General features: G+C 61.3%; 55 protein-coding genes and 1 pseudogene (1 of these 56 running past the window's edge). 39 read left to right on the forward strand and 17 right to left on the reverse strand.

Features of this window, described 5'->3' with window-relative positions; translation table 11 throughout:
- A pseudogene (locus GR198_RS21285) lies at positions 1-152 on the forward strand (sugar ABC transporter ATP-binding protein); the annotation flags it as partial.
- 106 nt (positions 153-258) lie between these two features.
- Here GR198_RS21285 and GR198_RS21290 read toward each other — a convergent pair.
- The 3 genes from GR198_RS21290 to GR198_RS21300 all read right to left on the reverse strand — a co-directional run bounded on the left by GR198_RS21290 (position 259) and on the right by GR198_RS21300 (position 4720).
- Positions 259-2502: a glycoside hydrolase family 2 protein gene (locus tag GR198_RS21290; protein ID WP_164054265.1), complete on the reverse strand. Its 2244-nt coding sequence runs from the start codon at positions 2500-2502 to the stop codon at positions 259-261.
- 202 nt (positions 2503-2704) lie between these two features.
- Positions 2705-3703 carry a LacI family DNA-binding transcriptional regulator gene (locus tag GR198_RS21295; protein ID WP_164069545.1) on the reverse strand — a complete coding sequence of 333 codons (999 nt, stop codon included), beginning with the start codon at positions 3701-3703 and terminating at the stop codon, positions 2705-2707.
- Positions 3704-3712: 9 nt separating this feature from the next.
- Positions 3713-4720 (reverse strand): Gfo/Idh/MocA family protein, encoded by a 1008-nt coding sequence (locus GR198_RS21300; RefSeq protein ID WP_164069546.1) that lies wholly within the window; start codon positions 4718-4720, stop codon positions 3713-3715.
- 202 nt (positions 4721-4922) lie between these two features.
- On the opposite strand from GR198_RS21300, the gene GR198_RS21305 reads away from it, so the two are divergent.
- The 5 genes from GR198_RS21305 to GR198_RS21325 all read left to right on the forward strand — a co-directional run bounded on the left by GR198_RS21305 (position 4923) and on the right by GR198_RS21325 (position 9989).
- Positions 4923-6215 carry an ABC transporter substrate-binding protein gene (locus GR198_RS21305; protein WP_028742366.1) on the forward strand — a complete coding sequence of 431 codons (1293 nt, stop codon included), beginning with the start codon at positions 4923-4925 and terminating at the stop codon, positions 6213-6215.
- Positions 6216-6318: 103 nt separating this feature from the next.
- Positions 6319-7206 carry a carbohydrate ABC transporter permease gene (locus GR198_RS21310; protein WP_003543165.1) on the forward strand — a complete coding sequence of 296 codons (888 nt, stop codon included), beginning with the start codon at positions 6319-6321 and terminating at the stop codon, positions 7204-7206.
- A 1-nt stretch (position 7207) separates the two neighbouring features.
- Positions 7208-8119 (forward strand): carbohydrate ABC transporter permease, encoded by a 912-nt coding sequence (locus GR198_RS21315; RefSeq protein WP_164038767.1) that lies wholly within the window; start codon positions 7208-7210, stop codon positions 8117-8119.
- A 19-nt stretch (positions 8120-8138) separates the two neighbouring features.
- Positions 8139-9221: an ABC transporter ATP-binding protein gene (locus tag GR198_RS21320; RefSeq protein ID WP_164069547.1), complete on the forward strand. Its 1083-nt coding sequence runs from the start codon at positions 8139-8141 to the stop codon at positions 9219-9221.
- 18 nt (positions 9222-9239) lie between these two features.
- Positions 9240-9989, forward strand: a complete 750-nt coding sequence (locus tag GR198_RS21325) for a ThuA domain-containing protein (RefSeq protein ID WP_029871778.1) — start codon at positions 9240-9242, stop codon at positions 9987-9989.
- Between the two features lies 1 nt (position 9990).
- On the opposite strand, the gene GR198_RS21330 is transcribed toward GR198_RS21325, so the two are convergent.
- From GR198_RS21330 to GR198_RS21340, 3 genes are all read right to left on the reverse strand, one after another.
- Positions 9991-10902, reverse strand: a complete 912-nt coding sequence (locus GR198_RS21330) for an SMP-30/gluconolactonase/LRE family protein (protein ID WP_164069548.1) — start codon at positions 10900-10902, stop codon at positions 9991-9993.
- Between the two features lie 95 nt (positions 10903-10997).
- Positions 10998-11819, reverse strand: a complete 822-nt coding sequence (locus GR198_RS21335) for an SDR family oxidoreductase (protein WP_164069549.1) — start codon at positions 11817-11819, stop codon at positions 10998-11000.
- 84 nt (positions 11820-11903) lie between these two features.
- Entirely contained in the window at positions 11904-13091 is a 1188-nt protein-coding gene (locus tag GR198_RS21340; protein ID WP_164069550.1) for a phytanoyl-CoA dioxygenase family protein, read from the reverse strand.
- Positions 13092-13186: 95 nt separating this feature from the next.
- On the opposite strand from GR198_RS21340, the gene GR198_RS21345 reads away from it, so the two are divergent.
- Positions 13187-14212, forward strand: coding sequence for a LacI family DNA-binding transcriptional regulator (locus tag GR198_RS21345; protein ID WP_029871782.1), 1026 nt, complete (start codon positions 13187-13189; stop codon positions 14210-14212).
- Between the two features lie 65 nt (positions 14213-14277).
- Positions 14278-15495 carry an adenylate/guanylate cyclase domain-containing protein gene (locus tag GR198_RS21350; RefSeq protein WP_164069551.1) on the forward strand — a complete coding sequence of 406 codons (1218 nt, stop codon included), beginning with the start codon at positions 14278-14280 and terminating at the stop codon, positions 15493-15495.
- A gap of 17 nt (positions 15496-15512) precedes the next feature.
- Here the strand turns inward: GR198_RS21350 and GR198_RS21355 are convergent, their stop codons facing one another.
- The 4 genes from GR198_RS21355 to GR198_RS21370 all read right to left on the reverse strand — a co-directional run bounded on the left by GR198_RS21355 (position 15513) and on the right by GR198_RS21370 (position 18893).
- Positions 15513-16292: an SDR family oxidoreductase gene (locus GR198_RS21355; protein WP_029871784.1), complete on the reverse strand. Its 780-nt coding sequence runs from the start codon at positions 16290-16292 to the stop codon at positions 15513-15515.
- Positions 16293-16373: 81 nt separating this feature from the next.
- A complete protein-coding gene (locus GR198_RS21360; protein ID WP_011653630.1) occupies positions 16374-16769 on the reverse strand; it encodes a DoxX family protein in 396 nt (131 codons plus the stop codon).
- A gap of 153 nt (positions 16770-16922) precedes the next feature.
- Positions 16923-18071: a galactonate dehydratase gene (gene dgoD / locus GR198_RS21365; protein WP_011653629.1), complete on the reverse strand. Its 1149-nt coding sequence runs from the start codon at positions 18069-18071 to the stop codon at positions 16923-16925.
- A gap of 66 nt (positions 18072-18137) precedes the next feature.
- Entirely contained in the window at positions 18138-18893 is a 756-nt protein-coding gene (locus GR198_RS21370) for a FadR/GntR family transcriptional regulator (protein ID WP_017989502.1), read from the reverse strand.
- A 212-nt stretch (positions 18894-19105) separates the two neighbouring features.
- Here GR198_RS21370 and GR198_RS21375 point away from each other — a divergent pair, with 212 nt between their 5' ends.
- The 10 genes from GR198_RS21375 (at position 19106) to GR198_RS21420 (ending at position 32307) form a co-directional block, all read left to right on the forward strand.
- On the forward strand, positions 19106-20089 hold the full coding sequence (locus tag GR198_RS21375) for an arabinose ABC transporter substrate-binding protein (protein ID WP_029871785.1): 984 nt from the start codon (positions 19106-19108) through the stop codon (positions 20087-20089).
- Between the two features lie 70 nt (positions 20090-20159).
- Complete coding sequence (gene araG / locus GR198_RS21380; protein WP_164069552.1) at positions 20160-21665, forward strand: L-arabinose ABC transporter ATP-binding protein AraG; 1506 nt, start codon at positions 20160-20162, stop codon at positions 21663-21665.
- A 17-nt stretch (positions 21666-21682) separates the two neighbouring features.
- Entirely contained in the window at positions 21683-22633 is a 951-nt protein-coding gene (araH, locus tag GR198_RS21385; RefSeq protein WP_011653625.1) for an L-arabinose ABC transporter permease AraH, read from the forward strand.
- A complete protein-coding gene (locus GR198_RS21390) occupies positions 22630-23520 on the forward strand; it encodes an aldose 1-epimerase (RefSeq protein ID WP_029871787.1) in 891 nt (296 codons plus the stop codon). Before araH ends, GR198_RS21390 begins: the two co-directional genes overlap by 4 nt.
- Positions 23521-24300 carry an SDR family oxidoreductase gene (locus GR198_RS21395; protein ID WP_011653623.1) on the forward strand — a complete coding sequence of 260 codons (780 nt, stop codon included), beginning with the start codon at positions 23521-23523 and terminating at the stop codon, positions 24298-24300.
- Positions 24301-24507: 207 nt separating this feature from the next.
- Entirely contained in the window at positions 24508-24939 is a 432-nt protein-coding gene (locus GR198_RS21400) for an OsmC family protein (protein WP_003543147.1), read from the forward strand.
- A gap of 277 nt (positions 24940-25216) precedes the next feature.
- The gene (locus GR198_RS21405) at positions 25217-25825 is read left to right on the forward strand and encodes a TetR family transcriptional regulator (protein ID WP_029871788.1); all 609 of its coding nucleotides are present in this window, start codon (positions 25217-25219) and stop codon (positions 25823-25825) included.
- A 50-nt stretch (positions 25826-25875) separates the two neighbouring features.
- Positions 25876-27015, forward strand: coding sequence for an efflux RND transporter periplasmic adaptor subunit (locus tag GR198_RS21410; protein ID WP_029871789.1), 1140 nt, complete (start codon positions 25876-25878; stop codon positions 27013-27015).
- Positions 27016-27044: 29 nt separating this feature from the next.
- Entirely contained in the window at positions 27045-30188 is a 3144-nt protein-coding gene (locus GR198_RS21415; RefSeq protein WP_029871790.1) for an efflux RND transporter permease subunit, read from the forward strand.
- Positions 30189-30396: 208 nt separating this feature from the next.
- Positions 30397-32307, forward strand: coding sequence for a beta-N-acetylhexosaminidase (locus GR198_RS21420; protein WP_029871791.1), 1911 nt, complete (start codon positions 30397-30399; stop codon positions 32305-32307).
- Here the strand turns inward: GR198_RS21420 and GR198_RS21425 are convergent.
- The gene (locus tag GR198_RS21425; RefSeq protein WP_029871792.1) at positions 32304-33221 is read right to left on the reverse strand and encodes an ROK family protein; all 918 of its coding nucleotides are present in this window, start codon (positions 33219-33221) and stop codon (positions 32304-32306) included. The two genes, GR198_RS21420 and GR198_RS21425, sit on opposite strands and share 4 nt — an antisense overlap.
- A gap of 412 nt (positions 33222-33633) precedes the next feature.
- Between GR198_RS21425 and GR198_RS21430 the strand changes: the two genes are divergently transcribed.
- The 9 genes from GR198_RS21430 to GR198_RS21470 all read left to right on the forward strand — a co-directional run bounded on the left by GR198_RS21430 (position 33634) and on the right by GR198_RS21470 (position 43561).
- On the forward strand, positions 33634-34203 hold the full coding sequence (locus GR198_RS21430) for an exopolysaccharide biosynthesis protein (RefSeq protein ID WP_244735656.1): 570 nt from the start codon (positions 33634-33636) through the stop codon (positions 34201-34203).
- Positions 34204-34352: 149 nt separating this feature from the next.
- Entirely contained in the window at positions 34353-35306 is a 954-nt protein-coding gene (locus tag GR198_RS21435; RefSeq protein ID WP_029871794.1) for a sugar-binding transcriptional regulator, read from the forward strand.
- A 146-nt stretch (positions 35307-35452) separates the two neighbouring features.
- Positions 35453-36763 carry an ABC transporter substrate-binding protein gene (locus GR198_RS21440; protein WP_029871795.1) on the forward strand — a complete coding sequence of 437 codons (1311 nt, stop codon included), beginning with the start codon at positions 35453-35455 and terminating at the stop codon, positions 36761-36763.
- Between the two features lie 140 nt (positions 36764-36903).
- Positions 36904-37776 (forward strand): carbohydrate ABC transporter permease, encoded by an 873-nt coding sequence (locus tag GR198_RS21445; RefSeq protein WP_029871796.1) that lies wholly within the window; start codon positions 36904-36906, stop codon positions 37774-37776.
- A 1-nt stretch (position 37777) separates the two neighbouring features.
- Positions 37778-38608, forward strand: coding sequence for a carbohydrate ABC transporter permease (locus GR198_RS21450; RefSeq protein WP_029871797.1), 831 nt, complete (start codon positions 37778-37780; stop codon positions 38606-38608).
- 18 nt (positions 38609-38626) lie between these two features.
- A complete protein-coding gene (locus GR198_RS21455) occupies positions 38627-39625 on the forward strand; it encodes an ABC transporter ATP-binding protein (RefSeq protein ID WP_003543123.1) in 999 nt (332 codons plus the stop codon).
- A gap of 85 nt (positions 39626-39710) precedes the next feature.
- Entirely contained in the window at positions 39711-41192 is a 1482-nt protein-coding gene (locus GR198_RS21460) for a mannitol dehydrogenase family protein (protein ID WP_164069553.1), read from the forward strand.
- 96 nt (positions 41193-41288) lie between these two features.
- A complete protein-coding gene (locus GR198_RS21465) occupies positions 41289-41978 on the forward strand; it encodes an HAD family hydrolase (protein WP_017995242.1) in 690 nt (229 codons plus the stop codon).
- Positions 41978-43561 (forward strand): FGGY-family carbohydrate kinase, encoded by a 1584-nt coding sequence (locus GR198_RS21470; protein WP_029871799.1) that lies wholly within the window; start codon positions 41978-41980, stop codon positions 43559-43561. The genes GR198_RS21465 and GR198_RS21470 overlap by 1 nt, the downstream gene beginning before the upstream one ends.
- Before the next feature lie 51 nt (positions 43562-43612).
- On the opposite strand, the gene GR198_RS21475 is transcribed toward GR198_RS21470, so the two are convergent.
- Positions 43613-44467: a MurR/RpiR family transcriptional regulator gene (locus GR198_RS21475; protein WP_003543085.1), complete on the reverse strand. Its 855-nt coding sequence runs from the start codon at positions 44465-44467 to the stop codon at positions 43613-43615.
- A 234-nt stretch (positions 44468-44701) separates the two neighbouring features.
- Here GR198_RS21475 and GR198_RS21480 point away from each other — a divergent pair, with 234 nt between their 5' ends.
- Positions 44702-45415 (forward strand): sulfate transporter family protein, encoded by a 714-nt coding sequence (locus tag GR198_RS21480; RefSeq protein ID WP_029871800.1) that lies wholly within the window; start codon positions 44702-44704, stop codon positions 45413-45415.
- Between the two features lie 3 nt (positions 45416-45418).
- Here GR198_RS21480 and GR198_RS21485 read toward each other — a convergent pair whose 3' ends face one another.
- Positions 45419-45844: a VOC family protein gene (locus GR198_RS21485; RefSeq protein ID WP_029871801.1), complete on the reverse strand. Its 426-nt coding sequence runs from the start codon at positions 45842-45844 to the stop codon at positions 45419-45421.
- An 84-nt stretch (positions 45845-45928) separates the two neighbouring features.
- Between GR198_RS21485 and GR198_RS21490 the strand changes: the two genes are divergently transcribed.
- Positions 45929-46507, forward strand: a complete 579-nt coding sequence (locus tag GR198_RS21490; protein ID WP_029871802.1) for a TetR/AcrR family transcriptional regulator — start codon at positions 45929-45931, stop codon at positions 46505-46507.
- On the opposite strand, the gene nth is transcribed toward GR198_RS21490, so the two are convergent.
- Entirely contained in the window at positions 46472-47278 is an 807-nt protein-coding gene (nth, locus tag GR198_RS21495) for an endonuclease III (protein WP_029871803.1), read from the reverse strand. The two genes, GR198_RS21490 and nth, sit on opposite strands and share 36 nt — an antisense overlap.
- Between nth and GR198_RS21500 the strand changes: the two genes are divergently transcribed.
- The gene (locus GR198_RS21500; protein WP_029871804.1) at positions 47277-47774 is read left to right on the forward strand and encodes a DUF2244 domain-containing protein; all 498 of its coding nucleotides are present in this window, start codon (positions 47277-47279) and stop codon (positions 47772-47774) included. The two genes, nth and GR198_RS21500, sit on opposite strands and share 2 nt — an antisense overlap.
- A 79-nt stretch (positions 47775-47853) precedes the next feature.
- On the forward strand, positions 47854-48726 hold the full coding sequence (locus GR198_RS21505; RefSeq protein ID WP_012759061.1) for a methylated-DNA--[protein]-cysteine S-methyltransferase: 873 nt from the start codon (positions 47854-47856) through the stop codon (positions 48724-48726).
- 115 nt (positions 48727-48841) lie between these two features.
- Here GR198_RS21505 and GR198_RS21510 read toward each other — a convergent pair whose 3' ends face one another.
- Positions 48842-49906, reverse strand: coding sequence for a sugar-binding transcriptional regulator (locus GR198_RS21510; protein WP_050573663.1), 1065 nt, complete (start codon positions 49904-49906; stop codon positions 48842-48844).
- Positions 49907-50331: 425 nt separating this feature from the next.
- On the opposite strand from GR198_RS21510, the gene tal reads away from it, so the two are divergent.
- From tal to GR198_RS21550, 8 genes are all read left to right on the forward strand, one after another.
- A complete protein-coding gene (gene tal / locus GR198_RS21515) occupies positions 50332-51297 on the forward strand; it encodes a transaldolase (protein WP_029871806.1) in 966 nt (321 codons plus the stop codon).
- Positions 51298-51389: 92 nt separating this feature from the next.
- On the forward strand, positions 51390-52058 hold the full coding sequence (locus tag GR198_RS21520) for a DUF1345 domain-containing protein (protein ID WP_029871807.1): 669 nt from the start codon (positions 51390-51392) through the stop codon (positions 52056-52058).
- A gap of 50 nt (positions 52059-52108) precedes the next feature.
- Positions 52109-52558, forward strand: a complete 450-nt coding sequence (locus GR198_RS21525; protein ID WP_029871808.1) for a DoxX family protein — start codon at positions 52109-52111, stop codon at positions 52556-52558.
- Positions 52559-52694: 136 nt separating this feature from the next.
- Positions 52695-53186, forward strand: a complete 492-nt coding sequence (locus GR198_RS21530; RefSeq protein WP_032983908.1) for a hypothetical protein — start codon at positions 52695-52697, stop codon at positions 53184-53186.
- Between the two features lie 131 nt (positions 53187-53317).
- Positions 53318-53596, forward strand: a complete 279-nt coding sequence (locus GR198_RS21535) for a hypothetical protein (protein ID WP_029871810.1) — start codon at positions 53318-53320, stop codon at positions 53594-53596.
- Positions 53597-53844: 248 nt separating this feature from the next.
- Positions 53845-54567 (forward strand): response regulator, encoded by a 723-nt coding sequence (locus GR198_RS21540; RefSeq protein WP_029871811.1) that lies wholly within the window; start codon positions 53845-53847, stop codon positions 54565-54567.
- A complete protein-coding gene (locus GR198_RS21545) occupies positions 54564-55940 on the forward strand; it encodes a sensor histidine kinase (RefSeq protein ID WP_029871812.1) in 1377 nt (458 codons plus the stop codon). Before GR198_RS21540 ends, GR198_RS21545 begins: the two co-directional genes overlap by 4 nt.
- 159 nt (positions 55941-56099) lie before the next feature.
- Entirely contained in the window at positions 56100-56759 is a 660-nt protein-coding gene (locus GR198_RS21550; protein WP_003543067.1) for a DUF3313 domain-containing protein, read from the forward strand.
- A 79-nt stretch (positions 56760-56838) separates the two neighbouring features.
- Here GR198_RS21550 and GR198_RS21555 read toward each other — a convergent pair whose 3' ends face one another.
- Both GR198_RS21555 and GR198_RS21560 read right to left on the reverse strand, forming a co-directional pair.
- Positions 56839-57012 carry a DUF1328 domain-containing protein gene (locus tag GR198_RS21555; RefSeq protein WP_003552965.1) on the reverse strand — a complete coding sequence of 58 codons (174 nt, stop codon included), beginning with the start codon at positions 57010-57012 and terminating at the stop codon, positions 56839-56841.
- 150 nt (positions 57013-57162) lie between these two features.
- Positions 57163-57671: the 3' end of a gamma-aminobutyraldehyde dehydrogenase gene (locus GR198_RS21560; RefSeq protein WP_029871814.1), read on the reverse strand. It continues 919 nt past the right edge of the window; the window shows 509 of its 1428 coding nt (coding positions 920-1428); its start codon lies beyond the right edge, outside the window — the gene reads right to left on this strand; the stop codon is at positions 57163-57165.

A 57671-nucleotide genomic window follows, 5' to 3' on the forward strand; every position in this document is an offset into this window, starting at 1 on the left:
ACACCTTCGCCGTCACCAAGCTCGGCGGAAAATCCGTCGTCGCCCGCCTGCGCGCCGATACCGGCATCGCGCCAGGACAAAACACCCGTCTCGCCTTCAATCTCGACAAGGCCGTGTTCTTCGATCCCAGTAGCCAGGCGCGGATCGCGTGAAGTCATTAAAGCGCCGCGCGTCTATAAGACGCGCTAAGGACGCTCTAACACTTTGAGTTTGCCCATAATCCTTTCCAAAATCGATTTCGATTTTCGGGGTTATGCGTTAGCCGGCCGTCACACTGAGCGTCACCGGCGCGAAACGCGTGGAAACCGCTTCGACGGTGATCTCGCCGGTGAACCCGGTCGCCTCCAGCCAGAAACCGGCGGTGCCGCCCTGCAGCGGCACATTGGTCGGGCCGACGATCCTTGCCGGGCCGTGCACCTTCAGCGAAATGCTGTCGTTCATGAAAGGCAGGCGCTGACCGCGCTGGTCGAGGGCGCGGATGATGACGCGTGTGCTGTCGCGTTCACGGGCTTTCAACGTCGGGCTATCGGCAATCACTTCCAGGGTCGTCGGCAATGGATCGGCCGCCAGCGTCAGGCTGGCCACCGGCTCGCCGCCGATATAGCCGGTGAAGGTGCCGTCGATCCATTCGAGACCCCAGGTACCAAGCTCATCGGCGGTGAAGTGCCGATGGTCGAGCACGACGGGCGGATGCGGCAGATGCGGATAGTTCTCGCGGTCCGGACCGATGCGCTTGCTGAGCGAGCCATATTGCAGCTCCACCTCGTCGCAGTTGGTCAGGATGATCAGCGGCAGCACGCCGCCGATATTGCGTTCGCCGCGCGCCCAGAAGGTCGCCGGCTTCATGACGATCTCCTCGGAAGGGTCGCACTGGCTAATATAGGCATAAGCCGCGAATTTCGGCTCGCGGAACATGTCCATGACGCCGTGATAACAGATGCGGTCGCCGGAGCCGAAGTCCTTGTGGGTGTTGTAATCGAACATGCACCAGCCGATGGCGCCGGAGATATCAGGATCGCCATAGGCGGCATTCAGCACTTCCAGGTGACGGCGCACATGCTCGGCCTGACGCTGCTCCTGGTCATAGATCTTCGTCGGGTGCATGTGGCCGTTGAACTCGGTGATGAGGTACGGCACCTTGTGGGACAGTCCGGTATTTTCCTGCTGGGCGCGCAGGGCGGTGCGCGGGCGATTGGCGCCCGGCAATTCCTCGTTGCCGAGGATGAAGTCGTTCATCGTATAGACGTCTTCGAGCAGCTCGCTCTCGGTGAGATAACGCACGCCGCCGGTCTGGCGGGTACTGTCGAGTTCACGGGCGAGGCGATTGGTCTCGGCGTAGAAATCGTGATTATCCTGCGATTCGTTGATGCGCACGCCCCAGATGATGATCGAGGGGTGGTTCCAGTCGCGCTCAATCATGCGGCGGACGTTCTCGATCGATTCCTGCTGCCAGTCGGCATCGCCGATATGCTGCCAGCCGGGGATCTCCTCGAAAACCAGCAGGCCGATTGCGTCGCATCGATCGAGGAACCATTTCGACTGCGGATAATGCGAAGTGCGGACAATATTGCACTTCAGCACCGTCTTCATGATGTCGGCGTCACGCTCCTGGGCAGAGCGGCCGGCGGCATAACCGACATAAGGGAAGGCCTGGTGGCGGTTGAGGCCGCGCAGCTTCAATGGCTTGCCGTTGAGGAGGAAACCTTCCGGCGTGAATTCGGCGGTGCGGAAGCCGAACCGGGTGGAAATACGGTCGGAGCCGTGTTCGGTCCTGAGCTCGACGGTGACGTCATAGAGCGTGGGATCGGTGATGTCCCAGAGGGCGATGCCGGTGAGGCCGCCAAAGGATAGCGTGGTGCGGCTGCCGATCGTTTCGGTCGCGGCAGTGGCGACCACCGTGCCATCGGCCTGTTTCAGCGTGGCGGTGACGGTCGCCGAGAAGCTGCGGCCCTCGGGATTGGCGATGTCGACGCGTATGGTCGCCGATTTCTCCGGGCGAAGAACGTCAGTGGTTTCGATCTTGAGATTGCGGATCGAGACCGGGTCGGTGACCTTCAGCCAGACGTCGCGGTAGATGCCGGCATAGGTCAGATAATCGATGCGGCCGCCGAAAGGCGGAATGTTGGGGTTCTCGCTGCCGTCGATCTTGACGGTGACGAGGTTCTCGCCCTTGACGAGCTTGCCGGTAAGGCGGGCCTCGAAGGGGGTGTAGCCGTCCTTATGGGCAATGATTTCTTCGCCGTTCAGATAGACGACGCTGTCGGCCATGGCGGCGTCGAAGACGAGCGAGACCTCGCGGCCCTCGAATTCCGGCAGCCAGCGCAGCACCTTCTGATAGGTAAAGTCGCGCTGATAGCTGGTCTCGTCGAAGTAGCTGAAGGGCAGTTCGACGGCGGTATGCGGCAGGCTGACCGATTTGGCAGCATCGAAAGTTTCGAGCAAACGCTGGCCGAAGCCCTCGTGGAAACTCCAGCCTTCATTGAAGGAAACGACGGAACGCATTTCAGGCTCTCCAGATTACGGCATCAGGGACATTGCGGCGCCTCTCGGCGCGTGAAAATCTGGTCATCGGTATTCCTCCTCGATGCAATGGATGAGCGAGCCGCTAAAGCACGTCACAGCGAACTTGAATCATGCGACGGCTTTAGCTTTTTTCATGCATGTCGTCATCCCGGAACCGCTGTACACTTCCAGGCGACATGCATCAGGCGGTTGAGCCCCAGCGGGCGGTGCAGGTGAGCGTGATGCTGTGCGGGCCTTCGACCTCGGCGTCATGGCGTTCGATCAGTTCGACGACGGCATCGATGAAGGCGACGTGGTTCAGGCTCAGTGTGGTCAGGTCGTTGCAATCCCAGGCGGCCATGGCAATGCCGTCCTGGCCGACGATGGCGATATCATCAGGCGTGTTCTTGCCGAGCACCCGCCGGGCCGCATCGCGCGCACCGATCGCCATGACGTCGTTGCCGCAGATGATGGCGTCGACCTTGTCACGGTGCAGCAGGAGCACGGCTTCCTTGAAGCCGGAATCATAGGAGTAGTCACCGAAGGCCTGGGCCTCGAAGGCAAGGCCGCGCTTGGCCAGCGCATCGGCGAACCATTTGCGCCGGAGCTTGTCGATCCAGCTTGAATTGGTGCCGGAGAGGTAGGCGAAACGCTTTTTGCCGTCGCGGACGATCTTGTCGATGATCTCGTCGGCGGCCTCAGCGCCGTCGATGCGGATGCTGGAGACGTTTTCGTTGTCGAGCGGTTCGAAGGAGACGATGATCGGCTTCGTCGTGTGGAAGATATCGACCGCATCCTGCATCGACACCATGTCGGAGAAGACGACGACGTGATCGACCTGATAGGTGGAGGCAAGGCGCATCAGTTGCAGCCGGTCGGAATGATCGGCGCAGCAGAGGATGATCGGCAGCAATTGTCTCGCCTGCAGGCGGTGGACGAGAAGCTGTTGCTCCTCGGCCTCGCAAGGGTTGCCGATCGCGTTTACGACCAGGGCAACGAGCCGCGAGCGCTGGTTGTTCAGCGAGCGGGCGATCGCGTTCGGCTGGTAGCCATGTTCACGGGCGACGGCGAGGATGCGGTCGCGCGTGGCGCTGCCGATGCGCGAATCCGGCGAGAAGGCGCGGGAAATGGTGGCGGAGGAGACCCCGGCGAGTTTCGCCAGTTCCTTCGAGGTGATCCGCCGTCTGCTCATACCGCTCATCTTCAGCGCCTATTGGGCGACGATCCTGACGGAAGCGCCGTCGGCCGCTGCCGATTCCTTGATTGCATCCCATAGCCTAGCGAATCTGAGGCCCATTTCAACGGAGCCGGAGTTTTCCATCTTTCCCTCGCGAATGGCGAGGAAATTCTTCATCGGGTTGCCGAGAATCTCGGCTTCCTCGCGCGGCTCGGCGGTCCGCCCGATACTGATCTCGCGCCAGCCACCCCAGGCGTCGATGCGCACGATCGCCTTCGAATAGAAGAAGGTGATATAGGAAGCGCAGCCCGGAGGTCCTTCGCCGGCGGCCGTCAATGTCGCCAGCGCGCCGTTCTTCAGCCGGGCGGAGACGGCCGTGGTGATATCGACCTGTCTGCCGTGGTTGTTCATATAGGCGGACACACAGTCGAAGTCCGAATTGGCGAGCAGGCAGACGGTGTTCATCATATGGGCGCCGGTATCGAACATGAAGCCGCCGCCGGAGATGTCAGGCTGCTGCTTCCAATGGCCGTCGTAATTGGACGACCAGCTTTCCCAGATCATGCCCGATATGGCGATCAACTCGCCGAATTCGCCGGTGAGGGCCCGCCGGCGCGTGTCGAGCACCAGCGGCGACAGGCCGCCCTGGAAGGCGGTGACGATGGTGACGCCGCTCTTTTTCTGTGCGGCGATCAGCCTCTCGGCCTCAGCAACCGTCGTCACCATCGGCTTTTCCAGGAAGAGATCGAGGCCGGCCTCGGCGACGGCAGTTGCCTGCTCGGCATGGAAGGCATGCGGGGTCGAGACGTAGACGATGTCGAGTTCGCCCCGGCATTCGGCAAGCATCTGGCGATAATCCTCGAAGCCTTTCGGTTTGGGTGCACCGGCGGCGAGGCAGACGTCGATCAGGCGCTGGCGCGACGCCGCCGTGGTGTCGGCGAGTGCCGCGAATTCGATCTCCGGCATCTTGACCCAGCTCTCGGCATATTCCGCCGCCTTCAAGCCGGCGCCGATGACGCCGAGGCGCAATTTCCTAGTCATGAAAATTCCTCCCTGAATATGGTGTGCACACGATTACACAAACGGTATGGCAATGGCAATATCTAAATAAGTAAGTAATATCAGTATATTAAAGTGCACACTCGAATCTTTTCAAAAACCATCTTGTCAGTGTTTGGAATGCGTGTACATTTTCACGACCGGTGCTGGAGGGCGCCGTGTCTCTACAAAGGGAGGACTTCCGTTGAAGAAAATGGTTCTTGGCGGCCTATGCGCCATTCTGCTGAGCGCGGTTTCGACGCTGGCACAGGCAGAAACAATCCGAATTGCAAATCATGGTCAGGCCGGCATCGACGCGATGAAGTCGACGGTCGAGCGGATCGAAAAGAAATATGGCGTCACCGTCGAGGTCATCGAATATCCGGCGCCCGACAAGGATTACCTGACCAAGCTCCTGACCGAGCTCGGCGCCGGCAATGCGCCCGACCTATTCTCCATTCCGACCACGGCTGCCGTCGCCGACATGGTGGAAGCCGGCTACCTCGCGCCTGTTACCAAGGAGTTCAAGGCTTGGGACGGCTACGCCAACCTTTATGACGTCGCCAAGGAGCTTGCCGTCAGCCCGGATGGCGAAACCTATGTGATGCCGTTCATGCTCGGCATTCAGGAAATCTATTACCGCAAGGACGTTCTCGAAAAGGCCGGCATCTCCACCGAACAGCCGAAGACCTGGCAGGAACTTCTCGACCGCGCGGCCGAGATCAAGCAGAAGACCGGCGCCTACGGCCTGCTCTTTCCGGCCGGCGTTTCCTGGGGAAGCGGCGCCTTCGACGAAGGCTTCCAGCACCTGCTCGTCGGTTCCAAGACGCCGCAGCTGGTCGATGCCGACGGCAAGCTCGATCTGAATGGCGAAGGCATCAAGGATGTCTTCAACGTCTACAAGGAACTGATCGACAAGGATCTGATGCCCACGCAGCCGTTGCTCGGACCCGAGCCCTGGGTCGTGCCGAAGTACCAGATGTTCCCGGAAGGCAAGCTCGCCGCGACCACCTGCGGCTCCTGGTGCTATATTTTCGACTGGGGTCGCGAAAGCAAGAACCCGATCCCTGACGTGACGAAGGTGGTCGGCACCTGGACTGTTCCCGGCCAGAGCAGCGGCCAGTACGTACTTGCCAATCTCGCTGCGCCGTGGGCCGTCAATTCCAAGTCGGCCAATACGGAACTGGCGATCAAGGCGCTGATGGAGATCGGCTCGATCGAGACGCAGGTTTCCTACGCTGCCCGCATCGGCAACATCCCCGCCAGCAAGGGTGCGGCTGACAATGCCGAGTTCCAGAAGCTGACGGAACTGGTTCCGATCCATGCGGCGGCCGGGAACGGCGTATTCCTGAAGCAGGCCTCCGGTTTCGGTACGGTCTCGGAAGGTGTGGCGCGCGCCACCGAAGCGCTGCTGCGTAAGGAAACCGATGCCGCCGGCGCCCAGAAGATCCTTGTCGACTACGTCAAGGAAACGCTCGGCGACGACATGGTCAAGTAAGCTCCACCCTCTCTTCCGCCACGACGGGGACGCGGCGCCAACGCCCGCGTCTTCCCGCTTTCATTCGATAAGCCGGTTCCATCGATAAGGTTTGTGAGCTTCCATGGCCCGAAACTCTCATGAAAAGCGCGCCGAGCGGCAATGGCTGCTGATCCTGCTGCCCTCGCTGGTGCTGCTTCTGGCCTTCGTCATCTATCCGGCCCTCTATTCGATCTATTTGAGCTTCACCAACGAGGCGCTGACCGGGGCTGCGGCCCTTCGGCCCCGTTTCGTTGGTTTCAGGAATTATACGCGGCTCTTCAACGACGCGAAGTTCTGGAATTCGCTGTTCGTCACCTTCGTCTTCGTCATCGGTTCGGCGGTGATCGGCCAGTTCGTGCTCGGCCTGATCTCGGCAATTGCGCTGCGCCGGCCGATCCGCTTTCGGCGGGTGTTCTCGTCGATCATCCTGTTGCCGAATGCAGCCCCTGAGGTCGTCGCCGGTTTCATGTGGATCTCGATGCTGGCAGGCGGCGACAATGCCACACTCAGCCGCATCGTCAGTTTTTTCGGCATCACGCCGGCCGACTGGCTGCAGGTCTTCCCGCTGTCGATGATCATCGTCGTCAACACCTGGCGCGGCATCGCCACGGCGATGATCCTGCTAACGGCCGGGCTCAGCACCATTCCGGCGGAGATCTACGAGGCGGCCCGCATGGACGGCGCGACACCGTCACAGATGTTCCGCCGCATCACCCTGCCGCTGATGATGCCGACGATCCTGCTCTATATGTTGATCTCCGCCGTCTCCACCATCGCCGTCTTCGGCCTCGTCTATGCGCTGACGCGCGGCGGACCGGGCGGGGCGACCGAGGTGGTCAGCATCTATATCTACAACCAGTCCTTTACGTCGTTCCAGCTGGGTTATGGTGCTGCGGTCGCCGTCGTCGCGCTCGTCATCTCGCTGATATTAGGTATCGCCTATGTCCGGGCCATGAAGGTGGAGGTCTGACATGGCCGTCGTTTCCCCAAGTGAAACTGCAAACAAGGGTCGCTCCGACCTCATCGCCTATGCGACGCTGTCGCTGATCTCGATCTTCTGCGCGGTGCCTTTCTTCTGGGTGCTGCTCGCCTCGCTCGACGGCAATGCCCAGCTCTTCCTGCATTGGCCGGAGCAGTGGACTTTCGCCAATTATATCAGGGTCTTCACTAAGGAGGACGGGGCGAAGTGGCTGTTCAATTCGCTCTTCGTGGTCGCTAGCGCGACGCTGCTCGTCATGGTGCTTTCGGGGCTCGGCGGTTATGCGTTGTCGCGCACCCGGGCCTGGTGGAAGCTGCCCTTCCTCTACGCGATCCTGCTCATCCGGGTGCTGCCGCCGACAGCGCTGGTCGTGCCGCTCTACAAATTCCTGCTGACGCTGAACAATGCGGAAGCGGCGGTGCTCAGGCCGATCTTCGGCAGCTATACGCGTGACATCATGCGCTGGACCGGCTTCATCGACGGTTATCTCGGGCTGATCCTGGTGCTTGCGACGATGCAATTGCCGCTGGCGCTCTGGATCATGAAGACCTTCTTCGATGGGCTGCCGCGGGACTATGAGGAGGCAGCGCTGATGGATGGGGCAACACTCTTCCAGCGCATCCGCCGGGTGCTGATCCCGCTGGCACTGCCCGGGCTTGCCGCCGCCGGGCTCTTCGCCTTCATGTCGGCCTGGGGCGATTTCCTCCTGCCGCTGATCCTCCTGTCGTCGCCGGAGCTGCAGACGCTGCCGCTCGGTCTCTTCCGCGCCTTCCTGCGCATCAACGAGATCGACTACGGCCTGCTGACCGCACTTGCATTCATCTATCTGCTGCCTGCCGTCGTCGCCTTCGGCTTTGCGCGGCGCTTCCTCGTCCAGACATTTTCGGGCGGTGTGAAGGGCTGAGATCAAGAAAGAGAAACAGATGATCAATCTCAGAAACGTTCGCAAATTCTACGGCGCGCTCGAGGTCATCAAGGGCGTCGACATCACCGTGGAAGACGGCGAATTCGCGGTCTTCGTCGGCCCGTCCGGCTGCGGCAAGTCCACGCTGCTGCGGATGATCGCCGGCCTTGAAGGCATCGATGAGGGCGACCTCATCCTTAACGGCAAGCGCATCAACGACGTGCCGCCGGACAAGCGCGGCATCGCCATGGTGTTCCAGTCCTATGCACTCTATCCGCATATGAGCGTTGCCGAAAACATCGGCTTTTCGCTCAGCCTGAAGAAAGTGCCGGAGGCGGATATCCGCCGGCAGGTGGAAGCTGTCGCCGAAATCCTGCAGCTCACCGATTACCTCGACCGCCGCCCGGCCGCCCTTTCCGGCGGCCAGCGCCAGCGCGTGGCGATTGGCCGCGCCATCATCAAGAAACCGGCGCTGATCCTGTTCGACGAGCCGCTGTCGAACCTCGATTCGGCGCTGCGCGTGCAGATGCGCGCCGAGCTGCAGCGCCTGCACCGCGAGTTGAAGGCGACAGTCGTGTATGTCACGCACGACCAGGTCGAAGCGATGACGATGGCGGACCGCATCGTCGTGCTGAACAAGGGCGTCGTCGCTCAACAGGGCGCGCCGATGGATCTCTACCATCAGCCCGATAACGAGTTTGTCGCAACCTTCATCGGCTCGCCAAAGATGAACGTGCTGCCGATGACGGCGACGCGCCGGGATGCCGGCAAGGTGCATCTGGAAAGCCCGCTCGGCCTTTCCATCGACCTTTCAGACGCCAATGGCGCCGTGCAGCAGGGCGAGGCGAAACTCGGCATTCGGCCGGAACATCTGAAGCTCGCACCCCAAGGGCAGGGTGATTTTTCGGCCGAGGTCGTCATCGTCGAGCGTTTGGGCGTGGAGACCTATCTGACAGTCGGTTCGCAGCAGCAGCCGATCGTCGTACGCACGGAAGGCGACATGACCATTCGCCCCGGCGATCGCGTGTCGCTGACTGCCGAGCGCGCCGGTTGCCATCTGTTTGATTCCGCCGGCCGGGTAATCCGTTCGGCAACCGCTTGAAACACATCGAGGAATGACATGACAATCAAGGTCACGATCTGGAACGAAGGACGCCACGAGCAGGTCCACAAGGAAGTTCAGGATATCTATCCTGATCGTATCGACGGAGCGATCGCTGCCGGTATCGCCCACCCCGATTTCGAGGTTCGCCGCGGTACGCTAGACGATCCGGATGAAGGGCTGCCGGATTCCGTGCTCAATGATACCGACGTGCTGCTCTGGTGGGGGCACATGGCGCATGAAGAGGTCAGCGACGGGCTGATCGACCGCGTGCAGCAGCGCGTGCTGAAGGGCATGGGCCTGCTGGTCCTGCATTCCGGCCATCATTCCAAGCTCTTCCGCCGGCTGATGGGGACCAATGCCAACCTTTCCTGGCGCGAGACGCCGGAAGGCGACCTGGAGCGCGTTTGGGTGGTCAATCCCTCGCATCCGATCGCCGAGGGGCTGCCGCCCTATTTCGAGGTCAATGCCTCGGAAATGTATGGCGAGCCCTTCGATATTCCGCAGCCGGACGAGCTTGTGTTCATATCCTGGTATTCCGGTGGCGAGGTGTTCCGCAGCGGCTGCACCTTCCAGCGCGGGCGCGGGCGCATCTTCTTTTTCAGCCCCGGCCACGAGACCTACCCGATCTATCACGACAAGACCGTGCATAAGGTGATCTCGAACGGCATCCGCTGGGCGCGGCAGAAACACACCGATGGCCGCATTCTGGAAAACTGGCACCGCGCCGAGCCGCTGCACGGCCGCCCCGACAAGGCGAAGGCCTGATCTATGGATATTGCGCGCCGGTCGTCTTGATATAGATCGAATAGACCGAACGCGTCGCGGTGATGAAGAGCCGGTTTTTCTTGGGGCCGCCGAAGGTGAGGTTGGACACCGTCTGCGGCACCCTGATCTTGCCGAGCAGGGTTCCGTCGGGCGAAAAGCAGTGCACGCCGTCGGAGGCACTCGTCCAGAGATTGCCGGCGACATCGAAACGGAAGCCGTCGGGATGGCCGACATCGAGGCTGCAGAAGTAGCGGCTGTTGGCAAGCGCCTTGCCGTCGGTGACGTCGAAAACGCGGATATGGCGCGGCACTTCATGTTTTGCGGAGCCGGAATCGGCAATGTAGAGCTTCGTCTCATCAGGCGAGAAGGCAAGGCCGTTCGGCTGGATGAAATCTTCGACGACGGCGTCGATCGCGCCGCTTGCCGGATCGATCCGATAGACATTGCGCGTCGGCTGCTCGGGCTCGGCCTTGTGGCCCTCGTAATCCGACAGGATGCCGTAGGTCGGATCAGTGAACCAGACCCCGTCGTCGGAGTGCACGACGACGTCGTTCGGCGAGTTCAGCCGCTTGCCCTGGTAGCTGTCGGCGAGAACGGTGATGGTGCCGTCCGTCTCGGTGCGGGTGACGCGGCGGCCGCCATGTTCGCAAGAGACCAACCGGCCCTGCCGGTCGCGGGTGTTGCCGTTGACGTAGTTGGAGGGCGAGCGGAAGACGGAGACGGTACCGTCCGGTGTCCAGCGCATCATGCGTTCATTCGGGATATCGCTCCAGAGAAGGCAGTTCAGGTCGGAAAACCAGACCGGGCCTTCCGTCCAGCGGCAGCCGGAATAAAGCTCCTCGAGGCCGGCGCTGCCGATGACCATTGCACCGAAGCGTTCGTCGCGGATCTCATAAATCGGATTGTCGCCCATGCCAGTTTCCTCCCTGAATGCTGCCGTTCTTTTCCTAGCGGCAAAAAGCTGGAGGTGCCAGAGCCCGGCGATGGAAATGCCGGACTCCGGTTTCTTCAGAGGGCCGCGACCGGATGCGGCGAGCCGTCATAAGCGCCCCAGATCGACTGGTCGAAGCAGATGACCGAGCCGGTCATCAGGCCGGATTCGGACGATGACAGGTAAGCGCAGGCGCGCGCCACCTCGTGCGGATCGACGAGGCGGCCGAAGGGCTGGCTTGCCGCCGCCTTCTCCAGCCAGTCGGCAGGAGCATCGTGATATTCACGCTGGATCCGGTCCTCGCCTTCGGAGGCCATCCAGCCGATGTTCAGACCGTTGACGCGGATGCGGTTGCGCAGGAGCGCGTAGGCGGTGTTCTTCGTCAGCGTTTCCAGCGCGCCCTTGGAGGCACAATAGGCGGCGATGAAGGGCTGGCCGGCTTTGGCCGACATCGAGCCGATATTGACGATCGTACCCTCGATGTTTTCGCGGCGCATAACCTTCACCGCCTCCTGCATCAGGAAAAACGGCGCGCGCACGTTGACGGCGAACATGGCGTCGAAGAGTTCCGGGCTGGTGTCGAGGATGGTGCCGCGATCGGTGATGGCGGCGGCATTGACCAGCGCGTCGACGCGGCCGAAGGTCTCGTCACAGGCGCGCACGACACTCTGTGCATCCTCGACCTTGCCGAGGTCGGCCTTGACGTAGACGATCCTGGCACCGGTCGCAGCCGAAATCTCCGCCGCCTTTGCCTTGCCCTTGGCTTCGTTGCGGCCGCAGATGACGATGCCTTCCGCGCCGCGTTCGGCGAAGAGGCGGGCAATGGTTGCGCCCAATCCTTGCGTGCCGCCGGTGACGATGGCGATCTTGCCGTCGAGGCGGCCGTGGTCTGTGCTCATGAGGTTCCTCCTTTGTGATGATGTGCGAATAGCCTCCCGCGGGGCGGGAGGCTTTTTGCGGATGCAAGAAGCTCGAGCTCCAAATCAGCTCAGCTTCTTCTGCGCCTGCTCGGCAAGTGCTGCCGTAAAGGCTTCATCGCTCCAGCCTTCCCGCAACGCCTCGTGCATCAGCTGCGCCTGTGTCTTCGGCGCCAGTCCGCCGAGCGGCGGGTCGCGGTCGAGGTTGGTCGGGAAGGAGTAGCCCTCGGCGCAGGCGGCGACGGCGTTGGCGATTTCGTCTGGCGAGAGCCTGCCCTGCAAGGTCTTCAAGGCGGGAAACAGCCTGGCGCTCATCCTCTCGCGATGGACGGTTTCCATTGCCCGGCCGAAGGCGGAAGAGACCTGCAGCAGGTTGGCGACACGTTTGATGTCGGCCGAGCGGTTGGTGCCGGCGGCATGGAAGAGGGCGGGATTGAAGAAGACGACGTCACCCTTTTCGAGTGGCAGCTGGACATGGTTGGTCTCGAAATAATCCCGGAACTCCTGCCGCTTCAGTGCGAGATAGCCCGGTACATAGGTCTGGCTGTACGGCAGGAAGAGCGTCGGACCGCTTTCGAGCGGCATATCGCAATGGGCAACCGCGCCCTGCAATGTCAGCACCGGCGAGAGCCGATGCACATGTGCCGGGAACTGCTCGATCACCTTTGAGGACTGAAAGCCGAGATGGTAGTCGCGATGTGCCGACTGCGCCGAACCGCCCGGATTGACGCGGTTGACCTGCGCCGTCATCTGGTAGCTCGGGCCGAGCCAGGCTTCGCTGGCCAGCGCGACGATGGCATTGGCGTAATATTCGGCGAAATTTGCCGGATCGGCGAGGCAATGTTTTTCCAGCGAGTTCCAGATACGGTCGTTGGCGCCAGGCTTGGCGAAGTGGTCGCCGCCGCCGGTCGAGGTGCGGTGCTGTTCCTCGATGATCGCATCGAAAATCTTGCTGGCGCGGTCGATGATGCCGGTGTCTTCGTAAGCGCGCTTGAACACGACGACACCGGGCCCCTCGCCGAAGGCCTCGCAGATTTCCGCCAACACGGCGCGTCGGCCTTCAGGCGTTGCAGCCTCCGTCATCACCTTGCGGCTGTCATAGATCAGCACGTTTTTTTCGAGCGCAGATGCCGAGGGGTAATCGGCAAGTGCCGTCGTCTTTTCCGCAAGGGCGCGAAACTCATCGAGATCGCAGGCGTCTTCGCTCAGCCAGACGCGGTCGGCGCGCAGTTTCTGCTGGTTGTCGGTTTTCATGGCGGGCTCCTCCCTCTTTCCAATGGAGGCACTATACGCCGCGATGCCAGGTGATATAGATCAGAAATCCATCAAAAAACCATCAGACAGATCGCATGGCACACCTCTTTCTCGTCAAGGATATTGCCTTCCAGGCAGGGCTCAGCACCGCGACCGTCGACCGGGTGCTGAACGGCAGACCGGGTGTGCGCCGGCAGACCGAGATGCGGGTGAAGGCGGCGATCGCAGAGCTGGAGAAGCAGCAGGCCGGCGCGATGGGCAGCGGCCGCATGCTGGCGATTGATATCGTCATGGAGACGCCGCAGCGTTTCAGCGATGCGGTACGGGCCGCCTTCGAGGCGGAGATGGCGACCTTCCTGCCGGGCATCTTTCGCTGCCGGTTCCATTTCGCCGAGGTGATGAAGCCGGCTGAGCTGGTGCAGCTTCTCGATCGCATCCGGCTGCGCGGCACGCACGGCATCGTGCTCAAGGCGCCTGACGTCGCCGAGGTGGCTGCCGCCGTCGCGCGGGCGGATGCCGCCGGCATTCCCGTCGTGACGCTGGTGACCGACCTGCCGAATTCGGCACGCATCGCCTATGCCGGCGCCGACAACCGGGCAGCCGGAGAGACTGCCGCCTATCTGATCGGCGAATTTCTCGGGAGGGATGGCGGCAAGGTGCTGGTGACGCTGTCGAGCGGACGGTTCCGTGGCGAGGAGGAGCGCGAAATCGGCTTTCGCCGCGTCATCCGCGCCCGTTATCCCGACATCGGCATTACCGAAATCAGCGAGGGGCACGGCACCGATGCTGCGACGGGAACGCTTGCCGCGGCAGCGCTTGCGGCCGATCCCGCCATCAACGCCGTCTATTCGATCGGCGGCGGCAACCGGGCGGTGCTTGCGGTCTTCGACATGGCCAAACGTCCCGTCCGCGTTTTCGTCGCCCATGATCTCGACGCGGATAATCGCGCCCTTCTTGCGGCGCGTCGGATCGGCTTCGTGCTGCATCATGATCTCAGAACCGATGCGCGTTCGGCCTTCCGGGCGATCATGAGCCGGGCGACCGCCTTACCGCGCGCGGTTACGCCCTCGCTTTCATCAGTCGAAATCGTCACGCCCTACAATATGCCCGCGGCCGATTGAGCCAATTGACTTTCCTTCGATGCCGAATTCGGGCTACAGCTTTGACACGAGTTTAGGTGAGCGACATGGATTACAGCGACGTCAGCACGATTGCAGCCTGGATTACGGAGCAGGGACTGAAGGGCGTTTCGGAAGCCGAATTGATGACCGGTTTCTGCTCGGCTTGCCGGGATGCCGGCCTACCGCTCGACCGCGGTCTGGCGCTGATGGATACGCTGCATCCGGTGCATGAGGGCCGCGCCTTCCGCTGGGACAGCGTCGAGGAAGTCCAGACCGAATTCGAATATGGTCCGACGATCTCGGGGGAGGCGGCGTCGAACTGGCAGCGTTCGGCCTTCTTTCATCTTTGGTCTCGCAACGAACGGGAGATACGTCGGCGTCTCGGCTTCGGCGATCCGATCGATTTCTCCTTGCTCGATACGATCGCCGAAGCCGGTCACACGGATTTCGTGGCGATGATGCACCGTTTTTCCGAGGCCGGCACGATCGGCGAGATGGATTGCTTCTTCTCGCATTTCGCGACGAAACATCCTGAGGGCTTTTCCGATCACGACCTCGCCATCCTGCGCAAGCTGGTGCCGGTGCTGGGGCTGGCGATCAAATGCATCGCGCTCGGGCGTATCGCCCGCACCATCGCCGAGGTCTATCTCGGCGAGGACGCCGCGCGCCAGGTGATGGAAGGCAAGATCAGCCGCGGCAAATCGGAGCGGATTTCCGCGGCACTCTGGTTTTCCGATCTGCTGAACTACACCAAGATCTCCGACAGCGTGCCGCCGGAGGAGATCATCCCGCTGCTCAACGACTATAGCGAGGCGGTGATCACGGCGATCCACGAGTCCGGCGGCAACGTGCTGAAGCTGATCGGCGACGGTGTGCTCGCCATCTTTAAGGGCGAGGTGCCGGCGGAGACGTGTCGCGCAGCGCTGAGCGCCGAATCGCTGCTACGGGAAAAGCTCACGACGCTGAATGCCGCGCGTGCGGCCGACGGCCGGGCGACGACCGACGTCTATATCGGCCTGCATATCGGTGATGTCTTCTACGGTAATATCGGCAGCCAGGACCGGTTGGACTTCACCGTCATCGGACCTGCCGTCAACGAGGTCAGCCGGATCGCCTCGATGTGTCGTTCCGTCGATCTCAACCTGTTGATCTCCTCCGATTTCGCCGCGGCGATACCAGAGCAGCAGCGTACCGCACTCGCCTGCGTCGGGCGCTATGCGTTGCGCGGCGTGCAGCGCGCCCAGCAGCTTTATACGCTCGAAAGCGCCCGGCTGAACGGCTGAGTTCCCGACCGCAAGGGCTATCGCAACAGGCCCTGGCCGCCGTCGATCCAGATCGGCGTACCAGTGATATGTCGGGCGCGCTCGGATGCGAGGAAAAGGATGGTTTCGGCGACATCCTCGCTCTTGCCTGCCTTGCCGGCGGCAATCGGGATATCCCCTTGCGGCCAGATGACCGGAACCTCCGTCTCCTCGCGATGGCGGCTGTCGGTATTGGCGCCGATATTGGTCTCGATCTCGCCGGGGCAGACGGCATTGACGCGGATGCCGTGTCGACCGAGTTCGAGGGCGAGTTGCTGGACCATGGCGACCTGGCCCGCCTTGGTTGCGGTGTAGGCGGTGGCGCCCGGCGTGGTGAAGGTGCGGGTGCCGTTGATCGAGGAGACGACGATGATCGAACCGCCATGGCGCTTCAGATGCGGAACCGTCAGATGCAGGGTGAGATAGGTGCCGCGCAGATTGACGGCGATGGTCTTGTCCCATTCTTCCGGCTTCAGATCGTCGATCGGCGCCCAGACGCCGTTGATCCCAGCATTGGCGACAACGATGTCGAGGCCGCCGAAGGTGTCGGTCAGCTTCGCGACGACGCTTCGCATTTGAGCTTCGTCGCTGGTATCTGCCGTCAGCGCGATCGACTCTCCGCCGGCGGCCTTGATCTCGGCGCAGGTCTTTTCGACCTCGTCGGCGGTGCGGCTCAATGCTGCGACCCTTGCACCCTCGGCAGCGAGCCGCAACGCGGCCGCTTTGCCGATGCCCGAACCGGCGCCTGTTACCAATGCGATCTTTCCCTTCAGCTCCATGGGCGGGATCTCCTTGCCGTTTTGCCGACATGCCAACTGTTCGGCGCGGCAGTTGGTTCCGGAGGCGGCGGGTCGTCGCGGTTATCTTAGAAGCGTTTGCTTCAATGCCCATCTCTCCGGTCCGTGGACGGCGGCAAAGAGCAGACCGGCGAGGAAGGTAAAGTGATCGACGAAGAAGCCGAATTCGGCCTGGTTCTGTTGCCAATGGGACGGACCGTGGAAGGCGAAAGCGAGGAAGATCACATAGATGGCTGCAAGCAGGCTGGCCTCGGTGAAGAAGGCTCCTGATATGAAAGCGAGCGCCAGCGCGATCTCGAAAAAGGCGGCGATCCAGGTAAGGAATGTCGCCATCGGAAAGCCTGCCGCGGTTATATAGCCTGCTGTTGCGCCGATATCGGCGAACTTGAAGCCGGCGGCCATGAAGAAGACGAAGCTGAAGATGATGCGGGCGACGATGATTGCGATTGCTCTGGCCATCCTGAAATCTCCTCTTTGAGTTTCCAGTATGACGGACGAGATCCCCGATATCCGACACGGTGAATGAAAAAGGGCCGCTTGCGCGACCCTACCACTTTGAATTGCGCACACTCCTTTCCGAAAATCGGTTCCGATTTTCGGGGTTATGCGCTCTCACCACTCGGCGAAGCTGCCGTCGGCATGTCGCCAGATCGGGTTGCGCCAGCGGTGGCCCTCCTTGGCGCGTTCGATGACATAGGCCTCGTCGACCTCGATGCCGAGCCCTGGACCCTGCGGGATCGAAACGAAACCATCGGCATACTGGAACACCTCCTTGTTGGAGATGTAGTCGAGGATGTCGTTGCCCTTGTTGTAGTGGATGCCGAGGCTCTGTTCCTGGATGAAGGCATTGTAGCTGACGGCATCGACCTGCAGGCAGGCGGCAAGCGCGATCGGACCAAGTGGGCAATGCGGCGCCAGCGCCACGTCGTAGGCTTCGGCCATCGCTGCGATCTTGCGGCATTCGGTGATGCCGCCGGCATGGGAGAGGTCCGGCTGGATGATGTCGACATAGCCGTCGGAGAGAACCTGCTTGAAGTCCCAACGCGAAAAGAGCCGTTCACCCAGCGCAATCGGCGTCGAGGTGTGGTTGACGATATCGCGTAGCGCTTCCTTGTTTTCGGAAAGCACCGGCTCTTCGATGAACATCAGCTTGTAGGGATCGAGCTCCTTGGCGAGAACCTTCGCCATCGGCTTGTGGACACGGCCGTGGAAATCGACGCCGATGCCGATATGCGGGCCGATCGCCTCGCGGATGGCGGCGATGGTCTCGACCGCCTTCTCGACCTTTTCGTTGGTGTCGACGATCTGCATTTCCTCGCAGCCATTGAGTTTGATCGCCTTGAAACCGCGGGCCACCACTTCCTTGGCATTGTTGGCGACATCCGAGGGACGGTCGCCGCCGATCCAGGAATAGACCTTGATGCGATCACGGAGCTGGCCGCCGAGCAGGGAATGGATCGGCTGGCCGAGCGCCTTGCCCTTGATGTCCCACAGCGCCTGGTCGATGCCCGAGATCGCGCTCATGTGGACGGCGCCGCCGCGATAGAAGCCGCCACGATACATCACGGTCCAGTGGTCTTCGATCAGGAAAGGATCCTTGCCGATCAGGTAGTCTTCCAGCTCATGGACGGCGGCCTGAACGGTGAGCGCACGGCCTTCGACGACCGGTTCGCCCCAGCCGACGATGCCCTCGTCGGTCTCGACCTTCAAAAACAGCCAGCGCGGGGGAACGATATAGGTGGTGAGTTTGGTGATCTTCATCGCTGCTCTTTCAGTCTCTTCCCGGGTTTGCGATCGGCGGCGCGTCCGCAGATTTGTCGTGATAGTTCATTTCGTTCTGCCGATCGCTTTTTCGGCGGCGGCAAGATCGCGCACCGCAAGATCAAGCATGCGGTTGGCGCATTCGCGGGCGCCTGTTTTGTCGCGCATGCGCAGGGCCTCGACCAACTGGCCGTGAACGAGCACCGCATCCTCGCGATTCTCGACACCGATATTGGAGGCATGCAGCGCATATTTCAGCGCCGCGTGAATGGCGCTCGACAGGCGGCGGAAGACCTGGTTGTGGCTGGCGGTGAGCAGCACCGTGTGGAACATGACGTCGGCATCGGTGAAGCTTTCCGGGTCGCGGGCGCTGTCGCGCATCTGCCGCCAGGCATTGTCGAGATCGGCGATCTCCTGGGCGCTGGCGCGCTCGGCGGCATATTCGGCGGCTGCCGGCTCGATGGTGCGGCGGGCTTCGAGAATGCAGCCGAGCAGGTCGAAATCCTTGATATAGGGACCCATCCATTCAAGCACGTCGGCGTCGAGGATATTCCAGTCATCCTTGTCGCAGACGGTGGTTCCGATGCGCGGCTTGCCGCGGACAAGGCCTTTGGATTCCAGCACTTTCAGCGATTCGCGAATGACGGTGCGGCTGACGCCGTAGAGTTCGCAGAGATCGTTTTCGCGGGGCAGCGGCGAGCCCGCGGGATAGCGGTCCGCACAGATATCCTGAGCGATCGCCGCCGTGACGTTGCGGCGTACGCGCGGGCGGCGCTCGATGCGGCGGCTTTCGGCCCCGCTCTGTCGCTCGATTGTTTCCAACTCACCTCTCCGCTCTGTCTCGCGTGCTAGGCAACCGAACCTGATTATCCGAATTCGATCCGCTTTGCGACGCTTCCTCCCGGCACCTCGTCAACAATCCTATTATTCCAATCATCATACATTGGCAATTGACTGGTATGATGATTTATCATAATTCAATGGACGTTGCCTGGGAGGCAGCTGCTCGGTTTTTGAGAGTTAGGGAGAGAGACATGCGCTTGTTCAAAGCAGCCATTCTGGCTGGCACTTTCGCCATTCTGGCAGCCGGCTCGGCATTTTCCGCGGACGTCAAGATAGGGTTCATCGTCAAGCAGCCTGAGGAACCGTGGTTCCAGGACGAATGGAAATTCGCCGACCAGGCCGCCAAGGAAAAAGGCTTCACCGTCGTCAAGATCGGCGCCGAAGACGGCGAGAAGGTCCAGTCGGCGATCGATAATCTCGGCGCGCAGGGCGCGCAGGGCTTCATCATCTGCACGCCCGACGTCAAACTCGGCCCCGGCATCGTCGCCAAGGCCGAAGCCAACCAGCTGAAGCTGATGACGGTCGACGACCGCCTCGTCAGCGCCGACGGCAAGCCGCTGGAAGACGTGCCGCATATGGGCATTTCAGCCACCAAGATCGGCGAGACCGTCGGCCAGGCGATCGTCGACGAAATCAAGAAGCGCGGCTGGGACATGAAGAATGTCGGCGCCGTGCGGGTCTCCTATGACCAGCTGCCGACCGCCGTCGACCGCGTCGAAGGCGCGATGTCGGTGCTGAAGGCCGCCGGCTTCCCGGCCGAAAACATCTATGATGCGCCACAGGCGAAGACGGATACGGAAGCGGCGCTCAACGCGGCAACCACCGTTCTCAACAAACATGCCGACGTGAAATACTGGGTCGCCTTCGGCCTCAACGACGAAGCCGTCCTCGGCGCCGTCCGTGCTTCCGAATCGGTCGGCATTCCGGCGGCCAACGTCATCGGTGTCGGCATCGGCGGTGCGGAATCGGCGATCAACGAGTTCAAGAAGCCGGCGGCGACGGGCTTCTTCGGCACCGTCATCATCTCGCCGAAGCGTCACGGCTATGAGACGGCGCTCAACATGTATGACTGGATCGCCAACGACAAGGAGCCGGCAAAGCTGACGTTGACCTCCGGTTCCCTGGCACTGCGCGGCGATTTTGAAAAGGTCCGCAAGGATCTTGGCATCGAGTGATCGTCCTTCCAAGATGATATCGTCCGGCGGCCGCCTAGCGTGCCGCCGGGTCCTTCTCGGTGGAGCAATGATGGCTTTCCTCGAATTCAGCAATATCTCCAAGGGTTATCCCGGCGTGCAGGCGCTGGCGAATGTGTCCTTCACTGTCGAGAAGGGTGCCGTCCACGGCTTGATGGGTGAAAACGGCGCCGGTAAATCGACGCTGATCCGGGTACTGTCCGGCGATCAGGCCGCCGATGCTGGCAACATCCTCATCGACGGCGAGGAGCAGAAATATGCGTCCGTCCGTGACGCCTTCCATGCCGGTGTCATCGTCATCCATCAGGAACTGCAACTCGTTCCGGAGTTGACGGTCGCTGAAAATCTCTGGCTCGGACGCTTTCCGGCCAAGGGCGGCGTCATCCATTCGAAAGTGCTGATCGAGACGGTGCGGTCGAAGCTTGAGGAGATCGGCATCGATGTCGATCCGTCGGCCAAGGTCGCCTCGCTTTCGATCGGTGCGCGGCAGATGGTCGAGATCGCCAAGGCCGTCATGCTCGATGCACGGGTGATCGCGCTCGACGAGCCGACCTCCTCGCTTTCCTCGCGCGAAAGCGAAATCCTGTTTTCGCTCATCGACAGGCTGAAGGCGCAGGGAACGGTCATTCTCTACGTCTCGCATCGTCTCGATGAGATCTTTCGTCTTTGCGACAGCCTGACGGTGCTACGCGACGGCAAGCTTGCCGCCCACCATCCTCAGATCGCCGAAACCACGCGCGAGCAGATCATCTCGGAAATGGTCGGACGCGAGATCAGCAATGTCTGGGGCTGGCGCGAACGTCCGTTCGGCGGCATTCGGCTGGAGGTCAACGGCCTGTCGGGGCCGAGGCTGCGCCATCCGATCAGCTTTTCCGTCCGCCAGGGCGAAATCCTCGGTTTCTTCGGCCTGATCGGCGCTGGCCGTAGCGAGGTGGCGCGGCTGCTTTACGGCGCCGATGCCAGGCATCAGGGCCAGGTGACCATCGACGGCGTTGCCGTTTCGCCGAACAATCCGAAAGCGGCGATCAATGCCGGCATGGTGCTTTGCCCCGAGGACCGCAAGTTCGACGGCATCGTCCAGGGCCGATCGATCGAAGAAAATATCGCGATCTCGTCACGCCGGCACTTTTCGCCCTTCGGCATTCTGAGCCCGAGACAAGAGGCGGCGCTGGCAGATCGGTTCATCGCCAAGCTTCGGGTGCGAACACCGTCGCGCAAGCAGGACATCATCAATCTATCGGGCGGCAACCAGCAGAAGGTCATTCTCGGCCGCTGGCTGTCCGAGCAGGGGATCAAGGTGCTGGTCATCGACGAGCCGACGCGCGGCATCGATGTCGGGGCGAAATCGGAAATCTACGAAATTCTCTATGAGCTTGCGGCCGGCGGCATGGCGATCGTGGTGATCTCCAGCGAGTTGCCCGAAGTCATGGGCATCTCCGATCGCATCATGGTGATGTGCCAGGGCAGGGTGGCGGCCAACGTCGCCCGTCCGGATTTCGACGAGCGCAGCATCCTGACGGCAGCGCTTCCCGACAAGAATGCCGCAGGCACCCTTTAGAACCAGGAATACGGACGATGAATTCGTTGAAAAAAATCCTTCTCGGCGAACAAGGGCTGGTGGTGATCTTTGCTGCCGCCTTCGTGATCGTCTCGCTCTTCGTTCCGAACTTCCTGACCGAGCGAAACATGCTGGGGCTGCTGCAATCGGTCGTCACGATCGGCATCGTTGCCTGCACGATGATGTTCTGCCTGGCGTCGCGCGATTTCGACCTTTCGGTTGGATCGATCGTCGCCTTCTCCGGCATGATCGCGGTGATGGTCTCGAATGCGACGGGCTCCATTCCCGTCGGGCTGCTCGCCGCCCTGCTTTGCGGCGCCGTCGTCGGTTTCGTCAATGGTATCGTCATTGCGCGGTTTCGCATCAATGCGCTGATCACCACGCTTGCGACCATGCAGATCGTGCGCGGGCTGGCGCTGATCGCTTCCGATGGCCGCGCCGTCGGCATCAACGATCCCGCCTTCTACCAGCTTGCCCTGTCGCGATTTCTCACCGTGCCGACGCCGATCTGGATCATGCTGATCCTTTTCATCCTCTTCGGTTTCGTGCTCAACCGCACCGTCTTCGGCAAGAACACCCTGGCGATCGGCGGCAATCCCGAGGCCTCGCGGCTTGCCGGTGTCAATGTCGTCAACATGCGAGTCTGGATCTTTGCGCTGCAGGGGCTTGTCTGCGGCATAGCCGGAATTCTGCTTGCCTCCCGCATCACCTCCGGCCAGCCGAATGCGGCGACAGGGCTTGAGCTTTCGGTGATTTCGGCCTGCGTTCTTGGCGGCGTTTCGCTGGCCGGCGGCCGGGCGGCGATGAGCGGCGTCATTGTCGGTGTGCTGATTATGGGCATCGCCGAAAACGTCATGAACCTCTTGAATATCCAGGCGTTCTATCAGTATGTGGTACGCGGGCTGATCCTGCTGATCGCAGTGTTGCTCGACAATTTGAGGTCTTCGGCTGCGGGACGGCGCGGATGAACCAGGGACAAACCGGCGATGACATCGAACTGAGGCACGGCGATCTCGCCGTCCGGGTCAGCCGTCGGGGTGCCGCCGTCACCGCCGCGACCTATCGAGGCATGCCCTTTCTCGTGGTGGCCGGCGGCCCTGAAGGAACGATGGCGAATTTCGCGATGGTGCCGTTCGGCAACCGCGTGGAAGGCAATATCATGTCCTTTGCCGGACGCGACTATGCCTTCCAGCCGAATACTTCCGATCCGCTCTATCGGCACGGCGACGGCTGGCTCAGCCTCTGGCAACTTGAAGACTCCAGCCCGGAGCATGCGCAGTTCTGCTTTTCCCGCAGCGCCGACAGTGTTTCACCCTATGCCTATCTTACCCGGCAGGAGATCCGTCTCGCCGGCAATGCTCTGGTGCTTAGGCTTTCCGTGGAAAACCGCGGGGAAGCGGCTCTTCCTTTCGGGCTCGGTCAACATCCCTTCTTCGCGCGCACGCCAAAGACGCGACTGACGATTGCGGCCGATCGCTATTGGAGTGAGCGGCCGGACCATCTTCCGGAGATGCCTGGCCCTGTGCCGGACTATTTCGATTTCAGATCCGAAAAGCTTTTGCCGCAGAGATGGATGAACAATGCCTTCGAGGGTTGGAATGGGCGAGCTGCGATCGCCTGGCCGGAGCTTGGAATCCAGGCGGCGCTGGAAGCCGACGGTGCGCTCGATCGCTTCATGCTGTATATGCCGGTCAACCGGAGCGACTTCTTCTGCCTCGAGCCGATGAGCCACCTGCCGAACGGCCACCATCTGCCTGATTTCGGTGGGCTCGCGCCGCTTGCGCCGGGGGAGGTTCTTGCCGGCACGGTGACGATCCTGATGTCGGCGCTGCCGGTTCGATCGGAGGAGGGATAGATGGGCGGCCGCCTGCAGGGCAAGAACATCCTGATAACAGGTGCTGCGCAGGGTATCGGCCTTGCGATCGCGAAGGCTTTCCTGCGGGAGGATGCCGCCGTCTTTCTCGTCGATCGCGATGCGGCGCTGCTGGCGCAGGCGGCGAAAGAGCTCCAGAGCAGTGGCGGCCAGCTTGGTTATCTGCCGGCCGATATTACCGATGCCGGGACGATCACGACTTTGGTCGCTCAGGCGAATGAAGAAATCGGGCAGCTGAATGCGCTCGTCAACAATGCCGGGGTGAATGTCTTCGCCGAACCGCTCGAGACGACGGACGAGGAATGGAACCGCTGCTTCGACATCAATCTGAAGGGCGCATGGAACTGCTGCAAGGCGGTGCTGCCGGGCCTGATCGAACAGGGCGGCGGCGTTATCCTCAACATCGCCTCGACGCACGCTTTCACCATCATCCCGCACACATTTCCCTATCCGCTGGCAAAACACGCCCTGCTCGGAATGACGAAATCCTTGGGGCTCGAATATGCCGCCCGCAATATCCGCGTGAACGCGCTGGCGCCGGGCTATGTCTCGACGCAGAAGGTGATCGATTACTGGAACGGCTTTCCTGATCCGGAGGCGGCAAAGGCCGAAACGATGAAACTGCATCCCGGCGGTCGCATCGCGACGCCGGAGGAGATTGCCATGGCGGCCGTGTTCATGATCTCCGACGAGTGCCCGTTCATCAATGCCACCTGCCTGACGATCGACGGCGGCCTCAGCGTGCTGCAGCATCCCGCCTGACGGGCTTCGATCCCGCTATTTTTACAAGCCTGTCGTCTTCTCGGGATAGAGCATTATATTGCCCATCGGGAAGGCTATCTGATCTCCCGCAGGCATGGAGCGGCCCCTGCCGCTTTCTGGAAACAGTTGGAGCATGATGTTGTCCGAAAACCGCGCACACTTTTCGGCATCATGCTCTGAAAGCACAATCGAAAACAGGAGGACGGCATGCAGATCAATCGCACGGCTTCGGCTCATTGGACCGGTGGCCTCAAGGACGGAAAAGGCCTGATCTCGACGCAGAGCGGCGCCCTGAAGGATTACCCCTACGGCTTTGCGAGCCGCTTCGAAGGCGTTGCCGGCACCAACCCGGAAGAACTGATCGGTGCCGCCCATGCCGGCTGCTTCACCATGGCGCTGTCGTTGATCCTCGGTGAAGCCGGCTTTACCGCCGAGCATATGGAAACCTCCGCCAAGGTGACGCTCGAAAGCGTCGAGGGCGGTTTTGCCATTACTGCCATCCACCTCTCGCTCTCCGGCCGTATTCCCGGTGCCGATGAGGCGACCTTCACCGAACTCGCCAATAAGGCAAAGGCCGGCTGCCCGGTTTCGAAGGCGCTCGCCTCCGTTCCGATCACACTCGACGTCAAGGTCGTCTGACCCGTGAGTCTGAAGTGCCGCGCGCTTCGCCGCGGCACTTCCCATTTGTTGCCCCCGTTCTCGGGGTCCGCCTGTTCCGACGTCTCGGTCGTCGGCATCACGCGTGCGGGCCACGCCTTCTCACCGTTCATCGATCGTCTCAAGTTGGTGCTTTCGCAGGATCACGCTCGTCCCGCGACACCTTGTGCTGCGCCGCGGCATATTGACAAGTAGCGCTTGATATTTTACGACTGACGAAATTCGAAAATCGTCAGTCGTAATTCAGGCCTCGAAACTTATGAACGACCTCACGGAAAATACACTCGACATCACGCGGCAGGAGAATGTCACGCGCATTCTCGATGCGGCCGAGCGGCTGTTCCGTCACTATGGCTACAGCAAGACGACGGTGGCCGACATTGCCCGCGATCTCGGCATGTCGCCGGCCAATATTTATCGTTTCTTCGCCTCCAAGGTGGAAATCCACCAGGCGCTCTGCGGGCGCATGCTCGCCACCGCTTATCAGATCGCTTACGACATCCGCCATCAGCCGATCAGCGCCAGCGAGCGGCTGCGCCGCTATGTCGAGACCCAGCATCAGTTGACGCTGGACCTGATGCTCGACGAGATGAAGGTGCATGAGATGATCATCGTCGCGATCGAGCGCGACTGGCACGTCATCGAAAAACATATCGACCGCGTTCATGATCTCATTGCCGAAATCATCGCCGAAGGCATTGCCGCCGGCGAGTTCGCCGAGCAGGACCCGGTCGTTGCCTCGCGCTGCTTCGGTGCCGCGACGAACACGCTCTGCCATCCGCAGATGGTGGCGCAATGTCTTGCCAAAACCAACCGCGCAAGCGTCGACGAACTGATCGACTACGTGATCAGGGCGCTGAAGAAATAGTGGACGGCAGCCGCCGTCGGGACCCCCGAAACGATCCAGGAGTGCGGAAGATGTTTTCGCTCAAGACCCTCAGCCATCGCATGCCGTCCGTCGCCAGTCTCGCGCTCATCGGCGCCATCGGCATCGGCGTTTCTGCCTGCTCGGAAGAGAAGGCTGAGGTCAAGCAAGTCATCCGGCCGGTGAAGGTCGTCGAGATCGCCAAGGCCGGCGACACCCGCAAGCTCGATTATTCGGGCTCGGTCAAGGCGCGCACGGAGATGAACCTCGGATTTCGCGTCGCCGGCAAGATCACCGAACGCCTCGTCGATATCGGCGACAAGGTGAAGCCGGGCGACGTGCTCGCTCGGATGGACTCCACCGATTACCAGCTGGCGGTCAAGACGGCGGAAGCCAATCTCGCAGCCGCTGAAAAAGGCGTCGAAACCGCCGATCTCGTGAACAAGCGCAATCAGCAGCTGTTCGACAAGAATGTTTCGCCGAAATCCCAGCTCGAGCAAGCGTCGCTCAGTTACGATCAGGCCGTTTCAAGCCGCGATGCCGCCGTCTCGGCGCTCGATCAGGCGAAGAACCAGGTGAGTTATGCGGAGCTGAAGGCCGACCACAACGGGATTGTCACGACGATCAATGCCGATGTCGGCCAGGTCGTTGCGTCGGGCACTCCCGTCGTCGCCGTTGCCGTCGACGGCGAAAAGGAAGTGCAGATTGCGGTTCCAGAAAACGACATTGCCGAATTCAAGCCGGGCAAGACAGTCAAGGCCAGCTTCTGGGCTGACGACAGGCTGGTGCTCGACGGCAAGGTGCGCGAGGTTTCCGGCAGCGCCGACCAGCAGTCGCGTACCTTTGCGGTTCGGGTGAGCCTGCCGAACGATCCGCAGGTGTTGCTCGGCATGACGGCGACGATCGAGGCCGATGTCAGCAACGGCAACAGCTATGTCTCGATCCCACTCAGCGCCCTGGCTGAGAAAGACGGCAAGCAGATGGTCTGGACCGTCGACCGCGACACGGCGACCGTGCATGGCCGCGACATCAAGGTCGCCGACTTTACCGGCGACGGCGTGCATGTGACCGAGGGTCTCGATACCGGCGATCTCGTCGTTTCGGCCGGCACGCAGTTCATGAGCGAGAATCTGAAGGTGAAGGTGCCGGACCAGCAGTCGGCCCTGGCCGCCACGGACCAGACCGTCCGCTGATCACGCCGTAGGATATAGGGAACAAGACCATGGACGCCACCACCGAGAAGCGGCCCTTCAATCTGTCGCGCTGGGCAATCGGACATCCGAGCATCGCCCGCTTCCTCTTCGGGCTAATCATCATCACCGGCGTGCTCGGCCTGATGCGCATGGGTCAGCGCGAGGACCCGGAATTCACCTTCCGCGTCATGGTCGTTCAGGCGATCTGGCCAGGTGCTTCCATTCAGGAAATGGAAGATCAGGTCGTCAACAAGATCGAGCGCAAGCTGCAGGAAACGCCGCATATCGACTGGGTCAAGTCCTATACGCGGGCAGGCAGTGCGATCATCACCCTGCAGGTCAAGGGCGACACGAATTCGCAAGAAGTGGCTGACGCCTTCTACCAGGTGCGCAAGAAGGTCGGCGACATCTCCAACGAGCTGCCGCAGGGCCTGCTCGGCCCCTATTTCAACGACGAGTTCGGCGACACCTTCATCACGCTGCATTCGATCAGCGGCGACGGCTATTCCTATCCGGAACTGAAGAAATTCGCGATCCAGGCGCGTGACATGCTGTTGACGACGCCGGGCGTCGAAAAGGCCGTCATCATCGGCGACCAGCCTGAGAAGATCTATATCGACGTCTCATCCAAGGCGCTCTCCGAGCGAGGCCTGACGATCCTCGATCTGCAGAACGCCATCAAGGGCCAGAACAATGTCGATCCGGCAGGCTCGGTCGATACCGGCCTGCGCTCGGTGCGCATATCGGTCGAAGGCGACGTGAAGAAGGCGGCCGATATCCGCGAGCTGCGCCTTCGCGCCGGCGGCCAGGTAACGCGCCTCGGCGATATCGCCACCGTCAGTTCCGGGCTCGAAGACCCCTACCAGCGCAAGTACCGTTTCAACGGCCACGACAGCGTTCAGGTCGGCGTCGTGATGGCCAAGGGCTTCAACGTGACCGATGTCGGCAAGGGCGTGGAGGCGACCTATCAACGTTTCGAAGAGGCGCTGCCCTACGGCGTCGCCGTCGATCAGATCGCCAACCAGCCCGACGTGGTGACGGATGCGGTCAGCGAATTCATGCATGCGCTCGGCGAAGCTCTCATCATCGTGCTGGTCGTCTCGTTCGTATCGATCGGCTGGCGATCGGGGCTCGTCATCGCCATCGCCATTCCGCTGGTGCTGGCCGCCACCTTTGCGCTGATGTACGAACTCGGCATCGACCTGCAGCGCATCTCGCTCGGCGCGCTGATCATCGCGCTCGGCCTGCTTGTCGACGATGCAATGATCGTCGTCGAGATGATGGAGCGAAAACTGGAGGAGGGGCTCGTCAAGATCGACGCGGCAAGCTTCGCTTATTCCTCGACTGCCTTCCCGATGCTGACGGGCACGCTGATCACCACGGCCGGCTTCATTCCGGTCGGCTTCGCCGCCTCGACGGCCGGCGAATATGTGCGGTCGCTGTTCTACGTCGTCGGCATCGCGCTTGTCACCTCGTGGTTCGTCGCGGTCTACTTCACGCCGTGGCTCGGCTATATGATCCTCAAGCAGCGCCATCACGCCGGCGAGCATCACGACGCCTTCGACACCGGCTTCTACCGCAGGCTGCGCGGCACGGTCGGCTGGGCGGTGCGCCACCGCGTCATCGTGCTGCTTTTGACGCTCGGCACCTTCGTCACCAGCCTCTGGGCCTTTCAATTCATTCCGCAGAATTTCTTCCCGCAATCTTCGCGGCCGGAAATCCTCGTCGATCTCTGGCTGCCCGAGGGCACCAGCATCAAGGAAGTCGAGGTGCAGGCAAAGGCGCTCGAAGCCAAGATGATGGATGATCCCGACAAGCGGTTCATCGCCACCTATATCGGCGAAGGCGCGCCACGCTTCTTCCTGCCGCTCGACCAGCAGCTGCGCAATCCGAACTTCGCCCAGCTGCTGGTCATGGCCAATGACGAACCGGCACGCGAGCGGCTGATCGTCAAGCTACGGACGATCCTTGCGGAAGACTTCCCCGATATTCGCGGCAAGGTCGACCGCCTCTTCCTCGGTCCGCCGACCGGCTGGCCGGTGCAGATGCGCGTCATGGGGCCCGACCGCCAGGAAGTCAGGGAGATCGCCGATCAGGTAAAGGCGCGCTTCCAGGCCAATCCGGAGCTCGGCGCCATCCATGACGATTGGCTGGAAGAGGTGCCGGCGATGAAGCTGGTGATCGACCAGGATCGCGCCCGGGCACTCGGCGTCACCTCGCAGCGTGTCCGCCAGATGTTGCAGACCGCCATGTCAGGGACTGCGCTCGACGATTTCCGCGATGGCGAGGAGACGGTTTCGATCGTCGCCCGCGAGCCGGATGCCAGCCGCTCGCTGCTGTCGGCGGTCAACTCGGTCTATGTGCCGACGGATTTCGGCGGCTTCGTACCGGTCTCGCAGGTCGCCAAGGTCGTGCCCGTCATGGAGCAGGGCATCGAATGGCGGCGCAACAGGCTGCCGACAATCACCGTGCGCGCCACGCTGCCTGACGATGTGCAGCCGAACGACGTGGTGATGAAAATGTATGCCGACATGAAGGATCTGCGCGACAGCCTGCCGGCCGGCTACAAGGTCGAAATCCAGGGCGGCGCCGAGGATGCGGCGGAAAGCCAGATGTCGATTGCCGCCAAGGCGCCGATCATGCTCGCCGTCATCATCGTGCTGCTGATGGTGCAGCTGCAGCATTTCGGCAAGGCGATGCTGGTGCTCGCCACCGGTCCGCTCGGGATCATCGGTGCGGCGGCCGCATTGCTGATCAGCGGCGCGCCCTTCGGCTTCGTGGCGATCCTCGGCGTCATCGCGCTGCTCGGCATCATCATGCGCAATTCGATCATCCTGGTCGACCAGATCGACCAGGATATCAAGGCCGGCATGCACCGGCAGGAGGCAATCGTCGGCGCGGCCGTGCGCCGTTTCCGGCCGATCATGCTGACGGCGCTGACCGCCGTGCTGGCGCTGATCCCGATCTCGCGCGGTGTCTTCTGGGGTCCGCTCGCCTACGCGATGATGGGCGGCATCCTGGTTGCGACCGTGCTTACCATTCTGGTTCTGCCCGCCGGTTACGCCCTTTTCTTCGGCCGCGAGCCGAAGACAAAGGACGAGCCAGGCCAGCATGCCGACGCCATCCAGGAAGAGGCGGATGACAGACATCCGCCGGCGTTGGCAGCAGAGTGAGACGGCGCGGCGAAAGCCGCGCCGTTTTCCTTGCAGGTCACAGCTTCCTCATCAAAGCGCGTCGCTGCCCACAGCGCAGTCTTTACTGCCTGCTCCGTCTTGGAGCTGCGCGCCGATTCCATTGCCGCCTCGAAAAAGCTAAGCTGCGAAAGCATGCCGGGAGACCAACCGCGATCCCGGCCACTCAGCGACGAGGCAGAACCCGACCATGGCCGATTACCATCTGGAAGCAAGCTGGAGCCCGATCGAGGGCAGTTTCGGGCGCCTCACCTTCACGCTTTTCAATCTTTCGACCGAGCCGCTGTCCGGCTTCTCGCTCGCCTATACGTCGGAGACGCGGGTTGCCGACAAACATGTCTGTGACGGCGGCAGCCTCAAGCGGCAGGTCGCGCATTTCCATGAATTCCTGCCGCCCGAGGGGCTGAGCGTGCCGCCCGGCGGGCGCTGGCGGTTCAGCGTCGAGGGGCTGACCAGGGCGCCGAAACATAGGACGGCCGGCGTCAAATCGGCCTATCTGACATTTGGCGACGGGCGCCACATTCCTGTTGGTTTCGGCGATCTCATGCTCGAAGGCAGGGATGGTGGCGTGGCGCCGCCCCTTCTGCCGCCGGGCCGGGCCGAGGAACCCTATTCGCTGCTGCCCTGGCCGCTGGCGCTCGGGCTGAAGGCGGGAGAGCTGCCGGTCGTCCTTTATCCGGCCGAGCGGACGCGGCCCGATGCGGTCAAGGCGCTCTCGCTGGTTCTCGCGCTCTACCAGCGGCTCTATCCGGCCGACAATATGCCGTTTTCCCTCAGTGCCGTCGAGAGCGGGCGGGCCATTCGTTTCGTCACCGAATCGTCGATCGCCGCCGTCGCTTACGAATTGCGTTTTGCCGCGCATGAGATCGTGCTTTCGAGTGCGGACGACGCCGGGCGGCATTATGGGCTGATCAGCCTGGCGCAATTGCTGCACGGCGCCCGCGCCGATCCCGAGCGCTTCAAATTCCCCAGTTTCGGCACGATCGCCGACCAGCCGCGTTATGACTGGCGCGGCTGCCATCTCGATGTGTCCAGGCAGTTCTATCCGGTGGCAGACGTCGTGCGGCTGATCGATATTCTCGCCTGGAACAAGCTCAACATCTTCCACTGGCATCTGACTGATGACGAAGCGTGGCGGCTGGAGATCAAGGCCTTTCCCGCGCTGACGGAGATCGGCGCCCGGCGCGGGCCGGATGAAGTGCTCGTGCCGCAGCTCGGCGACGGGGCGCAAACGCGCGCCGGCCATTACACGCAGGAGGATGCCAGCCGGATCGTTGCGCATGCCGCCTCGCTGCATATCGAGGTGGTGCCGGAAATCGATATTCCGGGCCACAGCATGGCGACGCTGTTCTCACTGCCCGAGCTCGTCGACGGGCAGGAGGCGCCGGATAGTTACCGCTCGGTGCAGGGTTATCCGAACAACGCCCTCAATCCGGCGGTGGAATTCACCTATGAATTTCTCGGCAAGGTTTTCGACGAGATGGTGACACTGTTTCCCGGCGAGTACCTTCATATCGGCGGCGACGAAGTGGCGCATGGCTCCTGGCTTTCCTCGCCGCTCTGCAAGGCACTGATGGAGCGGGAGAAACTTGCCGGCACCGCCGAGCTGCAATCCTATTTCCTGAAACGTATCAAAGCCATGCTGTCGGAGCGCGGCAAGAAACTCGTCGGCTGGAACGAGGTCTCGCACGGCGGCGGGGTCGATCGCGACGGCACGCTGCTGATGGCCTGGGAAAAGTCCGAGGTCGGCATCGAGCTCGCGCAAGAAGGTTACGACGTGGTGATGACACCGGGGCAAGCCTATTATCTCGACATGGCGCAGGCAGAGGCCTGGGCCGAGCCCGGCGCCAGCTGGGCGGGCCACGCACCGCCGGAACATACCTACGCTTACGAGGCCGAGGGCGAGCTGCCGGAGGTGCTAAGGGAGAAGATGCGCGGCATCCAGGCCTGCATCTGGACCGAGAACTTCCTTTCCCGCGCCTATTTCAACCGGCTGGTTTTTCCGCGGCTCCCGGCAATCGCCGAGGCTGCCTGGACGCCTTCTGCACGCAAGGACTGGGATCGGTTCGCAGCGATCGTGCGGATGTGGCCGGTGCTTTAAGGAGCCGCTGCTTCCGCCTTCAGTCCCAAAAGCGCCGCGCCGATCAGCCCGGGTTCGATACGGCATTCGCTGCGCACCACCAGCGGGCGGTCGAACTTGCGCAGGATGCGGGCGCGCACGGCGTGGTCGAGTTCGGCAAGCAGCGGCTCGACATTGGAAAGCCCGCCGCCGACCGGCACGATGGTCGCACCGGTGATGTTGATCGTCAGCGCCAAGGGCGAGGCGACGAGATCGACATAGACGTCGATCGTCCGTGTCGCCTTCTCCTCTCCATGGCGCCACTGAGCGATGATCTCCTCGCTGGCAAGGTCGAGATCGTGCAGCGTCTTGTGCAGGCGCTCCAGGCCGCGGGCGCCGCCGACGGTGTCGACGCAGCCCCTCTGGCCGCAGCCGCAGGCATAGGCGGGAATGGCGACGGGCGGATTGCCGGCCGCAGATGCGATGATCGGCCCGTGACCCCATTCGCCGGCAAAACCGCCGGCCTCGTTGACGAGGCGTCCGTCGGCAACCAGGCCGCCGCCGACGCCGGTGCCGAGGATGGCGCCGAAGACGATGCGGTGGCCGCGGCCGGCGCCGAGACCGGCTTCAGCCATCGCGAAACAGTCGGCGTCGTTGGCGATCAGCACCGGCAGACCGAGCTCGGCTTCGAGGTCGGCTGCGAGCGTGCGGTCGTGGATGCAGGGAATGTTGGCGCAGATCAGGCGCTGCGTATCGGGATCGACGACGCCGGCGATGGAAAGGACGATGCGGCTCGGCTGCTCACCGGTTTCGGCGATGATGCCGCGCAGGGTCTCGACGAAAGCGGCAAAATCATCCCTGGGCGTCGGGCGGCGGCCGAGGGGAAGGATGTCTGTCTCGGAGCGGGCGATGCCGCCCTTGATGGCGGTGCCGCCGATGTCGAATGAAATGATCATTGCCACCCTGCCGTTTTTCTGGTCTTCGAGCGTCTGCTCGCACTGTTGGCGGGGAATTTCAAGCCTTCATTCGGCTGCGGTGTCGTCGGGTTTAGGGCCGTGCCGTGTGGCAGCCCCTCTGTCTTGCCGGACATCTCCCCCACAGGTGGGGAGATCGGATAGGCGCGACGGGTTTCCATCTTCCATTCCGTCATGGCAAGACGTTGGAGAAATCTGGTGAGCCCAAGCCCATCGGCTCCGATCGCAGCCGCAATTTCTAACCCCGCAAGTCATTCAATTGGCATATTGCATCGCCAGAATCCGGCCCTACACTTTCATCAACTGCCGGACCACGACCATCGATACGAGAGAAAACAGTACCATCCGAAGAGCACGTCCCAAAGGCCGCCGCCTCTCATCCATTTTGCGGCAGATGGCCGCCGATCAGAGCCGCGAACGGATCTCGATCGGCGATATATTCGACACGATGGGTGACAGGGCGATCAGCGCGCTGATGCTGATCTTCGCGTTGCCGAACGCTTTTCCCACTCCGCCCGGCACTTCTGCCGTGCTCGGGGCGCCCTTGGTCTTCCTGGCAGCGCAACTGACCTTCGGGCTGAAACCCTGGCTACCGAAGGTGATTGCCAACCGTTCGATGCGGCGGGAGGATTTCGAGACGATTGTCGGCCGCATCCACCGCTGGCTCGCCTGGGCCGAGCGCATGCTGAAGCCGAGGCTTGCGATCTTCGCCGAGCCGCCGGCGGAATATCTTGCCGGGGCGGCATGCCTGCTGCTGTCGATCGTGCTGCTGCTGCCGGTCCCGCTCGGCAATATCCTGCCGGCGGTCACGATCTCGGTCTTCGCTTTTGGCATATTGGGCCGTGACGGGCTCTTCGCGCTCATCGGCTTCGTGATGACGGCCGTGTCGCTCGTCGTCGCCGGCGGGGTGATTTACGGTCTCGTGAAGGCGGGGATCTATCTCGTCGTGCAATGGTTTGCCTGAGCGGGTTTGTCCGAGTGACGGCGGTTATTTGGCGGGGCTCCTTGCAACAGGCTCGACATTTGCCGGAATTTTGTTTTGATCTGGCGCGATACAGACTCAAATCATGTTCGGCGGCGGCACGCCGGCTCATTTTGCGCGGTAGGCAATAGATGGTAAAAAGATCCGAGACCCCTGCACGGCTCGACGATGCGGCGCGTGCCGGCTGGCTCTATTACGTCGCCGGGCGTACACAGGATGAAATCGCCGCTGCGATGGGCATCTCGCGGCAATCGGCGCAGCGGCTGGTGTCGCTGGCGGTCGCCGAGCGCCTGATCAAGGTGCGGCTCGATCATCCGATCGCCGCCTGCCTGGAGCTCGGCAGTCAATTGCGGCGGAAATTCGGGCTGAAACATGTGGAGGTGGTGCCGAGCGATCCCGCGTCGTCGTCGACGACGGTCGGTATCGCCGAGGCGGCTGCGGCCGAGATCGAGCGGTGGCTGAAACGGCCAGAGCCGATCGTCCTCGCCATTGGGACCGGCCGCACGCTGAAGGCGGCCGTCGACCAGCTGCCGGCGATCGAATGTCCCAATCACCGCATCGTTTCGCTGACCGGCAATATCGCCCCGGACGGATCGGCCGCCTATTACAACGTCATCTTCAGCATGGCCGATGCCGTGAAGGCGCGGCACTATCCGATGCCGCTGCCGGTGCTCGTCACCTCGGCGGAGGAGCGGGAGCTGCTGCATGGCCAACAGCTGGTGCGCTCGACGCTTAACATGAGCGCGCAAGCCGATGTCACCTTCGTCGGCATCGGCGAGCTCGGCATCGATGGGCCGCTCTGCGTCGACGGTTTTCTGGAGAAGGACGAGATGATGGAGCTGATGCGCGGAGGTGCTGTCGGCGAAATCTGCGGCTGGATCTTCGATGTCGACGGCAGGTTGATCGACAACCCGATCAACGAGCGCGTCGCGTCGGCGCCGATCCCGTCCCGCGACGCATCGGTGGTCATTGGGCTGGCCAAGGGCAAACGCAAATTCAAGGCGATCAGGGCTGCCGTTGTCGGCCATCAAATCAATGCTTTGATCACCGATGAAGAGACTGCTGAGTTTTTGCTCAGGAATTGAGCAAAAAATATTTTAATTAAATCAATGAGATGACCATGTCCTTCGGCATCGCAGCATCGATTGTCGATTGACATTCTTTGTTGTTTGTTGAGTAATTGCCCATGAGCGAAGCGAATGCTCACACCCCATCTTCTGGGAGGAAGATTATGACATTGAGAACTTTTCTGCTGGGCGCCTGCTCAGCACTGGCGTTTGCCGGTATGGCTTCGGCCGAAACGCTGACGATTGCGACCGTGAATAACGGCGACATGATCCGGATGCAGAAGCTGACGGATGATTTCAAGGCGAAGAATCCCGGTATCGACCTTGAATGGGTCACCCTGGAAGAGAACGTACTGCGCCAGAAGGTCACGACCGACATCGCGACCAAGGGTGGCCAGTACGACGTCTTGACGATCGGCACCTATGAAGTTCCGATCTGGGCAAAGCAGGGCTGGCTGGTGCCGCTCGACAATCTCGGCGCCAATTACGACGTCGACGACCTGCTGCCGGCGATCCGCAGCGGCCTGACCATGGACGGCAAGCTCTATGCGGCGCCGTTTTACGGCGAAAGCTCGATGGTGATGTACCGCAAGGACCTGTTCGACGCTGCCGGCCTGAAGATGCCGGACGCCCCGACCTGGGACTTCATTGCCGACGCTGCCCGCAAGATCACCAACAAGGACAAGGAAGTCTACGGCATCTGCCTGCGCGGCAAGGCCGGCTGGGGCGAGAACATGGCCTTCCTGACGGCGATGTCCAACTCCTTCGGCGCCCGCTGGTTCGATGAAAATTGGAAGCCGCAGTTCGATCAGCCCGAATGGAAGGACACGCTCGACTTCTACGTCAAGCTGATGAAGGATGCCGGCCCTCCGGGCGCTTCCTCCAACGGCTTCAACGAGAACCTGGCGCTCTTCCAGACCGGCAAGTGCGGCATGTGGATCGACGCCACCGTTGCTGCGTCCTTCGTCAGCAACCCGAAGGAATCGACCGTCGCCGACAAGGTCGGCTTTGCGCTGGCTCCCGATAAGGGTCTCGGCAAGCGCGGCAACTGGCTGTGGGCCTGGAGCCTTGCCATCCCGGCAGGTTCGCAGAAGGCCGAAGCCGCCGAGAAGTTCGTCGCCTGGGCGACGAGTAAGGATTACACCAACCTCGTTGCCGAGAAGGACGGCTGGCTGAATGCCCCTCCGGGCACCCGCGCCTCGCTCTATGCGAATGCCGAGTACCAGAAGGCGGCTCCCTTCGCCAAGACGACGATCGACTCGATCAACTCGGCCGATCCGAGCAAGCCGACCGTCAAGCCGGTCCCCTATGTCGGCGTCCAGTTCGTGGCGATCCCGGAATTCCAGGGCATCGGCACGGCGATCGGTCAGCAGTTCTCGGCAGCCCTTGCCGGCCAGCTTTCGGTCGATCAGGCGTTGCAGAGCGCACAGCAGTTGGCCACCCGCGAAATGACCAAGGCTGGCTACATTAAGTAAAACCTCCTGAGCAAGTGGCGGGATACTTGACATTCCGCCCCTCTGGGCCGCCGATTGCCCGAACTGCATCGGCGGCCGCTTTTTTCCAGACAAAGCTGCCTTGCGGCCGCTCCCCGCTTCAGTCCAGATCGGTGATTGCCATGGCAACGTTACATACCCGCTCTTCCGCGCGCCTGATGATTGCGCCCTCCGTGCTGCTCCTCTTTGCATGGATGATCGTCCCGCTGGCGATGACGATCTACTTCTCGCTGCTGAACTACAATCTGCTCAGCCCCGGCATGGAAAGCTTCGTCGGTTTTCTGAACTATCAGTACTTCCTGACGGATCCCGCCTTCTTCGCCGCGCTGATCAACACGCTGCTGCTTGTCGCCGGCGTGTTGTTGATCACCGTCATCGGCGGCATCGCCTTTGCGCTGCTGCTCGACCAGCCGATGTACGGCCAGGGCATCGTGCGCATCCTGGTGATTGCGCCGTTCTTCGTCATGCCGACGGTGGCAGCACTGGTCTGGAAGAACATGTTCATGAACCCGGTCAACGGGTTGTTTGCCCATCTTGCCAAGGCGCTCGGCCTGCAGCCGATCGACTGGCTGGCGAATGCGCCGCTGTTTTCCGTCATTCTGATCGTCGCCTGGCAATGGCTGCCGTTTGCCACCCTCATCATGCTGACGGCGCTGCAGTCGCTCGACGAGGAGCAGAAGGAAGCCTCCGAGATGGACGGCGCCGGGCCGATCTCGAAGTTCATTTACATCATCCTGCCGCACATGGCGCGTGCCATCACCGTGGTGATCCTGATTCAGACGATCTTCCTGCTTTCGGTCTTCGCCGAAATCCTCGTCACCACCAATGGCGGGCCGGGCACCGACAGCACCAACCTCACCTATCTCGTCTACGTGCAGGCGCTTCTCCAGTTCGATATAGGCGGCGCATCGGCCGGCGGCATCGTGGCTGTTATCCTCGCCAATATCGTCGCGATCTTCCTCGTCCGCCTCGTCGGCAAGAATCTGGAGGCTTGAGATGGCCAGAAAAGTCACAACGCAGCGCAAGCTCATCGTCACCGCGATCGCCTGGACGCTCGGCATCCTGATCTTCTTCCCGATTCTGTGGACGTTTCTCACCAGCTTCAAGTCGGAAGCCGACGCCATCGCCTCGCCGCCGCAGTTCCTGTTCTTCCACTGGACGACGGAGAATTATACGGAGGTGCAGAGCCGGTCCAACTATCTCGGTCACTTCATGAACTCGGTGATCATCTCCTTCGGCTCGACGCTGATTGGCCTGATCATCGCCATTCCGGCCGCCTGGGCGATGGCGTTTTCGCCGACCAAGCGGACCAAGGACGTGCTGATGTGGATGCTGTCGACCAAGATGATGCCGCCGGTCGGCGCACTGATCCCGATCTATCTGATGTTCCGCAATTTCGGCCTGCTTGACACGCGCACCGGCCTGGTGATCGTGCTGACGCTGATCAACCTGCCGATCATCGTCTGGATGCTCTACACCTACTTCAAGGAAATCCCCGGCGAGATCCTTGAGGCGGCGCGCATGGATGGGGCGTCGCTGATGAAGGAGATCGTCTACGTGCTGACGCCGATGGCCGTGCCCGGCATTGCCTCGACGCTGCTCTTGAACATCATCCTTGCCTGGAACGAGGCGTTCTGGACGCTCAACCTCACCGCCTCGAAGGCGGCGCCGCTGACGGCCTTCATCGCCTCCTATTCCAGCCCAGAGGGCCTGTTTTATGCCAAGCTCTCGGCGGCATCGACGATGGCGATTGCGCCGATCCTGATCCTTGGCTGGTTCAGCCAGAAACAACTCGTCCGCGGCCTGACCTTCGGCGCTGTGAAATAACATAAAAGGGAGAGAAACATGGGCAGCATTACCCTTCAGAAGGTTTCCAAGGTCTTCGGCGAAGCCAAGGTCATCCCTTCGATCGATCTCGACATCAAGGACGGCGAGTTCGTCGTCTTCGTCGGCCCGTCGGGCTGCGGCAAGTCGACGCTGCTCCGGCTGATCGCCGGGCTCGAGGACGTCTCCGGCGGCAAGATCGTCATCGACGGCAGGGACGCTACCGAAAAGGCGCCGTCGGAGCGCGGCCTTGCCATGGTGTTCCAGTCCTATGCGCTTTATCCGCATATGAGCGTGCGCAACAACATCGCCTTCCCGCTGAAGATGGCGGGTATCGACAAGGCGGAGATCGACCGCAAGGTCAGCGATGCCGCCCGGGTGCTGAACCTTACCGACTATCTCGAGCGCAAACCGCGCCAGTTGTCGGGCGGCCAGCGCCAGCGCGTGGCGATCGGCCGCGCCATCGTGCGCCAGCCTTCGGCCTTCCTGTTCGACGAACCGCTGTCGAACCTCGATGCGGCGCTACGCGTCAACATGCGCCTCGAAATCAGCGAGTTGCATCAGCAGCTGAAGACGACGATGGTCTACGTCACCCACGACCAGGTCGAGGCGATGACCATGGCCGACAAGATCGTCGTCCTGAACCGGGGCAATATCGAGCAGGTCGGATCGCCGCTCGAACTCTACAGCCGTCCCCGCAACCTCTTCGTCGCCGGCTTCATCGGATCGCCGAAGATGAACTTCATCACCGGCCAACATGCCGCCGCGCTCAACGCCCATACCATCGGCGTCCGGCCCGAACATGTGCTGCTGTCGATGGAAAGCGGCGAGTGGAAGGGCAGGGTGGTGGTCGCCGAACATCTCGGCTCCGACACCTTCCTGCATATCGATGCCGATGGCATCGGCATGCTGACGGCGCGCGGCAGCGGCGACTTCGCCGCCAAAGCGGGCGATACGGTCTTCCTGACGCCGGACCGTTCGCGTATTCATAAATTCAACGAGGGCGGCCTTGCCATCTGAAGCAGGCGGCCGGGCTGGGGGGCAGGCATGCGAGCCGAGCGATGGCGCCCGGCCGTCTCGGCAAGACCTTCAAGAGGACTGAAACATGACGTGCAAACTATCGCTGGCAACGCTTTCGGATGTGGCGCGCACTGCTGCCATCCCTGGATATGACAGGGCGTCGCTGAAGGCCGGCATCGTGCACTTCGGCGTCGGCAATTTCCACCGTGCCCATCAGGCGATCTATCTCGACGATCTCTTCAACGCCGGCACGGATCACGACTGGGCGATCGTCGGCGCCGGCGTGCTGCCGTCGGATGCCGCGATGCGCGAAAAGCTTGCGGCGCAGGATTTCCTGACAACGGTGGTCGAACAGGACAACAACAAGACGGCGGCGCGCGTCACCGCGCCAATGATCGACATCCTGCCGGTCGGTGATGCCGCTGCGATCATCGCCAGGCTTGCCGATCCCGAAATCCGCATCGTTTCGATGACGATCACCGAGGGCGGTTATTTCATCGATGCATCAGGCACGTTCAATCCGGCCCATCCGGCGATCGCCGCAGACGGAGAGAACCCCAACGCGCCGAAGACGGTGTTCGGCCTGATCGTCGCCGGCCTGAAGGCGCGCAAGGACAAGGGCATCGGCCCCTTCACCGTCATGTCCTGCGACAACATTCCCCATAATGGCATCGTCACCGCCAATGCCGTCGTCGGCACGGCGGCACTTTCGGACCCTGCCTTTGCCGACTGGATCCGGGCGAATGTCGCCTTCCCGAACGCCATGGTCGACCGAATCACGCCGGCGACCAGCCAGCGCGAGATCGATTTCCTCAGGGACAATTTCCAGATCGAGGACAGTTGGCCGGTCTATTGCGAGGAATTCAAGCAATGGGTGCTCGAGGATAAGTTCACCGCCGGCCGGCCGGCGCTGGAAAAGGTCGGCGTCACTTTCGTTGCCGATGTCACGCCTTACGAGCATATGAAGATCCGCATCCTCAACGGCGGGCATGCCGCGATCGCCTATCCGGCGGCGCTGATGGACATTCATTTCGTTCATGATTCCATGGAAGACCCGTTGATCTGTGCCTTCCTCGCCAAGCTCGAGAAAGACGAGATCATTCCGATCGTACCGCCGGTGCCGAACACGTCGCTGACAGATTATTTCGCGCTGATCGAACATCGCCTGCTCAATCCGAAGATTGCAGATACCATTCCGCGGCTGGCGCAGGACGGCTCGAACCGCCAACCGAAATTCATCCTGCCGTCGACGCTCGACAATTTGAGTCAGGGCAGGGACGTCGTCGGTCTGGCGCTGGTTTCAGCACTCTGGTGCCGTTATTTCGCCGGCAAGACCGACAGCGGCAAGGAGATCGTCTTCAACGACGCGAGCGCAGAGCGCCTGCATGCGGCGGCGCTGAAAGCCAAGGACGATCCGTCGGCCTTCCTTGTCTTCGACGATATTTTCGGCGAAGTGGCGAAGTCCGAACTTTTCCGCAAGCGTTTCGGCCATGCTCTCAAAACCCTGTGGGAAAAGGGCACGCGGGAGACGCTGCAGCTCTATCTCGACGGCAAGCTCGCAGTGTAAGAAATTCGGTGGCGGTCTCTACTGCCGCCATTCATCCGGCCTTGCGAGTGAAGCGGGACGGTAACGCGTCCGAATTGAACTCAGGTTGGGTCTTGCATGGCTGATGCTGAAACACGGCTGGTGATCTTCGATTGCGATGGCGTACTCGTCGACAGCGAGCCGATCTCGATCAGCGTGCTCGTCGGGGCAATGAACGATCTCGGCGTCTCGATCACCGAGGACCAGGCCTATGAGCGTTTTCTCGGCCGCAGCCTGTCGACCCTCATCGATACGCTGGAAACCGAATTCAACGTCCATGCCGACGAGGAATTCCTCGAGCGTATCCGCATCGAACTCTACGCCCGTTTTCGCACGGAACTGAAGCCGATCGACGGTATCGCCGCGGCGATCGACGGGCTGGGCGTTCGCTGCTGCGTTGCCTCCTCCAGCCAGATGGAGCGAATCCGGTTGTCGCTGTCGGTGACCGGGCTTCTCGACAGGCTGCCCGACATCTTCAGCGCAACGATGGTCAAGCGCGGCAAGCCGGCGCCCGATCTCTTCCTGCATGCGGCGCGTGAAATGCAGGTCGAGCCGGCTCATTGCCTTGTCGTCGAAGACAGCCCGGCCGGCATTGCCGCCGCCAAGGCAGCAGGCATGACGGTCTTTGCCTTCACCGGCGGATCACACGCCAATTTCACCGGATATCGTGCCGAACTCGACCGCCTTTCGCCTGATGTGGTGTTTGACGCCATGCCGGATTTGATACACCTTGTCCGCAACCATAAGCTGGACGGGACCAAGACTTGATGCGTGATCATGTGGTTGCGGTGGATATCGGCACGGGCAGCGCGCGCGCCGGCGTCTTCGATGTACGCGGCCGTCTGCTCGCCAAGGCCGAGCATCCGATCGTGATGAACCGGCCACGCGAAAACCATGCCGAGCATGATTCCGAAGACATCTGGTCGGCCGCCTGCACGGCAGTGCGCAGGGCGGTGGAGCAATCCGGCATCGCCGCCGCCTCGGTCGGAGCGATTGGCTTCGACGCCACCTGCTCGCTCGTCGTCCGTGACATCGAGGGCCGGCAGCTCAGCGTTTCCACAGGCGGCGACCGGCGTTTCGACACGATCGTCTGGCTCGATCACCGGGCGTTGAAGGAAGCCGATTTCTGCACGGCGACGGAGCACAGGGTGCTCGAACATTCCGGCCACGTGATGTCGCCGGAAATGGAAATGCCGAAGCTGATGTGGCTGAAGAAAAAGCTGCCCGCCACATGGGAAAATGCCGGCTACTTCTTCGATCTCGCCGATTTCATGACGTGGAAATCGACCGGATCGGCCGCCCGTTCGCGCTGCACGCTGACGGCGAAATGGAACTATCTCGCCCATCTCGAAAAGGGCTGGCAGCAAGACTTCCTGGAGCGGATCGGCCTTGAGGACCTTCAGGCGCGCGGCCACCTGCCGGATGAGACCACGCCTGTCGGAGACAGCGTCGGCCGGCTGACTGAGGAAGCGGCAGAAGCGCTGGGGCTGACTGTGGACTGCCGTGTCGCTGCCGGGATGATCGACGCCTATGCCGGCGCACTCGGCGCGCTCGGCGGCTATGCCGCTGATCCTGTCAAACGCGAGCACCAGCTGGCGCTGATTGCCGGCACATCGAGCTGCATCGTTACGTTCTCGCGGGAGCGCAAGCCGAGCCATGGCATGTGGGGTCCCTATTACGAGGCTGTCTTCCCGCAATCCTGGCTGGTGGAGGCCGGGCAATCGGCGACCGGCGCGCTGCTCGACCACATCGTGCGCATGCATGCGGCCGGCGGTGAGCCGACGGCGGCGCTGCATCAGAGGATCGTCGCGCGCATCGCCGAATTGCGGGCCGAGGAGGGCGACGCCTTCGGTGCGCGGATCTTCGTGCTGCCGGATTTCCATGGCAACCGTTCGCCGCTCGCCGATCCGCATGCGGTCGGCGTGGTCAGCGGGCTGACGCTCGATACGTCCTTCGACGGGCTCTGCGCGCTTTACTGGCGCTCTGCGGTGGGCATTGCGCTCGGGATCCGCCATATCCTGGAAATGATGAAGGAATACGGCCACATGACCGATACGCTGCATATCGCCGGCGGGCATGTGAAGAACCCGGTGCTGATGGAACTCTATAGCGATGCGACCGGCTGCAAGGTCGTGGTGCCGAAGATGAACGAAGCGGTGCTGCTCGGCACTGCGATCGCAGCCTCCGTCGCCTGCGGCCTGTACAAGGATCTGGCGGCGGCCGGCGAGGCGATGTATCCGGGCGCCGACGAACGGCTTCCCGACAAGGCGAAGCAGGCGCTCTACGACCGCGACTACCGCCGTCTTCTCGCCATGCACCGGCACCGCGCCGAATTGGAAACGATGCAATAGAGTGCCGCGCGGCGCTCCATCACTTTGAATCTGCGCATGATCCTTTTAAAATTAGTGGTTCGCCGTCTCGCCGAGCACGGTCGCGAACTCCATCATGCGGCGGCGGCGAAGTGCCGCCTCTTCTCCGACTTGGAGGATGACGGATTCCGACAGGCAATCGAGCAGCGCGATCAGCGGCGGAAGATTGTCGAGATCGGGGGCACGAGCGGGCGGCAGAGGCAGCATGACGTTCGACTGGTCTGCCATCCAGTCCGCTTGCTGCGGCGAAATCAGCACGACCTTATAGCCGTAGCGCCGCGCCGTTCTGGCAAGCAGCCGCGCCTTGGCGAAGCGGCGACAATCGATGATGACGAGCAGTGCGTCGTCGACCGCCAGCCGGGCGAAGAGTTCCGCAAAACGGTTGTCGGCGGCGTCGAGCGTGCGTACGCCGTCGCGGGCTTGCGTCAGCCGCTGGCAGAAATGATTGGCCAGGCTTGCGAGCCGCGCATGAGTGGCGATCGACACTTCGCGGGCAGTGCTGATCAAGCCGACGGCTTCCGACCAGTGCGGCTGCGCCGTCAGATGATAGATATGATGGAGGGCCTGGATCTGTTCGGCAACCAGCACGGCCAGCGGTTTGCCCTCCGCGGCGTCGGCATGCAGCTCGCTCATGGCGCTCTGCAATTGTGCCGGCGATGTCGTCACGGTCTCGCGAATCTCCACCTTGACGCTGTCCAATCCCTGATAACCGAGCGAGCGCAGGAAGCGCCCGACTGTCATCGGCGAGAGATCCAGCCTGTCTGCAACGGACGCAGCCGTCTCAAACGGCAGGTCGTTCAGATGTTCGGTGAAATATTTCGCGATACGGCGCTCGGCCGGTGTGCCGGTTTTTGCGTATTGCCTGAGTTTTTGCACAAAGTCTTCCACGGCAGCCTCCCCATCTTCCTCAGAGGCGTTCCGTGGATGCGCTGTTGCGACCCCTTGTCTTTGCAACTATTTCGGAAGCTGCTTCTCAGGCCCGTGCGTATTTCATGTATGCCACAATATTATATTAGTATTTGGTTTTCGACAAGTTTTCTATTACTGAATGCAATTTTATTCTCTCTTGTCGGTGGCCCCCATCTTCCCTACATCTTCGGCGCAACCGGAGACGCCTGAGACATGATTCTTGACGCCGCTCGACTTTCGCTCGCCAATCTGTTCGCATCGGAAACACGCTCTGTCTTCTGGAAGGTGCTCGGCCTGACGGTTCTCGTGCTTGTCGGCCTCTGGTTCGCGCTGCGCGGGGCCTTCATGGCCTTTCTCTTTCCCTGGCTCACGAGCTTCTTTCCCGATATGCCGGATTGGGCGGGGTGGTTCGCTCTCATCTTCGCAATTTTTGCCGGAATCGGCCTTGCTCTCATGCTGGCGCTGCTGCTGTCGCCGGTGACGGCGCTGATTGCCGGCCTGTTTCTCGACGACGTCGCCGAGGTCATCGAAAAGCGCGACTATCCCAAGGACGCGCCGGGCACCGCCATGCCGCTCGGTCCGGCGATGGTAAGCTCGATCAAGTTTCTCGGTGTGGTGATTCTCGGCAATATCCTGGCATTGCTGCTGCTGTTCATACCCGGCGTCAATCTGGTCGCGTTCTTTCTGGTGAACGGCTATCTGCTCGGACGGGAATTCTTCGAATTCGCCGCCATGCGCTTCCGTTCGCCGGATGAGGCGCGGCTCTTCCGCGCCAAGCATGCCTCCACCGTCTTTCTCGGTGGGCTGATGATCGCCCTTTTCCTGGCGATCCCGATCGTCAATCTTCTGACGCCGCTTTTTGCCGCCGGCATGATGGTGCATCTGCACAAGCTGGTTTCCGCTAAGGATCCCGGTTTGCCGGCCTGAGGCTCAGCCGGGCAGGGCGGAGGCGTCATACATCGCCGCGAATTCGGCGCTCGGAGGGATCGGCTTGATGATGTCGATCAGCACGCCGTTCGGATCGGCGGTGATGAAATGCCGCTGGCCGAAATCCTCGTCGCGGATTTCTCTGAGAATTGGCAAGCCGGCGCTCCGGCAGGCTGCATAGATCGCATCGACATCGGCGACCTCGAAATTGAGGAGCAGGCCGGATACCCTGCCGCGGGATATGGCCGGGATGGTCTCGTGGCTGCCGTCAAGGATGGCAAGCGCGATATGCTCCTCCTCTGCCGATTGCAGGTGAACATACCAGTCGCTTTCGAACAGAGCTTTGAAGCCGAAATGCGTGCAATAGAAGCTGGCGGTGCCGGCAACGTCGTCGGTCATCATGACAGGATAATAGCTCGTCGATTTCATCTCTTTTTCCTCCTTTTTATTTACATACAATCTGTATGTTTTTGACTATTAACATACATTCAGTTTGTATGTAAAGAGGTGTGCATGAGCCGCAGCAATCGCGAGAGAACGGAGCAGACGAGACAGGCACTGATCGTTGCCGGTCGACGTCTCTTCGTCGAGAAAGGCTATGCCGAAACCGCGACGCCGGAGATCGTCACCGCGGCGGGAGTGACGCGTGGCGCGCTCTACCATCATTTTGAAGACAAGAAGGCGCTTTTTCGGGCGGTTATCGAATGCGAGGCGCGCGCGGTGGCCGCGGCGATCGAGGCGCGCTCGGCATCCTGCGACGCGCCGCGTGCCATGCTGATCGCCGGCGCTTCGGCCTATTTCGATGCGATGATGGCGCAAGGGCGCACCCGGCTGCTGCTGATCGAGGCACCTGCCGTTCTCGGCCCGCTGGCGAGTGCGGCGATCGATGCAGACAATGCGGAAGCGACGCTGCGGGCAGGGCTAGCAGCGATGCTTCCAGAGGCCGGCGCTATGCTCGAACCGCTGACGTCGCTGCTATCGGCGGCCTTCGATCGCGCGGCGATCGCGATCGAGGCGGGCGCTGAAAGGCGGCATTACGAGCAGGCGATCGCAGTCCTACTCGACGGCCTCGCCGATCACCTGCGGCGGTAGCTCGACCAGCGGCGCCGGTACATCCCAACTCTTTTCCGGCGATTTGCAGAGATCGGCGATGATACAGCGCTCGCATTCTGGGCGGCGCGCCTTGCAGGTGTAGCGACCGTGCAGGATCAGCCAGTGATGGGCGTGATAGAGGTAATGGCTCGGGATCACCTTCATCAGCCGCGCCTCGACCTCGTCGGGCGTCTTGCCGGGGGCAAGCCTGATGCGATTGGCGATGCGGAAGATGTGCGTGTCGACGGCCATCGTCGCCTGGCCGAAGGCCATGGAAAGCACGACATTGGCGGTCTTGCGGCCGACACCCGGCAACCTCACCAGTTCGTCGCGGGTCTCCGGCACCTTGCCGCCGAATTGGTCGACCAGCAACTGCGAGAGCGCGATGACGTTTTTCGCCTTGTTGCGGTAGAGGCCGATCGTCCTGATGTGGTCGCGCAGCCGCTCTTCGCCGAGATCGAGCATCTTTTCCGGTGTATCGGCGACCTTGAAGAGCGCGCGCGTCGCCTTGTTGACGCCAACATCGGTCGCTTGCGCCGAAAGTGCGACGGCAACGACGAGCGTGAAGGGGTTGGTGTGCTCGAGTTCGCCTCTCGGTTCCGGCCGCTGCACCGAGAAGCGGCGGAAGATCTCCTCGCGCTCGGCCAGCGAATAGGCCGTGCGCACAGCGGCCGCCGGTTTGCGGCGGGCGATCACATTCGCGTCCTGCAGCGTCTTAGTAACGGATTTGAGTTTCGGATTCGCCATGGAAACTCTATAATCGGCAGCCATGATGGAAAGCAACGCCGACAGCTTCAATGAGCAGCCTGTTTTCGCTGCCGAGCTCTTTCCCCACCGATCGCTCGGCCGCCGGGGCTTCAAGGTGCTGCTTGCCCTATCCGGTGCCGTCTGCTTGCTTTACGGCACGTTCTTCATCGCGACGGGGGCCTGGCCGATCGGCTTGTTCTTCGGACTGGATTTCCTGCTTCTCTATGGCGCCTTCTGGCTGAATTACCGCTCCGGGAAAGCGCGCGAACAGGTGACGGTATCGCGCACGGATGTGTCGGTGCGCAAGTTTGCGCCCTCGGGACGGATGGTGGAGCATCATTTCAATCCGTTCTGGACGCGCTTCCTCGTTCGCCGGCACCAGGAGATCGGTATTCTTTCCATGCATATCTTCGGCGAAGGCCGGCGCACGGATATCGGCTCCTTCCTCAATCCCGATGATCGCGAAAGCTTCGCCAAGGCCTTCAAGGGAGCGCTGGCGACGGTCAAGCAGCGCATCTGAGCCTATCCGGCGGATGCGCAAGAATCGGGTGGTTTGCTCATCCCCTATTGACTATCTCCTTGTTACAAGGAGAAAGACGATGAATATGATTGCCAACCTGCAGACAGACATCACGCCTGACGGCCCTGATTATGACATTGTCCGTCGGGTGATCGAACTCATCACCGAGGATTACCGCGACCAGCCTTCGCTGGAGGCAATCGCGGCGCGGCTCAACCAGTCGCCGACCCAGCTGCAGAAGACCTTCACCCGCTGGGCCGGGCTATCGCCCAAGGGCTTCCTGCAAGCGGTGACGCTCGACCACGCCAAGCGGCTGCTGCGCAAGGAAGACATGCCGCTGCTCGAGACCTCGATCGAGGTCGGCCTTTCCGGGCCGAGCCGCCTGCACGATCTTTTCGTCACCCATGAGGCGATGTCGCCCGGCGAATGGAAGGCCAAGGGCGGTGGCCTCATCATCCGCTACGGCTTCCACATCTGCCCCTTCGGCGTGGCGCTGATCATGGTGACCGACCGCGGCCTTGCCGGCCTTGCCTTCAGCGATTCCGGCGACGAGAGGGCCTGCCTCGAGGATATGACCTGCCGCTGGCCGAACGCCGAATATGTCGAAGACCTGCAGGCGACGGTTCCCTATGCCGCCCGCATCTTCGAGCCCGGCAAATGGTCCTCCGACCAACCGCTGCGTGTCGTGCTGATCGGCACGGACTTCCAGGTGCGCGTCTGGCAGAGCCTGCTGAAAATCCCGTTCGGCAAGGCCGTCACCTATTCCGATATCGCCAACGATATCGGCAGCCCGACGGCGCAGCGCGCCGTGGGTGCGGCGGTCGGGGCAAACCCGATCTCCTTCGTGGTGCCCTGCCATCGGGCGCTCGGCAAGAACGGCGCGCTGACGGGCTACCATTGGGGCCTCACCCGCAAGCGGGCGATGCTCGGCTGGGAATCGGCGCACGCCTGATAGCGTGCCGCCTCCTCGGGCGGCAAAGGTGGCGAGAAGAGGTGGACGAGGGCGGTGACGTAGCTCGTTCGTCGCTTGTCGCTCCGACCGTTCGCTCCTTGCGTCGCTCACCCCCTCATCGCCTGTCGGCACCGACCGGGGTCGAGCCACGGGTCTCGACCCGTCCTTCGGACCCCCGCTGGGGAGAAGAGACGGGCGGCGAGGCTTCTGCCAATTCCAACAACGCCCGTGCAGCACTTTCGTCGGTGATCAGCGTGTTGCAGCCGATGCGCTTGATCGTCGCACGGATCGCCACGGCCCGATGGGCGCCGCCGGAGGAGAGCACGATGTGCTTTGCCTCCTTCAGCGTGTCGAGATCGACGGACATCACACGCCGATTGATCGAGTGGTCCACCGAATTGCCGTCCTTGTCGAGGAAGTTGAACATCGTGTCGCAGACGCAGCCGGCATCGATCAGTTCCTGCAGCTCGGCCTTCGAGATCCAGCCCTCCGACAGCGAGGTCGAATGGGGGCCGATATCGCCGCAGCTGACGATCGCCAGATCGAGGTTTTCGGCGAGACGGTAGATCGTGTCCAGCCCGCATTTCTCGATGAGGTTGCGCTTGGTCTCGATGGAGTCGACCAGAAGCGGCGCCAGGAACATGTAGCATTCGGCGCCGAGCTGGTTTGCCAGCCGCCATGTGTAATCAATCGGGTTCGTCTGATGCACGGCGACGATGCCGCCGAGCAGCGAGACGACCTTGCAATTGGCGCGGCGCGGCGGCCGGAAGCTCGACAGCGAGGCGGTCATGGTGCGGCCCCAGCCGACGCCGATGGTGTAATCGTCGGGGATGGCTTCGGAGAGGAACTGGCCAAGCGCCAGACCGACATTTTTAGCCAATGAATTGACGTCGCCAGTGACCGGCGCTGGGACGACGATCGCCTCGTCGAGGCCATAGGCGCGCTCCAGCTTCACCGAAAGTTCAACGCAGTCGCCGATCGAATCGTTGATCCAGATCTGGACTTCGCTGCGCTTCATCGCCTCGTCAAGCAGACGGATCACCGTCGTGCGGCTGATGCCGAGCTGTTCGGCGACGTCCTTCTGGGTCAGACCCTCGTTGTAATAGAGCCATGCCGCCCTGAGCCGCAGCGAGGATGCCTCCGAATAGGCCGTGTGCGTGCCGCGTTTGAGCTTGACCACATCTCCTCCGCGCGATTTCCTGCCCTAGATCCCTCGTGGGATGAAGGCGTTGACGACGCTTTTGTTGCCGGGGATAATGACGGGTGTGACACTTATGTCAATTGAAATGCACAAATGTCCTTGACTTTTCGCAAGGCGAATGGCGATAGTCCGGGTGACACACGTCGTTCTTGTCCGTCCGAGGAGGACATAGTGCGGGCATGCCGAAAGTCACGACCGGCCTTCCAGCCGCAAGCGGTATCGCTTGCGTGCGAGCAGCCGTTCGTTCGCGGCCGGAACACGGCCACTGTCCTTCACGTTTATGAATCATCCGTGACGGATGCGCGCATTTTCGCCTGCAGCATGCAAACAACCTGTCGGTAGATCACCTTTGCCCGGCGGAACTCGCGCCGGTCGCAGCCCAAGTTCAACAAGGATTATTGACCATGACATCCAAGCTTGACCAACTTCGCGAGATTACCACCGTGGTCGCCGATACCGGCGACATCGAAGCCGTCGCCCGCCTGAAGCCGGTCGATTGCACGACGAACCCGAGCATCGTGCTCAAGGCTCTCGGCACGCCGATGTTTGCCGACGCCATCAAGGAAGCCGTCGCCTGGGGCAAGAAGCAGGGCGGCAATCCCGAAGCCGTTTCTTCCGCCGTCGCCGATCGCCTCGCCATCTCCGTCGGTGCAGCCCTGGTGAAACTCGTCCCGGGCCGCGTCTCGACCGAAGTCGACGCCGATCTTTCCTTCGATACCGAGGCTTCGCTAGCCAAGGCGCGCGCAATCATCGCCGCCTACAAGGATCGCGGTATCGACCAGGACCGCATCCTCATCAAGCTCGCTTCCACCTGGGAAGGCATCCGTGCTGCGGAAGTGCTGCAGAAGGAAGGCATCGATTGCAACCTGACGCTTCTCTTCAGCAAGGCCCAGGCGATCGCTTGCGCCGACGCCAAAGTGTTCCTGATCTCGCCCTTCGTCGGCCGCATCCTCGACTGGTACAAGAAGTCGACCGGCAAGGACTACACTGCCGAGGAAGATCCGGGCGTCATCTCCGTCCGTGAAATCTACAACTACTACAAGGTGAACGACATCAAGACGATCGTCATGGGCGCCTCCTTCCGCAGCGCCGGCGAAATCGAAGCCCTTGCCGGCTGCGACCGCCTGACCATCAGCCCGAACCTGCTCGACGAGCTCGCCAAGGATGAAGGCAAGCTGGAGCGCAAGCTCTCGCCGGAGAGCCGCAAGCCGGATCCGAAGGTCTCCGTCGACGAGAAGACCTTCCGCTGGATGATGAACGAAGACGCGATGGCGACGGAAAAACTCGCCGAAGGCATCCGCGCCTTCGCCAAGGATCTCGGAACGCTGCGCACCATGGTGCAGAAGGAACTGCAGCTCGCCGCCGCCTGATAAGGCTCGGCCACAATCGGAGGCGCGGCTGCCGGCTGGCAGGCGCGCCTTTTTCATGCTGTTATCAAGGGCATATGCTGTCGGAGACCGATATGGCGGATGAGGAACGGGCAAATTCGCTTGCAGCATTTGCCTACAAGCATGCGAGCTTCATCTTCGCCGTTGTTGCCGGACTGGTGGTCTTCTTGGCGCTGACCTCACGCGAAGTCAGCGCCGGCAATATCCTGTTCGGCTGGAATGTCAGCGCCGGCGTTTTTGTCGCGCTCAGCTGGCGCAAGATGCTGCGGTCGACGGTTCAAAGCATCCGGAAACGTTCGGAGGATCTCGATTTCTCCGACACCGTCCTGCTGGCTCTGTCGATCGGTGCCGCACTTGCCAGCATTGCCGGGATCGGCCTCGAGCTTCATTCGATCAAGGAGGCGGCACCTGACGTCGCGCTGGCGCGGGCAGGTGTTGCGGTTCTGACGATCCTGATTTCCTGGATCTTCCTGCATACACTCTTCACCATCCACTATGCCCATTATTTCTATGGCGGGGCGGACGAGGAGGGTGGGCTGAAGTTTCCGGACGGGATCGAAGAGCCCGGCTACTGGGATTTCCTATATTTCTCCTTCACCATCGGCGTTGCCGCACAGACGGCGGATGTCGCGGTCAGTTCGACCAGCATGCGCAAGCTGACGCTGCTGCATGCCGTGCTGTCGTTCCTGTTCAATACGACGATCCTGGCGCTTGCGATAAATGTCGGGGCGAGCCTGCTATAATGCCGCCTTGCCTTGAGCGGGCTAACCACCTGCTCTTCAAATCGGAGGGTATGATGGAAAGCGCCTCAAGCCGGCCCCGACTGGCCGATCTCATTCTTCTCCTCGGCAGGCTTCTGCTGTCGCTAATCTTCCTGCACGAAGCTTGGTCACTCGCGGCAGATATCACCGCGACTTTCGACATTTTCGCAAAACTGGGGCTATCGGCGCCGGTCGCGCTTGCCACCATTGCCCTGCAGATCGGCGCCGGCCTTTCCGTCGCGACAGGCTTCCTCAGCCGGCTTGGGGCATTGGCGCTGGCGCTCTTCTGCCTGGCGACCGCCTTGCTCTTTCACACGAATTTTGAGAGCCAGAACGAACTGCTGCATTTCGAGAAGGACCTGGCGATTGCCGGCGGCATGTTCGTGCTCGCGGTTTCGGGCGCGGGATCGATATCGATCGACAAGCTGCTGAGAAAGCGAACGAACAGAATGCCTCCCTGGCTCAGGGCGGTATTGTCGTGAATGCCCCCGAAATCCGAAGACCTTCGGTGCTGAATTTGATGAATTTTGCGGGCGCTCCCTGGCCCAATAAAACCGAATAAAACCGAACAAACAGAAGCGTCGATGCGGGCTACACTTTTGGCGACAGGTCAGGAGTGTGCCAGTGATGTCTTCCGCGCAAAGCAATCAGCAAAAGCCAATTCTCGTCTTTCTCGGAAAAGACGCTGCCTGCGATATCGTCTCGAAATTGAATGAGAGCGGATATGTCGCGGCGGCTGTGTCCTCGGTGCCGGAGCTTTTCGACGCCTTGCGTTCGGACCGATATTTTCTGGCCGTAACGATGCGATCGGATATCGATATGGTCCGAAATATCAAGCCGATACCGGTCGTCAATCTGGAGGTGTTCTTCCATACTGTCCAGTCGGCCACGAAGTCCGTCCGCTCCTCTAAGGAGTTCGACAGCGACGCATTTCTAAGAAGGATCGCGGCCCTCACGGAGTCGAGGACAGGCAGGATTGATGCGGTCCAAAAAGCCGCGGCTACGAAGGAGACGTCGATTGCAGGTGCGGCGAGGGCATCTCGGTGGCGTGCTGCCACATCTCTTCTTTTAAGTCGCCGTTCCACATCAAGCGCGGAGCGGGCTGAATAGACGTGGCCGAATTCTCATCGCCGACGCGCCGCGTTCCCGACGGAGCCTATCGGCATCTTTCTACCGGGTTTCGTCTGCTTGAAAGCGTCATTCCGAAACCAGAACTTTTTACGTGGTGCGGGTGTCTTCTCATGTTTCAGTTGCTCGGGGCAGCATCGGCAAGCGGATATATCATCACGCTATTGTTCCTGCTCGTGGCGATCGGTCGTCTCGCCAGAAACGGTCTCGATAGATTCACCGCACGGCTTCCGAAGCGCTCAGCGTTGAAGCATTACACGACGGCGATCGTCTCTCTGGTGTTCTATTGCCTGCTGGTCGTTCGGATGTGTTTCATCGCCACCGTCATCATCGACAGCGCCATCCAAGGTGACAAGGTGGAAATCAGCGGCGATCCCGAAAGCCAGTTTTGACGCCGGACCCCGTGTCGAAAATCCTGCAACATATCTCAACATTATCGAATATAGCATTGCACGACACTTGATATGCTGAAGGCGGAGCCGCGTCGGCGGCGACAGATCGTGTGGTGTCTGAACGCTGGGGAGATTAACCACTGCGGTTGACAGTGGCCGAGCCCGCCTGACCTAGACACGGTGAAACGTGGCAATTTCGCGCCGAGGGGCATCTCCCGGCAAGAGAACGAATGACGATGGCATAAGAAATGGCAGTTCCCAATCATGCTCATATCCTCATCGTCGAAGACGATCCCGCCATCGCGGATATGCTGGTGGACCTTGTCCGAAGCAGCGGCTTCGAGGCCTCGTCGGTGGAGAGCGGTGCGGCTATGGATCGAATGATGGTGCGGCAGCAATTCGATCTCATCGTTCTCGATGCGATGTTGCCGGGCGAGGATGGTTTCAGCATCTGCAGGCGGCTTCGTGCAGCGTGCTCGGTGCCAATCCTGATGCTGACGGCGCTGCAGGAGGATATCGACCGCATTCTCGGCCTGGAGCTCGGAGCCGATGACTATGTCACGAAACCATTCAACTCCCGCGAGCTACTGGCCCGGATCAAGAGTATTCTCCGCAGAGCGTCATATGCTCATCATCAGGAGGAAGCACTTGGACCGATGATGTTCTCGGGGTGGCGCATCGATCCAAAAAGCCGCCAACTCCACGACGCGGATGGAGCGCAGGTTTCCATGACAACCGCGGAGTTCGATATCCTCCTGGCCTTCTGCTGCAATCCCAACAAGGTCTTGACGCGCGAACAGCTGTTGTCGATGACACATGCCGGGTTAGCGGGGCCGGTCGAGCGCAGCATCGACGCCCATATCAGCCGGGTCAGGCAAAAGATCGAACCAAATCTGAAAGATCCGACGTTCATAAAGACGGTGCGGCTGGGCGGTTATCTCTTCGCATCCAAGGTAGAGCGTCTCCCTTGAGAAATTTTCGGCGCGCTTCGATCCAAAGCCAGATCCTCATATTGGCGACCTTCCTTGTCGTGCTCGTTTCCGTCGCGGCAACCGCCATGGAGCCCTATATCTACGGCCGTCATGATCGTGGGTTTCAAAACGGCCTGTTTGCTGCCAGAGCGGCGATGGTCGCGGAGCAATTTGCCCAGGCAAGTTCAGCGCAGGACGAAGTCACCGTTCTCAAGAGAGCAGCGGCACTCGGCGTTGGGGTCGAAAAATTGTCCCTGGAGCAGCCACTTGCCGGCAAACAGCAGATGGTATCTCCCAGCGAATTGGTGGCGCGTATCAACACAATGCTTGCCGACAATATTTTTGCGGCATTTCATCGCTTCGTCATCGGTCAATCGCACCCAGATGTCCTGACTGTCGGAATTGACGACAAGCTCGCCCTCGTCTTTCAACTGCCGGTTTTTCCCAGCTATGTCTGGTTTGTTCCGGCCGCCGTGAGCGGGTTTTTGAAAGTCGTCATCCCATTGGTGCTGCTTGCATATTTCAGCAGCTGGCTTATCACCGAGCCTCTGAGGCGCTTTGCCGCCGCCGCAAAGCGAGCAAGCATCGAGGGCAGTTGGGAAAAGCCTTTCGAACCGGACGGCGCAGCCGAGATTCGAAGTCTGGCGGAATCGCTGAACGTCATGAGCGATCGAATCCAGAGCATGGCGGAGGATCGAACAAGAATGCTGAGTGGCGTGGGGCATGATCTCAGGACGCCTCTGACGAGATTGCGGATGCGTGCCGAGCGTTCCGGCGAGCCCGAGCTTCGCGGCCTGATGCTGGCCGATATCGCCACCTTGAGTTTCATGATCGACGAGTGCCTGGCCTATTTCAAAGACGCGTCCACTGCGGAGACTGATCGAAAGGTCGATATCTCAAGCCTGCTGCAGACGATTGCGACAGACTTCTCCGACATGGGCGTCGATGTAGGCTTCACCGGTTCGCGGCGGCTGGCGTTTGTCTGCAAACCTCAGGCGCTGACTCGGGCAATCACGAATCTGGTCGACAATGCGTCTCGTTATGCAAAGCAAGTCGAAATCGATCTGCAAGAGAGCGACGATGGCGGGATCAAAATATCGGTGGGCGACAATGGTCCTGGTTTGACCGATGAGGCCAAGGCAAAAGTTCTGGAGCCGTTCTTCAAAGTGGATAAATCCCGCCAGATCGGTGCCCAGGGCGGCTCCGGGCTTGGGCTCGGCCTTCCGATCGCCAAAGGAATTGTCACCAAAGCGCATAATGGACAGTTGACGTTGCTGGACAGGACGCCAACCGGCCTGGTCGTCGTGATCGATCTTCCCGCCCCTCAGGCGATCCAGCCCGAAGGCGCGCCGCCGATCCCTTCATCACAATGACTTATTGCCCGGCCGTCGCGTCATCACGCGTCGCGCTGCCCGGAGCGAACACGGCTCACGAACATTTCCGCATATCATAGCAAACACAGCAACATTCGAATTCCATAAAACCGCTGCCAGCAGATGCCATTCGGTATTTCCAAAGCTGGAGCCAAGTCATTGATAAAAAATTTGAAAGTCGGCGCCGCACTGATGCTCGCCTGTTCGAGCGTTGCCGCATGCACGACCCCTGACCCCACGGTTTATTCCGGGCTGGCTTCGGCATCGCAGCTCCAGCCGAACAGTGAGGATAAGACCGGCCGCGTACCGTATCGCTATCAGACGAAAGTCAACTGGAGCCAGTACAACAGGATCATCGTCGATCCCGTTGCCGTCTATAACGGTCCCGACAACCAGTTCGGCAAGGTCTTAGAAAAAGACAAAGCATTCCTTGCCAATTACATGCAGGTTCAATTCACGGAAAAATTGAAGACGCGCTTTGCTGTCGTCAGCACGCCTGCTCCAGCGACTCTCAGATTGCATCTGACGCTGACGGGCGCCAAGGCAACGACCGCGGTCCTCGGAACGGTCACGCGCATCGACGTCGCAGGCGGATTGTATAACACCGTCCAGGCCGTTCGCGGCCGGGAAGGCTCGATGACCGGCTCGGTGAATTATGCCGTGGAGATCTATGACGCTGCGAGCAATCGCCTCCTGTCTTCCTATGTCACCAAGCAATATCCCAACGCGATGAATATCGGCGCAAGCTTCACGGCGATGGATGCCTCCATGGTGGGCATCCGCAAAGGTGCCGATGCTCTGCTTGCCGAGTTGAAATAGGCCGCAGGGCTTAAAGGGGCTGTGGTGACAACAGACGGCGGGGGCCGCAAGCGCAAGGCGCAGCGGCCCCCGCGACCGCTCACAGGATCGCCTGGCCGGCCATCAGCGCAAGAACAAGGAAGATCAGGAAGATCACCAGCGCGATGCCGAAGAGAACGCGTGCGATTGTCGCGGTCGCTGCGGAGACGCCGGAGAAACCGAAGAAGCCGGCGATGATCGAAATGACAAAAAATATCAGAGCCCATTTCAGCATGACATCATCCTTTGCGTTTGCTTGGGAAAGACGCGGCAACCGGGAAAATGTTCCAGATCGCTTGAATGGAATGGCGATCTCTGGGGAGCACCCTCCCGGTGCTACCGATGGGCATTGCGTCGAATTTCGTACCCTTGCCTTTCCTGCCGGTCAGCCGTGATTGATCATCACGTGGCGTACGGCGGTGTAGTCCTCCAGTGCGTAGACCGACATGTCCTTGCCGTAGCCCGACTGTTTGAGGCCGCCATGCGGCATCTCGTTGGTCAGCATGAAATGGGTGTTGATCCAGGTGCAGCCATATTGCAGGCGGGCGGCTGTCTTCATGCCGCGGCCGATATCCTTGGTCCAGACGGAAGAGGCCAGGCCGTAGTCGCTATCGTTTGCCCAGGCAACAGCATCATCGGCATCGGAGAAGCGGGTGACCGAGACGACCGGGCCGAAGACCTCGCGCCGGACGATCTCGTCGTCCTGCAGGGCGCCTGCAATGACCGTCGGCGTGAAGAAGAAGCCCTTGTCGCCGAAGACCTTGCCACCGGCGGTGATTTCCATGTGCTTGTGCTCGGAAGCACGAGCGACGAAACTTTCGACGCGGTCGCGCTGGCGTTTGGAGATCAGCGGGCCGATCTCGTTTTCGGTATCGTCGGCCTGGTTGAAGCGGA

The sequence above is a fragment of the Rhizobium leguminosarum genome (assembly GCF_010668065.1).
GTDB lineage: Bacteria > Pseudomonadota > Alphaproteobacteria > Rhizobiales > Rhizobiaceae > Rhizobium > Rhizobium leguminosarum_S.

Coding starts and splice junctions, on each gene's coding strand:
- GR198_RS21290 (WP_164054265.1), bottom strand. CDS start 2,502: ATGCGTTCCGTCGTTTCCTTCAATGAAGGCTGGAGTTTCCACGAGGGC.
- GR198_RS21295 (WP_164069545.1), bottom strand. CDS start 3,703: ATGAGCGGTATGAGCAGACGGCGGATCACCTCGAAGGAACTGGCGAAA.
- GR198_RS21300 (WP_164069546.1), bottom strand. CDS start 4,720: ATGACTAGGAAATTGCGCCTCGGCGTCATCGGCGCCGGCTTGAAGGCG.
- GR198_RS21310 (WP_003543165.1), top strand. CDS start 6,319: ATGGCCCGAAACTCTCATGAAAAGCGCGCCGAGCGGCAATGGCTGCTG.
- GR198_RS21315 (WP_164038767.1), top strand. CDS start 7,208: ATGGCCGTCGTTTCCCCAAGTGAAACTGCAAACAAGGGTCGCTCCGAC.
- GR198_RS21320 (WP_164069547.1), top strand. CDS start 8,139: ATGATCAATCTCAGAAACGTTCGCAAATTCTACGGCGCGCTCGAGGTC.
- GR198_RS21325 (WP_029871778.1), top strand. CDS start 9,240: ATGACAATCAAGGTCACGATCTGGAACGAAGGACGCCACGAGCAGGTC.
- GR198_RS21330 (WP_164069548.1), bottom strand. CDS start 10,902: ATGGGCGACAATCCGATTTATGAGATCCGCGACGAACGCTTCGGTGCA.
- GR198_RS21335 (WP_164069549.1), bottom strand. CDS start 11,819: ATGAGCACAGACCACGGCCGCCTCGACGGCAAGATCGCCATCGTCACC.
- GR198_RS21340 (WP_164069550.1), bottom strand. CDS start 13,091: ATGAAAACCGACAACCAGCAGAAACTGCGCGCCGACCGCGTCTGGCTG.
- GR198_RS21345 (WP_029871782.1), top strand. CDS start 13,187: ATGGCACACCTCTTTCTCGTCAAGGATATTGCCTTCCAGGCAGGGCTC.
- GR198_RS21350 (WP_164069551.1), top strand. CDS start 14,278: ATGGATTACAGCGACGTCAGCACGATTGCAGCCTGGATTACGGAGCAG.
- GR198_RS21355 (WP_029871784.1), bottom strand. CDS start 16,292: ATGGAGCTGAAGGGAAAGATCGCATTGGTAACAGGCGCCGGTTCGGGC.
- GR198_RS21360 (WP_011653630.1), bottom strand. CDS start 16,769: ATGGCCAGAGCAATCGCAATCATCGTCGCCCGCATCATCTTCAGCTTC.
- dgoD (WP_011653629.1), bottom strand. CDS start 18,071: ATGAAGATCACCAAACTCACCACCTATATCGTTCCCCCGCGCTGGCTG.
- GR198_RS21375 (WP_029871785.1), top strand. CDS start 19,106: ATGCGCTTGTTCAAAGCAGCCATTCTGGCTGGCACTTTCGCCATTCTG.
- araG (WP_164069552.1), top strand. CDS start 20,160: ATGGCTTTCCTCGAATTCAGCAATATCTCCAAGGGTTATCCCGGCGTG.
- araH (WP_011653625.1), top strand. CDS start 21,683: ATGAATTCGTTGAAAAAAATCCTTCTCGGCGAACAAGGGCTGGTGGTG.
- GR198_RS21390 (WP_029871787.1), top strand. CDS start 22,630: ATGAACCAGGGACAAACCGGCGATGACATCGAACTGAGGCACGGCGAT.
- GR198_RS21395 (WP_011653623.1), top strand. CDS start 23,521: ATGGGCGGCCGCCTGCAGGGCAAGAACATCCTGATAACAGGTGCTGCG.
- GR198_RS21400 (WP_003543147.1), top strand. CDS start 24,508: ATGCAGATCAATCGCACGGCTTCGGCTCATTGGACCGGTGGCCTCAAG.
- GR198_RS21405 (WP_029871788.1), top strand. CDS start 25,217: ATGAACGACCTCACGGAAAATACACTCGACATCACGCGGCAGGAGAAT.
- GR198_RS21410 (WP_029871789.1), top strand. CDS start 25,876: ATGTTTTCGCTCAAGACCCTCAGCCATCGCATGCCGTCCGTCGCCAGT.
- GR198_RS21415 (WP_029871790.1), top strand. CDS start 27,045: ATGGACGCCACCACCGAGAAGCGGCCCTTCAATCTGTCGCGCTGGGCA.
- GR198_RS21420 (WP_029871791.1), top strand. CDS start 30,397: ATGGCCGATTACCATCTGGAAGCAAGCTGGAGCCCGATCGAGGGCAGT.
- GR198_RS21425 (WP_029871792.1), bottom strand. CDS start 33,221: ATGATCATTTCATTCGACATCGGCGGCACCGCCATCAAGGGCGGCATC.
- GR198_RS21430 (WP_244735656.1), top strand. CDS start 33,634: ATGGCCGCCGATCAGAGCCGCGAACGGATCTCGATCGGCGATATATTC.
- GR198_RS21435 (WP_029871794.1), top strand. CDS start 34,353: ATGGTAAAAAGATCCGAGACCCCTGCACGGCTCGACGATGCGGCGCGT.
- GR198_RS21440 (WP_029871795.1), top strand. CDS start 35,453: ATGACATTGAGAACTTTTCTGCTGGGCGCCTGCTCAGCACTGGCGTTT.
- GR198_RS21445 (WP_029871796.1), top strand. CDS start 36,904: ATGGCAACGTTACATACCCGCTCTTCCGCGCGCCTGATGATTGCGCCC.
- GR198_RS21450 (WP_029871797.1), top strand. CDS start 37,778: ATGGCCAGAAAAGTCACAACGCAGCGCAAGCTCATCGTCACCGCGATC.
- GR198_RS21455 (WP_003543123.1), top strand. CDS start 38,627: ATGGGCAGCATTACCCTTCAGAAGGTTTCCAAGGTCTTCGGCGAAGCC.
- GR198_RS21460 (WP_164069553.1), top strand. CDS start 39,711: ATGACGTGCAAACTATCGCTGGCAACGCTTTCGGATGTGGCGCGCACT.
- GR198_RS21465 (WP_017995242.1), top strand. CDS start 41,289: ATGGCTGATGCTGAAACACGGCTGGTGATCTTCGATTGCGATGGCGTA.
- GR198_RS21470 (WP_029871799.1), top strand. CDS start 41,978: ATGCGTGATCATGTGGTTGCGGTGGATATCGGCACGGGCAGCGCGCGC.
- GR198_RS21480 (WP_029871800.1), top strand. CDS start 44,702: ATGATTCTTGACGCCGCTCGACTTTCGCTCGCCAATCTGTTCGCATCG.
- GR198_RS21485 (WP_029871801.1), bottom strand. CDS start 45,844: ATGAAATCGACGAGCTATTATCCTGTCATGATGACCGACGACGTTGCC.
- GR198_RS21490 (WP_029871802.1), top strand. CDS start 45,929: ATGAGCCGCAGCAATCGCGAGAGAACGGAGCAGACGAGACAGGCACTG.
- GR198_RS21500 (WP_029871804.1), top strand. CDS start 47,277: ATGATGGAAAGCAACGCCGACAGCTTCAATGAGCAGCCTGTTTTCGCT.
- nth (WP_029871803.1), bottom strand. CDS start 47,278: ATGGCTGCCGATTATAGAGTTTCCATGGCGAATCCGAAACTCAAATCC.
- GR198_RS21505 (WP_012759061.1), top strand. CDS start 47,854: ATGAATATGATTGCCAACCTGCAGACAGACATCACGCCTGACGGCCCT.
- tal (WP_029871806.1), top strand. CDS start 50,332: ATGACATCCAAGCTTGACCAACTTCGCGAGATTACCACCGTGGTCGCC.
- GR198_RS21520 (WP_029871807.1), top strand. CDS start 51,390: ATGGCGGATGAGGAACGGGCAAATTCGCTTGCAGCATTTGCCTACAAG.
- GR198_RS21525 (WP_029871808.1), top strand. CDS start 52,109: ATGATGGAAAGCGCCTCAAGCCGGCCCCGACTGGCCGATCTCATTCTT.
- GR198_RS21535 (WP_029871810.1), top strand. CDS start 53,318: ATGTTTCAGTTGCTCGGGGCAGCATCGGCAAGCGGATATATCATCACG.
- GR198_RS21540 (WP_029871811.1), top strand. CDS start 53,845: ATGGCAGTTCCCAATCATGCTCATATCCTCATCGTCGAAGACGATCCC.
- GR198_RS21555 (WP_003552965.1), bottom strand. CDS start 57,012: ATGCTGAAATGGGCTCTGATATTTTTTGTCATTTCGATCATCGCCGGC.